Origin of the sequence: Paenibacillus yonginensis (assembly GCF_001685395.1) — a bacterium.
GTDB classification, from domain to species: domain Bacteria; phylum Bacillota; class Bacilli; order Paenibacillales; family Paenibacillaceae; genus Fontibacillus; species Fontibacillus yonginensis.
In genome coordinates, this window is record NZ_CP014167.1 from 4,907,400 (window position 1) to 4,965,070 (window position 57,671).

The window sequence follows — 57,671 nt, forward strand, 5'->3', positions numbered from 1 at the left end:
AGCCGTTCCGCCGCTCGATTGGACTTGGGACGATATGTACAATGCGGCCAAAGGGGTAGCGGAGCCTAAGAAAGGCATCGCCGGCATTGCCCCGATGGGTAAAGGCAACGAAGCGGGCTGGAACTGGACGAACTTCCTGTACGAAGCCGGCGGAGACATCGAGAAGGTGGAAGGCGGCAAAGTGACGCAAACCTTCAACTCCGATGCAGCAGTCAAGGCTCTCGATTTCTACAAAAAGCTGAAATGGGAAGCTAATGCCATTCCGCAGGACTGGGCGCTTGGCTGGGGCGATGCCATTGCCGCCTTTAAGGAAGGCCGTGCAGCGATGGTGATCGCAGGTGCAGCCGATATTATCGAACCGGCGCTGAATCAAGGCGGCATGAAACCTGAAGACGTACTGACTTACCCAATGCCTGCAGCTGAAGCTGGCGGCAAACATACCGGCATCCTTGGCGGCAATTATTTGGTAATCAACCCGAACGCTACGAAAGACGAGCAGGAAATGGCGTTCCGCTACATTACCTTTGATTACTTCTCCGACAAGGGGCTTGAAGCTACCGAAGCGATTATTAAAGACCGTCAAAAGGACGGCAAATATTATGTGCCTCAGCTGATCGACTATTATAAAGAAGATTCCGAATTCGGCCAAAAAGCCAAAGCGATCTACGACAAATATGACAACGTGTACAAATATGATCCGAACATCCTGGCTTTGCTGGACGGCAAACCGGAAGCCCAATACGGCACACAGGATTATTACGGAGCGATGTCCAATGTGATTCAGGAAGCCTTCTCGAAGAAAGGCACGGACAGCAAGAAACAGATCGAAGAAGCAGCGAACACGGTGCAAACGAAGTTCTTTGATGCAGTGAAGGCTGAATAGGGCTTAACTTGAGGAAGGTAAAAAGAAAGAGCACTCCACCTGATGGGGTGCTCTTCGTCTGTTAAACTAGGGCCAAAGCCAATCATGTATTTTCTGCTCCCCCGCTTTCCGGGGATGAGTAGGAATTACCAAGCATAAACGCCATTTGCGTCCAGGAATTCGCCGTTATGACGTTTACCGTCCGTGGCATAACCTACGATAATGGCAGCCCCGGCTTCTTTGGATTTGCCGCCTGGAGCATTGCCATTCAGATCGGTAGATGTGAATCCTGGCGTTACAGCAAATACTTGAGCTTTGCTGCCTCTAACCTCATAGGCCATCGCCAGCGTCATGGCATTGTTGGCTGTCTTCGAGGAGTTATAGTCGAACGCGTTTAATGTGGATTCCGCATTCTGCATGTGATCCAGAGAAGCCATATCGGTCGACACGTTTAAGACGGTTCCTTCGTTCTGTTTGATCAAAGGGAACAAACGCTGGTTCAGCCGGAAAGTGCCGAAGAAGTTCACTTCAAAGGCGTTCCGCAAATCTTCTTCCCGGGTGTCGGTAAAAGAGCTGGAGAACGCGCCCGGCATGCCGGCGTTGTTAATCAGCAGCTTTAAGTCGGAATACTTTTCTTTAATCGTACGGGCAGCCTGCTCAATGCTTGTCAAGTCATTCATATCAATTTGCACAAATTCTACATCCATCCCTTTGGAGGTCAACTTGGCTGCTGCAGCATTTCCGCGTTCGGCGTCACGCGCGCCAAGCAGAACCTTCCATCCGGCTTCACCCAGCTGTTGTGCGATCTCAAAGCCAATTCCTTTATTTGCGCCAGTTACAAAAGCAGTTTGTTTCATGACAAATCCCTCTTTCTGTTATTTGTTATTTTCTTAACGATTTATAAGTTACTATGCTACACTTAGTGTAGGTCAACTATTAATTTTTTATAAGCGAGGGATAATATGCTGACGATCGGAGAAGTAGCGAAAGAGGTCGGTTTAAATATAGGCGCGATCCGTTTCTATGAAAGAAAAGGCCTGCTGGAACCGGCTGCCCGCAGCGAGCAGAACAACCGTTTATATACGGAGCATGAGCTGAACTGGCTGGTGTTTATCAAATGCCTGCGCGAAACCGGAATGAGCGTGGAGGATATTAAAAAATATTACGACAAGGTCCAGGAAGGAACCGCAACCCTGCCGGAACGAATTAAATTGATTCAGGATCAGAAGCAGAAGCTGCTGAACGATATAGAAATGAAGAAAGCTCAGCTGGTTCATTTGGAACGGAAGCTGGAACGTTACTACCGCGGCGAGAACTACTAGAAACTTAAGTTTATATCCAAACAAAACGGTATCTTCTTTCCCTTTATAGGGAGAAGATACCGTTTGTTATAATCCCGAAGTGTTTATGTTTACGCAAGCTCGCTGAGTGTTATTTATTTATTTATTTATTTATTTATTTATTTACCGGAGCCCATCCGTTTGAAGGCTTCATGCGCCGCAGTCAGCGTAAGATCAATGTCCTCATCCGTATGTGCCGTGGTCAGGAACCAGGCTTCATATTTGGAAGGGGCGAGATTAATGCCCTGGTCCAGCATGTGGCGGAAGAAAGCGGCAAATGCTTCGCCGTCCGTATCCTGGGCTTCATCGTAGTTGGTCACCGGATGGTTGCAGAAGTGGGCCGAGAAGGAGCCGCGGATCTGATTGATCGTCAGCGGAACACCATATTGTGCCGCCGAAGAAGCAAGTCCCTCTGTCAGGCGGGTGGCAAGGCGGTTCATTTCGTCGTACACGCCTTCGCCCTGCAGCACTTCCAGGCAGGCGATGCCGGCAGAGATGGAAGCCGGGTTGCCGGCCATCGTTCCGGCCTGGTAAGCAGGGCCAAGCGGCGCAACTTGTTCCATGACTTCTTTGCTGCCGCCATAAGCTCCGATTGGCAGGCCGCCGCCGATGATTTTGCCAAGTGCGGTCAAATCCGGTTTGATCGCTTCGTGGTTGCTGAGCCCGGCGAATGTTTGGGCGGAACCATAGTGGAAGCGGAACGCCGTAATAACTTCGTCGTAAATAACCAGCGCGCCGTATTCGCGGGCCAACCGGCACAAGTCTTCCAGGAAACCTGGCTTCGGCATCACCATGCCGAAGTTGCCGACAATCGGTTCGACCATAACGGCGGCAACTTCGCTGCCCCATTTATCCAGAGCGGCTTTAAGCGAGTCAGCATCATTAAAGGGTACGGTGATGACCTCATGCGCGATGCTGGTTGGAATGCCTGCGCTGTCCGGAATGCCCAGCGTGGAAGGGCCGGAACCCGCGGCAACAAGCACCAGGTCGGAATGGCCGTGGTAACAGCCGGCGAATTTAATGATTTTATTGCGTTTCGTATAGGCGCGGGCCACACGGATTGTCGTCATAACGGCTTCCGTGCCGGAGTTGACGAAACGAACCTTGTCCATGGAAGGGATGGCTTCTTTCAGCATTTTAGCCAGCTGGATCTCCAGGGTGGTTGGTGTGCCGTAAAGCGTGCCGTTGGCAGCCGCTTTCGCAATGGCTTCGGTAATATGCGGATGGGCATGTCCGGTGATGATCGGACCGTAAGCGGCCAAATAATCAATATAGCGGTTGTCATCTACATCCCAGAAATGGGCTCCGCTGGCTTTCTTCATAAATACGGGCGCTCCCCCGCCAACGGCTTTGAAAGAACGGGAGGGGCTGTTGACGCCGCCTACGATATGTTGGAGCGCTTCCTGGTAGAGGCGCTCGGAATGGGGACGATGAGCATGAGTGTTCACGGTAAAACTTCCTCTCTTGGTTTCTATGTAACTCAATAACGCGATAACAGCGGGGGACTCTAGCTCCCGCCGCTGTTATATAGTATACCGCAATATTGAGTTTGTCTGTGCCGTTTTACGGGGACGGTGTAGGACTGGCTTCCGCATTCTCCGATCCGGAGGTTCCGGCAGCATTGACAGAACCGCCGTCCGTCGACTCGTCCGCATCCGGGCTGGATGAAGGTTCTTCAGCCGTTTTGTTAAGGGAATCCTGAACGTATTGCTTGAGGGCTTCCTCGTCTTTGATGCCGATTACCGAAGCGCCTCCCACGTTCTCTTCCTTGAGCAGCTCCATAGGCGGAATCTGTTCGCTGGCGTTCATCTCCGTTTTATAACCAACGGTTGCAAGCTTCCACATATCGGTTACGGAAAGATTGGTATCGACATAAGGATTAACCTTGTTCAAGATGGTTGGCAGGTTCATAATGGACGTTGTGCTCTTCAGCTTATCGGCGACGGCGGCCAGGAAGTTGCGCTGCCGCTCTGTACGGGCGAAGTCGGACAAGGCATCATGACGGAACCGGACGTATTCCAGCGCCGTTTTGCCATCCAGATGCTGCATGCCTTTTTTCAAATCAATGTCGTATTGGTGGTCGTCTGCAGCACTGGTGTAGTGCATGTCTTTCTCGACATCGAAATCAATGCCTCCCACAGCGTCTACCAGCGCGATAAACCCTTGGAAGTCGGTATAGACATAATATTGGATCGGAATTCCGAGCAGATCGGATACGGTCTTCATGGCAACATCGGGTCCATGGGTAATGGCGGTATTGATCCGCTCCCGTCCATGATCGGGAATATCGACATAAGTATCACGCATAATCGAAAATAGAGAGCCTTGTTTGCTAACCGGATCAATGGAAGCGACTAGCATGGAATCAGACCTTGGCACTTCGCCTTTCTGCAGGCCGCGGGCATCAACGCCCATGAGCAGAATATTAACCCGTTCGGTGCCTTCCCATTTCGGAGGCTCCTCGGCTTTGGTATGGCTAGGCTGCACCTGGTAAAAAGGGGAGTCCTCGCCTTCTTTGCTAAAATCGTCGATCTGCCTGTAAATGGCGAAAAAATAATAGGCGGCAAAGGCCAATACCACAACCAGTACGCCTATGACGGACCAAAGGGTGATCCGTTTCGTTCTTTTTGTCATGTTGTTCGTCCTTTCTGCAAAAAGATCGGAATTTCCGCTCCAATCATGGCGTTTCTTCATATCTTTACATTATAATTTCTTTTATACCGACAATCAATTTTCGGTTTTTTCAAAAAAGGGAAAGCATTGGAGGGACAAGCATGGCTGAACTTGGACAAGATGAACTTAAGCCAGGACAACCCGTTCCGGATTTTACGCTTCCGTCCAGCACGGGTGGGGATATATCGCTAAGCGATTATAAAGGCCGGCCGGTTGTTCTTTATTTCTATCCGAAGGATCAGACGCCCGCTTGTACGCAGGAAGCCTGTGATTTTCGGGATCGGGCAGCCTATTATGAACGTCATGGAGCCGTTCTGTTAGGCATCAGCGGCGATGATCTGAAGAGCCACGGCCGCTTTGCGGCCAAACATGAGCTGCCGTTCCCGCTGCTGTCGGATGTGGATCATGAGGTATGCCGGCTGTTCGGCGTCTGGCAGCTCAAGAAAATGTATGGCAGAGAATACGAAGGTATTGTGCGCTCCACCTTCCTGATCGACGCTGAGGGCAAGCTGGCCCGGGCATGGCGGAAGGTTAAGGTGAAAAACCACGCCGAAGAGGTGCTGGAAGCCGTCAAGCAGCTTTCGGACGCTGGAGCAGGGAAGTAAAGCGCGCTGCAGGCGAACTGCAGGAAACAACCGGGAACGGCTCGAAGGAGCGGGGCCTGGTCGTTTTTTTGTTGGATGAGACTCGCCCGGCAACCTTCATCCCTTATCATACAAAAAAGAACCACATAGTGGCCTTTTCGGGATATGTGCACGAAAAACATACATTTTCGGCTTCATTTTCTCCTAAATATATTCAGGGCTTATCTCCAGCATGCCAGTGTTCAGGAATTGGTGCTCCGCGCCGCTTTGGCATCCTGGCCGGCTGGTTTAGCGGCTATGCCGGAATCCGGGACGGAAGCGGATGAATCCGAAGCATTAGACCGGGCAGGAGCATTCGGAGCATCTGAGGCAGTAGAAGCACTGGAAGAATCGCCGTTGGAAGCACCGGAAGTTTCGGAGTAATCTGACTTACCTGACTTACCTGACTTACCTGATGTACCTGTATCTGATGTACCGCTGTTCCCTTCAGCCTCAGCTGCGGCTGCTGCTTTCTCATCTTGTTCACTGCTAATCTTGGCTTCAGGCTGAACTGTAATTTGCGAGCTGCGTACTGCCTGGATTCGGCGCTGGGCCCGGCGATAACGGTACAGTACGATCAACGCAATAATAAGTACGATGACGATCGAAGCGACAAGTGAATAATGGGCGGCCAGTTCAAATATGTATTTCCATTGGGGGCCGAAGATTTTTCCAATACCAATGAATAGGGCTGACCACACCAGCGCGCCCGAGTACGCATACAGCGCAAACTTCCGGAAGGGAAGAGCGATCGAACCGGCAAAATAACCGGTGAAATGCCGGACTCCGGGCACAAAATACCCAATGAAAATCAGGCCTGACCCGTATTTGGCGAACCAGGTTTTGGTCTTCTCAAGTTTGTGGGGAGGCAGGAAAAACCATTTGCCAAATTTTCGGATGAACGGCAGCCCCGCCTTGCGGCCGATCCAGTAAGTAATGGTGATGCCCATGGAGGTGCCTAGAAAAGCAAATAAAATCAGCAGCCGCCAGTCGAGCAGACCTTTATAGGCCAGAAACCCGGCGTAAGCCATCGTTGTTTCCCCTGGGAAAGGGAGAGCGATAAATTCCAGCAGCAGTCCGATCCAAAGAACGAAATACCCGTGATCCCTAAATAAAACCTCTAATTCATGTACTATGCTCATGCTCTTATTTCACTCTCCAGCTGATCCTCCGAAGGCTAGTCTATTTTATCCCGTGCCTCCATATAATCTAGCAAAGTCCAAAACCTGCGCGGATAGATGGAGGTAGAATGATATGTATAGAAAGTCCTGGAAAATTATAATAGCGGCTGCCTTATGGCTGGCTGCGGGGGTTCTTGTTAACACCCTGTCACCGTCAGTCTCAGCGCAAACAGCCAAGCAAGCGCCAAACGCTGCCGAGCCGCCAACGGCCCAAGCGTTCATTCCCGAGTCCAAGTCCACATCCACGTTCAAATCCGCAGTCCCGGCCAAAACGGTCTATCTTACCTTTGATGACGGTCCAAGCCGTCTTACGGCCAACGTGCTGGATATTTTAGACAAGTATCAGGTTAAAGCGACTTTTTTTGTGCTGGGCCAGCAGGCGCAGCGTTCACCGGAACTGATCCGGCAGATCGCGGAAGGCGGGCATGCGCTGGGCAACCATACTTATGATCATGATTATGATAAGCTCTACCACAATTTTAGCGATTTTTGGGGACAAATCAAACAAACGGAAGAGATCCTCCGCGGCATTACCGGTAACCGGCCTCAATGGATCAGGGCTCCGGGCGGAACGTACGGGCATTTTGATCAAACTTATTTCGATTTGCTGGCTCAAGCCGGCTATAAAGTGTTTGACTGGGATGTGGACAGCGGGGATTCCGAGCGGAAGGGTGTGCCGGTCTCCGAGATTATAAAGAAGGCGACGGATACCGGCGGCCTGAACCAGATCGTGCTGCTTATGCACGACGGCTCGGGACATGACAACACGGTAAAAGCACTGCCGCAAATTATCGAATATTACAAAAATAAAGGTTTTGCTTTTGCGGCGATTGGACCGGATACGAAACCGGTGCAGTCTCCTGTTTCGAAACATCTGCCCCAGGGCCGCCCGGCTCCAAGCAAGGCGTGGATCGCTGAGCATATTGCCCCCAATGCAGCTTTGTTCAATCGCAAGCTGCTGCCGCTCGAGGTTTCAGCGGGAGGTGTGCAGACGGTGCTCGCCGCGGGCGAATATGAATGGCAGGGCGGACATTTCCTTGTACCGGTTCGCGCTTTGATTGAAAGGCTGGGAGGGACGGCCATGTGGGATCCAAATAAACGGCGGGCAAAAATAGAGTGGGGCGAAGGGGAACTGCTGCTGGTTCCCGAATCCGGTGCTGTGCTGCGCGGGGGAGAGGGTTTCCAAGGCTGGCAAGGCCGGCCGGCTGATGAAGGGACCCTGATGCGGATGACGAGCGGCACGATCTGGATTTCCTTGCGAGGTCTGCTGGACGGACTGGGGCATTCCGTGCAGGAGGTTAACAAAACGGAGGCCCAGTGGGAGGTCAAAGCCTCCTAAACGATACGAGAGTCTGCGGGAATCTATGAATCGAGGTCTATTTTTTGCGGGAATGGAGAGAATGGCTGATAGATTGTTTCTTCTGATATAGGAAAGGAGATATCGGCCATGTCCTCTTCAATGCTTCATGAACATGCTTATACGCTGCTGCAGCGTTTCGCGGACCGACTGGATCAGATTATCGTCGGAAAAAGAAAAGAAATCGAGCTTACCCTCCTCGCCATGCTGAGCGGCGGCCATGTACTGCTCGAAGATGTGCCGGGTGTCGGGAAAACGCTGCTTGTCCGCGCGATTGCCAAAGGCATCGGCGGCTCTTTCGGGCGAATTCAGTTTACCTCCGATTTGATGCCGGCGGATATAACGGGAGTGTCCATCTACAGGCCCAACAGCGGCGAATTTGAATTTCGGCCGGGCCCCATTTTGTCTAATGTCATTCTGGCTGACGAGATCAACCGCGCTGCTCCGCGGACTCAATCCGCCTTGCTCGAAGCGATGGAGGAACGGAAGGTAACGGTGGACGGCGTCAGCCGCAGACTGCCGGAGCCGTTCCTGCTGCTGGCGACACAAAATCCTTTGCATTTCGAAGGGACTTACCGGCTGCCGGAAGCGCAGCTCGACCGCTTCCTTATGCGGATTTCGCTAGGGTATCCAAGCGTGGAGCAGGAAGTCCGCCTGCTGGGGCTGCAGGAGCAGCATCCCCTGGAGCGGATGCACCCGGTCCTGCTGGCAGAGGAAGTGGCAGCCATGCAGCGTCAGGTACGGACTGTGACGGTGGATGACAGCGTTAAACGGTACATGGTGGCGATAGCCGATGCTTCCAGACGGCATTCCGGCCTGGCGCTGGGCATCAGCCCGCGGGGAACGCTGGCCTGGATGACGGCCGCTCAGGCGTCAGCGTACTTCAAAGGGCGGATGTACGTCCTGCCGGATGACGTCAAAGCAGTTGCGGGCGCCGTTCTGCCGCACCGTCTGCTGCCGTCTGCGGAAGCCAGGATGTCGGGCAGAACGGCGGAAGAGCTCGTCCGCGAACTGGTGCTGGGCACGGCAGTGCCGGTAAGCAGCCGGGCTGCGGCCGGAGGCGCATCATGAAAGCGGCCGGGGTTTGGGCGGCCGCTGGTTTGGTTTGGGCGCTGCTGTTGGGGATTCTGGTTTGGCATGGAGGCCGCACGGCGCTTTTTATGCTGGCTGTGCTGACGTTTATTTTGCTCCAGGGGGCGTGTGCCCGTTGGCTTGGACCCAAGCAGGTGTTCATCCGCCGTGAATATTCGGCGGTTATGCCGGTGGCAGGAGAGCGGATCGGCATGAGGCTGGTCGTAAAGATGAAGGGCGGTCTGCCGCCGGTCTGGCTGAAGCTTCGCGATGAGTTCGGCGGAGAAGCGGCTGAATACGCTGAATTTGCCGGGTTCCGCCGGCATCTGGTGATCGAAGCTCCGCCCCGCAGTTTGCCACGCGGCATCTACGGGCAGGAGAAGTTAACTGTCAGCCACAGCGACCTGTTCGGCTGGTTCAGCTATAAACGCCCGAGTACGGTCAGCGGACTGCTGCCCGTATTGCCGGTTCCGGCTCCGGTTGCCGGCGGCGAGCTCCGGGGAGAAGGGCAGGAGCAGGAAAGGCGCGAAAGTGCCGAAGAACGGTTGGTTCCGACCGGTCAGCCGGGAGGGTCGATCCGCGGTTATCTGCCGGGAGATCCTATGAAGGCTATCGACTGGAAAATCTCTGCCCGGCGCGGCGAATGGGCGGTTCGCGCCCCGGAGAAGGAGGAAGCGCTCGTGTCCATCGTGCTGCTGGTCACGGAGCGCGATGCTTACGAGGGGGGGCCGAGGAAGCAGGAATGGCAGCCCGGCAGGGGCGGACGTTTGGACGCCGCCGCCGGGCCGCCAGCGGCCGCGCAAGCCTTTGAAGCCGCCGTATCGGCGGCGGCCTATCTGCTCGCGGAAGCGGCCGCCCAGGGCCATGCCGTCATGTTCCGGCATGGCGGCATGGACCGGCTGTGCAGGTGGAACCCGCACAGCCTTGGGGAAGAGGGCCCGGCTGGACTCGCCGGGCTCTCCCTTGGCGCCGGTTCATGGTCCGGCGCGGAGATGCTGGCAGCTGCGGTGCGCGGCTGCCCGGGGGTGCCGGTGACGGTGATCACCGGCACAGCCGATTCACGCCTGCTGGACGTGAATCGGCAGCTGGCCGAATGGGGGGCCTCCATTCGGCTCTTGTCCTGCGGCCTGTTGGAGACCGGCACCGGGAATGCCGGTGCCCCGGTCCGCCAGGCCGTGCCGGCCGGAGAGGAGGCGAAGCAGGATGCGGACGTTTCGGCATAAAGCTCATCAGGATAAGGCGCACCAGTTCGAGGCGCACCAGCTTGAGATGCTCCAACACCGGGCGAGCCAGGAGGGCGATGCAAATCGCCTCTCTTTGTTGGCGCGTATTCAGGTTCGCCTCTCTTCGCAATGGCTTGCCGGCTTCTGGGCTTCGCTGCTGCTTTACGGCCTGTTTCTGCAGTGGCTTGAGCCTTTGCGGATTCTTGGCGGGCCGGATAGCCGGGCTTATTATACGCTTCTTGCCTTGTTAACCGCAGTTATTCTGCTGATCGGCTGTTTAGGACTGCCGCTCTGGATGACCTCGGTGTTGGCTTTGGCCGCGCTTGTCCAAGCGCTGGTATATCTGAATGGAGAAGGCGAGGGGTGGAGCTGGCTTGCCGGATACGCGCCGGTTTTGCTGCATGATGCTGCTGTCTGGGCGGGCACCGGAAGCATGGCGGACATCAGCCAGGCCTCGCGGGTGCTGGTGCTGCTGACCGGATGGATTTTATTGGTTTTGTCGGTCCAGCTGCTTGCGATCCATCGGCACACGGTATTGCTGTTTCTTTCGATTACCGTCATTTATTTGTTTGCTTTTGATCTGACGGCAGGACTTCAATTGTTCTGGCCGGTAGTATGGGGGTTTGGACTGGGTTTGGTTTTGCAGTTCAGCGTGGTTTATTTCAAACATGCGGCTGACCGGGAGCGTCAGGCCATTGAGGGATCGGGATCGGGCTTAGCGCGATATGCAGATCCCGATGATGCTGATCTTGATAAGCCCGGGCAGCTGTTTTCGCAGCAGCGCAGACCCGCTTCCTACCGGGTTCTTATGGGATTGGGAGGATTTATTGTTGCCTTTGGAATCGGGTTGTCCCTGGCGGCGGCTTTTGTTGTTCCTGTCAAACCGGCTCAGGCCGTGGACTGGGGGCAAGCTTTCGACAGCATGGAGACATGGGCCGAACCCAAGGACGGCAGGGGAAGCGGTTACTCCGTAACGGGGTATGGAGGCAATGACGAAGAATTAGGGAGCCCGCTGAAGCTGCGGGAGGATGTATTTTTTACAGCTGAATCCCCGCAGCGGACCTATTGGCGGGGGGAATCCTTAAGTTATTATGACGGGCGCGGCTGGACAGAGCCGGATCCTTCTATTTCGCCTTCTCTTTCAGCTAATGCTTCAGGCGTCGCCGCTTGGCCTGCCGAAGAAGCCGCAGATGGCGACATGCAGGATGGGGCGGCAAGCCGTCCTGACCGGACTGCCATTCAAACCATCACCTTTGCCGAACCCCAATACGGGATGGTTCCTCTGTTCGCAGGGGGAGATTTTCTGGCTGTCCGCCAGGTAAATACGGAGCTTACAGCAGCATCCCCGGTACATCCCGCGGCAGGTCCGGCTTATACGCTGCTTAAAGATCCGGTATCCGGCTCGGCCTATTTGAAGATGTCTACGGCAAGCGATGCCATTAGGAGTTATAAAATTTCAGCGGTTCTGAAACCGGAGACGTCATCCGGGGCGCCGGCGGCCGATTCGAATGCGACAGGCAAGGCCGGGGCGGATCCTTCTGAAATCCGGTATGAATATCTGCAGCTGCCGGCAACCCTTCCGGATAGGGTGCGGGATTTGGGGCAGTCGATCGTGTCCGGAGCGACCAGCCGTTATGAAGCGGCCAAAGCGGTCGAGACTTATTTGAGAAACAACTACAAATATACGTTAAACACGTCTATCCCGGCGGCGGGCCATGATTTTGTAGAGGATTTCCTATTCCGGGAGCGTGCGGGATACTGCGACCATTTTTCCACGGCTATGGTGATTCTGCTGCGGAGTCAAGGCATCCCGGCCCGCTGGGTAAAAGGTTTTGCGCCTGGTGAACCTGACGGCTCCGGTCAATATACCGTCCGCTACGCAGATGCTCATTCCTGGGTAGAGGTTTATTTTCCGGATCAGGGCTGGCTTCCCTTTGAGCCTACACCGGGTTTTACAGGAGCTTTTGGCGGAGCAGCTGAGGGTTCCATCCATGCTGAGCAGGGACAGCAGCCCGTAGGGTCTCCAGCTTTGAGTAGGGTGCTGGGCGCTTGGCTGCCAAACGTTACAGCTGTTTTTGCCGCAGCTTTAATCAAAGTTTGGCCTTTGGCAGAACGGACGGGCGATATGTTTAACCATTATCAAACGGTAATCGTGGCCGCAGCTGCTCTTCTGCTGCTGGCGTTCGTCTTCCTGGGGATGGGCAGGAGCCTGGCCGGAAACGGAGGTCTTGTCCGCAGAAAGCCGCGCAGCAGGCCGCATTCACAGGTCTTTTTCAAACGGGGAACTTTGACAGACGAACGACATTTCCCGGGAAAAGTCGAGCTGCTCCGCTCCGCAGATGCGGCCTGGGCAGCAATGCACAGACGGTATGGCAAGCTCGCAAATGGAGCGACTGCAAGGGAATACGCGGAAGCTTTGCAGCGAAAGCTGGATGAGTCCGGCAGAGCCGAAATGGAGCAGTTTATGAGCGTTTGGGAGCCGCTTTATTATGGAGGGGATTTGCCGGATCGGCAGACAACCAGAAGATTTTTGGATACCTGCCGGAAATTGGATTCATGATAAGGAGAGGACCCCTTGAACTTTCTTGACGTTGTCTTTTGTCGTTGCGTATAATGGGTCTCAAGAATTGAGGGAGGCTCGGAAATGAATAAGCCAAATGAAATCATTGTCGTCCTGGATTTCGGGGGACAATATAATCAGTTAATTGCAAGACGTATCCGCGATCTTGGGGTATATAGCGAACTGCTGCCGTATAATACGCCAGTAGAACGTATTAAAGAAATCGCACCAAGAGGCATCGTGTTCTCCGGCGGACCATCCAGCGTGTACGGCGTGGATGCCCCGCATGTAGACCCGGCGATTTATGACATTGGAGTTCCAATTTTCGGCATTTGCTACGGGATGCAGCTTATGGCCCAGCAATTGAACGGTAAAGTAGAACGTGCGGCTAAACGGGAATACGGCAAAGCTGATGTCGATTTCGTCCCTGACTCGGCTTTGACCAAAAACCTGGATTCCAGACAAACGGTTTGGATGAGCCATGGGGACCATGTTGTGGCGCTGCCTGAAGGTTTCAAGGTTGCCGCTTCGACAGACCATGCTCCGATTGCTGCTTTCAGCAATGACGAGCGTAAAATGTATGGTGTGCAGTTCCATCCGGAGGTCCGCCACTCTGTGTACGGCAATGAAATGATCCGCAATTTCCTTTATGAAGTCTGCGGCTGCGAAGGCAACTGGAGTATGGAAACCTGGATTGAAGATACCATTCAGGACATTCGCAATCAGGTCGGCGACAAGAAGGTCCTGTGCGCATTGAGCGGCGGCGTGGATTCGTCCGTTGTAGCCATGCTGATTCATAAAGCGATTGGCGATCAACTGACTTGTATGTTCATCGACCATGGTTTGCTGCGCAAAGGCGAAGCCGAAAGCGTAATGGAGACTTTTGTCGGCAAGTTTGATATGAAGGTTGTGAAGATTGACGCTAGAGAACGTTTCTTGTCCAAGCTGAAAGGTGTGGACGATCCAGAGCAGAAACGTAAAATCATCGGCAACGAGTTCATCTACGTCTTCGATGAGGAGTCCGCGAAATTTGACGATTTTGCTTTCCTGGCTCAAGGCACCCTTTACACGGATATCGTGGAAAGCGGCACAGCTACGGCGCAGACCATCAAATCCCACCACAATGTGGGCGGCCTGCCTGAAGACATGAAATTTGAACTCGTAGAGCCTTTGAAAACACTCTTCAAAGATGAAGTTCGTAAGGTGGGCGAGGAATGCGGCCTGCCGAAGGAGATCGTCTGGAGACAGCCGTTCCCGGGTCCGGGCCTTGCGATCCGTGTGCTTGGCGAAGTAACGGAGGACAAGCTGCACATCGTGCGCGAGTCCGATTACATCCTGCGCGATGAAATTGCCAAAGCCGGTCTCGACCGTGAAATCTGGCAGTATTTCACCGCTTTGCCAAACATGAAAAGCGTTGGCGTTATGGGTGACGCCCGTACGTATTCCTACACCGTCGGCATTCGTGCTGTAACGTCCATCGACGGCATGACCGCCGACTGGGCGCGTATCCCTTGGGACGTGCTGGAGAAAATCTCCGTGCGTATCGTGAACGAGGTGGAGAATGTCAACCGCGTGGTATACGACATTACGTCGAAGCCGCCGGCGACGATCGAGTGGGAGTGAATTGGATTGAAATGATGTAGTCAAATGCCGAAAAGCCTTGATACATAAGGGTTTCCGGCGTTAGCTACATGATGATTTCCAGTTGACGTGCAACTATAGAGTGTTAAAAATTACTCTCTTTTATCTGCGTTGTTCAGCAAATAGAAGGGAGTATTTTCTATGACCAAAATCAAGGAATTGATTCAGGATTTCAAGCTCAACCAAGAAATTTTGGGCCGTGTGAAAAGGTACGTTGATTTGTGTATGTTCCGCTTATACCGTTGGGAAAGGTTTATGGAGAAAGAATTAGGGATTGTAGAAGTGGAGGATGTAAGTCAGCTTCACATCAAAAAGTATATTCAAGAGCGGCAACGTTTAGGGCGTGAAGTGAACCGGACATTAAATAACAACCTCGCTACCCTGAAGGTATTTTTCCAATACCTTGTTGACGAAGAGTTTATCGACGAGCAGAGCAATCCGATGCGCCGTATCAAGAATCTCAAGGAAGAGAAGACCGTTATTGTTACATTTAACGACGAAGAAGTGTCGCGGATTATCAATGACCTGAAAGAAGAGACATACTCCAACGTCAGGGATAAGCTGATTCTCATTATGCTTTTCGATACAGGGGTTCGGGTTTCTGAATTGTGTAACATTAAGAATGATGATGTGGCGAGAAGGCATATTCTTATTCACGGTAAAGGTTCCAAGCAAAGACTGGTTTATATCAGCAATATCATGCGAAAGTACATGAGAAAATACGAAGCATTGAGACAGGAGCGTTTCAAGAAAAGAGAACGGGACGAGGTTGAGGACTATTATTTTCTCGATCAGTCGGCAATCAAGCTTTCACGTTCACGCATTAATAAGATTCTCAAAGAACATTGCAGAAATGCCGGGGTTAGAAAAGAGGTTAGATGCTCTCCGCATGATTGCCGTCATTACTTTGCGCAGAAGCAATTAAGAAATGGAATTGATGTCTACAGCCTAAGTCGCCTGATGGGGCATTTCGATACACAGATCACTTCAAAATATTTAAGGGGGCTTGAGCAGGAGGACATCCTGAATATTGGACGGCTAAATAGTCCGCTGAACGGGTTGAAGATCAAGCAAGGTTCAATGGAGGGGAGAAAATGAGAAGACTCCTCAATCTTGAACTGGACGATGCAACTACCCAAAGGCTGCTGGAAATCGCCAGAGGGCATTGTAAGCTTGTTCTTGAGTACGGTGATAAAAGTACCCCAACCCACCGCCGCGAGGCCATCAAGGGGGAAATTGAGGCTCTCAGAGCGGAAAGGGAATCGATTCTGGATTTGGAGGGGATGAAATGAGGCCCATCCAAGGCATGATTGATCTTGAAACTATTGAAATTTTTCTTGAAGCTGCTGAGGAGCGACTGAAGATCAAGTCGTTGACGATTTATGAAAGGTTTTTTCTGTACGGCATGATTACAGCATATCGCGATTTTCTCGAAAATCACAAAAGGGCATGGCGTACTATGAAATAGAGCGGAATAAAAAGCGAACGGAGAAGGATTGCCGTTCGCTTTTTAACATTTGCAAAAGTTGACAATGAGGCAAGGAGCTTGATACGATGTGTACGTGACTGTATGTTGAAAAATACAAAATCGTATTTTTAACTCAGTTCTTCACATCGCGTTACCTTGTAAAATAGCGATATGCCCACTACTACCACAAAACCACAATAAATCATAATCCAATTGTCCCTCGAAGATTACCGTGTTTCCGCTGAATCATCATGCATCCTCAAATTCCATTATTTTACCACTACACCCTCGGCAATGCACATCAAGCGAGAGGATGGTAAAAATGGAGTCCATTCAGTCAAACTCCCTTACTGAAGAAGAAAATCTATTCCAGTTGATCGATTATTTTCAAAGAGTATACGGCAATTATAGCAAGAAGGATGCTTGTCTGGTCATCTCCGGGAAGAAAGGCGATTCCAAAAGCCTAAGTCTTTCAGAAGCGTTTTTGTATCCTTCGGAATTATCGCGAATGGCTGAGTTCGTTTACACAAAGCGGAATTTCTATAGCCTTTATGTCGGGATTGCTTTGCAAGACAAAGCAAAGATTGCTGGCGGCAGGGGAACTGCCGATACGGCTGTAGCTGTTCCAGGTTTCGGAGGAGATTTTGACTATTTCCAGCCGGGACATCATAAAGCGGCAAGTATCTTTCCTTCCAAGGAAGCGGCGTTACAGCTGATTGAGAAGTTTCCGTTCTCGCCAAGTCTCTTGATTCATTCTGGCGGCGGATTCCAGCCACAATGGCTATTTACCGATTTGTACCTGTTCGATCATCCAGATAAACGAGTGACTTATCAAAAGGTCAGTTCCCGACTTCAAAAGTGGTTCCGACAGCAAGCTCCTGACGTAACCATTGATAATGTGGGAAACTGCGCTCAACTGTTTCGCATACCCTTCACCAAGAATTTTAAAGTGCCTGATCAGCCTAAAACGGTGGAATTGGTTTATTTTAATGAAAACCGGTATTCGTTTGAAGAGATAGCGGCATGGTTAGATGAGCAAGAAACGGCTGGTTCCAAAGCTGCTCTGAAATCTCAAAGTAATCATGCGAAAAATAACCTCGCAGACGCAAATAAGATTATCCCTAAGTGCGGCTTTATGAAAGAGGTCACGGAAAACCAGGCTCATCAAACGGAGCCGCAATGGCTAAGCATGGGTTCGATTCTTGTCCATTGTGAGAATGGCAAGGAGTTGATTCATAAGTTTTCGAAGCAGTATCCCGGCTACAGTCGGGAAGAAACGGAACAGAAGTTTGCACGGTATTGGGATGAACGTGACGATGCCGATTCGCGTACATCCGTTTTCCGTCCGCATACCTGTGAGCATATCGAGTCGGTTTCCGGCGCATGTCAGACTTGTCCTTACTTGGGAAAGATCAAATCTCCGATTGCTTTGGGCTATGCGAAGCCCGAACCAGAAGAGAGCATTGCGATGATCAAGGTTGCCATTGAACAGTTCCGTGAAGCCGCAGAAAGCGGACAGAGGCCGGATGATGATGTTTTGGTAAATTTGGATGTATTCGAACGAATTATAGAGCTTGAGAAAAACGTTGAAACGATGGTAAAGGCGGCTTCGCTGGAAAAGGAAATCGCTCAGCTTGTTAGTTTGGGGAAACGAGGTTTGCAGCAGTACAAGAAAAGCCTGAAGATCGAACGACTTAAATCAAGCGAACATGCAGATAGTCAATCCCCAAGCCGCTTTTTCCTTCCCAACATCAACGGGTTTTTAGAGTTTAAAGCAGCTTTGGTGGCGAAAGAAATGATGCAGGAGCAGTATTTTGCTTATGAAAATCAAACCTATCTGTACCAGAACGGTGTTTACACGACTGAAGCTGTGGACAAGGCTATTGATTCGATGATTATGAAAAAACTCGGTGACGATTTTACGGCTAGACGGCAAAGGGATGTGAAGTTAAACCTTGATGCCCGCATCTATGATGAATGCCGAGTCGAACGTGAAAGTTCGTCGGCCGAATATAAAATGCGGTTCGTGAATGTCAGAAACGGCTTATTAGACTGGAGAACGGGAGAACTGTTTCCCCATGACCCCAAGTTTTTTATGAAAAATCAACTGCCGGTAAGGTGGAATCCCAAAGCAGATCGATGGCTTGCGGCCAATTTTATTCATTCCGTGGTTCCCGCTGATACAGTGCCGTTGATAGAGGAGTGGTTAGGATACTTGCTCATACCTACAGTAAAGTATCAGAAGATGCTATTGATCAAAGGCAGTGGGAAAAACGGGAAGTCCAAGTTCCTGAATTATTGCAGAGAGCTACTAGGAGATGCCAACGTATCCTACGTAGAGTTAAAAGAGTTTGAAGAGAATCGCTTCAAAGCGGCGCAGCTTAAGGATAAGCTCGCCAATATCTATGCAGACATTAGTTTTAAGCGGCTGGCATCAACCCACATGATTAAGAATTTGGTAGCCGGTGACGAAATATCGGCTGAAGAGAAAGGGGAACGGGCTTTCCCACTGCGCTCTTATGCGAAGCTTATGTTCTCCGCTAACGATTTACCTGCGAGTTCAGATACAACCGATGGCTTTTTTCGTCGTTTTTTCATCGTACCGTTCAATAAAAAATTTACCAAGGATAATGAAGATGTTGAACTTGACACGAAGCTTGGTTCGACTCCATATTTAGAGTCCTTGTTAGTATTGGCGGTTGATGGCCTGCGGCGGCTTGAAGCAAATAAACGATTCAGTGAAAGTGAATCGGTCAGAAAAGAGATGGAAATCTTCGAATATGAGAACAAGCCTGTGGTTCAATTCCTCGAAGATGAATGCATTTTGCATGATAATCGGGAAGATCGTACAAACAGTGTATCCAAGGAAAAACTGTTTACGGCTTACCGTAATTGGTGCGAACGAACAGGAAGAAGCATTATGAATACCACCAATTTCTTCAAACAGCTTTATAGAGAGACAGAAATCACTCGAGAGAAACATGAATTCCAGCCTCGAATTAACGGAAAGCAGATTCGTTATATTTCTGGAATCACACTTCAGGAGGAAGAAGAGGACGAAAATCCGTTTGATCTGTAAGTGAATCAATTGGAAAGCAGCGGCGAGGCCATTACTGGCTTCGCTGTTTCTTTTTCGGAAACTGCAATGTTATGGGCTTCTGACTGTTCCACCGTCAAAAGAAACAACTGACACAACCAAAAGATTAAATATATTGTTATAAAGAATTTTATTCTGTATAGGTGTTCCCTTTGATAATAAAATAACGAGAATAGGATTTGCGGTGAAACTAGTTGTTTAGTTGCATCTTCCTTGAACATGCTCGAACTGGAATCTTTATACAAGTCCGTGATATAATCATAACAAAATGTCTGGGGTGCTTAAGAATGAGCAAAGAACTCATTGAAAGAGGACGTCATAAAGTGGGAAAAAGCCTTATGGCTCATCATATAAAAGAAGGTATTCCGGAAAAAATACTTGAAATAGTAGGAGCGACAGAAGCGGAGTATTTTGGAACAACGGAACTTTCTTATTTCGAGAGGGATAGGGAGATAAATCAGTTCAAGTTCTACCGATATGAAAATTTTGAATTAATTAACTGTAGTTACGGTGCTGCAGTAAATACGATGGAGTACCTATCTGAGAAAATTTTTATTTTTAGTGAAGAACCTGAGGAAGTTATAAAGTATTACGTCGCTGAGATTATAAACTAACTCCTACATGTATGATAGGAGCCCACTTATATATTTGAAAGTTCTGGAATTTTCTTTAGGGGGAAAAGTCATGGTTGATTTTAAAAAGTTAAGATCAGAAAAAGCAAAGCCTAAATCAATTGACCCTGTAGATATATTTAGACGTTCCCCGAAGCCTGAGGGGGTTAAAGATCTTTTTAGTAGCCAAACAGAAATACTCAATGCTTGGTTCGAACGTCGTAATGAACGTGATACTGTTCTTAAGTTGCATACTGGCGGTGGGAAAACTTTTGTCGGGTTGCTGATCGCTCAATCAACTATGAATGAAACAAGTGAACCTGTACTTTATTTGACCCCAACTACACAACTCGTTCAACAGACACTTGAAAAAGCGAAAGAAATGGGTATTTCTGCTGTTCCATATGTTTCAGGACAACCACTAAATGAAAGATTTGAGAACGGCACAGCAATTATGGTAGGGACATATAAAGCTCTATTTAACGGAAAAAGTAAATTCGGGGTTCGTGGTGATGTTAAACCACAGAAAGTCGCTGCGATTATTTTAGACGATGCCCATGCAGCATTTTCGGTAATTCGTGATTCTTTCACTTTAGAAATAAGAACGAATGGCAAGGGAGCAAATTATCCTAGGTATCTGGAACTTACGAATTTATTTAGAAAGTCATTTAAAGAAATTGATAAGCTTGGGACACTGGAAGATGTGATTGAAGGAACTGAATATGCAGTTTTAGAGGTTCCGTATTGGGCATGGCATGAACAATTAGATGCGGTGCGAGAACAACTTAGAACTGATTCAGAACAGTACGCTTTGATTTGGCCATTAATTAGGGATCGGCTTCATATGTGTCATGCTTTTATCAGTCGGACTTCCTTTACTATTACTCCAGTACTTCCATTTGTTCATTTATTTCCAACTTTTTACGAGGCCCCGCGCAGGATTTATATGTCCGCAACTATTGCTGACGATAGTGAAATAATTAGAACGTTTGATGCTGATCCAAACTCTTTGAAACAAGTTTTACAGTCTCGGTCTTTAGCTGGTATTAGTGAGAGGATGACATTAATTCCAGATTTAATGCCTTTTAAGTTTAAGCATGAACATATAGAAAAACTTATTACATGGGTAGCTGATGATAAGAAGCTAGGGACTGTAGTACTCGTTTCTTCAGATGAGGCTGCAAAACGGTGGTCTAAGGTTGCCACGGTAGCAAAAGGTTCGGAAGAAGTTGAAGAATTAGTGAATAAGCTAAGGAATGAGGAAACAAGAGGACCGGTCGTCTTTTCGAACCGCTATGATGGAATAGATTTACCGGGAGACTCTTGTCGAGCCTTAGTTATGAGCGGACTACCTTCAGGCACTTCGAATTATGAGCTTTTTCGGGCAAGTGCTTTATACGGAGGAACAACACTAACACGAATGTTAGCTCAAAGAATTGAACAAGGAATGGGCAGAGGAGCACGAGGGGCAGGCGACCATTGTGTAGTTTTGCTAGTTGGAAGTGATATATCGGCTTGGGTTGCGAAAGAGGCGAATTTTAGGTTTTTGACCAGCGCGACAAGAGCCCAGCTAGACATGGGAATCGATATAAGTAAAAAGGTTGAATCACTTAAAGATTTAGTAAAAACAATTCAACAGAGTCTTGATCGCGACCAGGACTGGACAGAATACCATGCCGAGACATTAGCCGAACTAGTTGATGAAGAAACTTCGAATGATGCTTATTTTAAACTGGCTGCCGGTGAGAGAAAGGCGATTAATTTATGGGAAGATGGTTATTATGATCAAGCAATTTCGAAACTGCAACAATTGATTGATCACAAAGATCAGGGCTTGGATACGCAAATGCGAGGGTGGCTCGAACAGTTAGCAGCGCGCATAGCAGACAAATGGGGGAACGCAGAAAGAGCACAAGATTTGCAACGCCAAGCATTTTCAAATAATAGAAATTTATTAAGACCAAGAATACTTCCACCTTATCGTCCTTTATCTACGCTTGGGCCTCAAGCTAAGGCTTTGGCGGAGAATATTGGTGGGTATCGGCTTAGACGAGGATATTTACAAACTTTTGAGGATGTAGTAGTAAAATTAAATCAGCAGTCCACTGCCAATCAATTTGAACAGGCTTTATGTGAATTTGCTAAAATGATAGGTTTGAACGCCGAAAGACATGATAACCAAGGTGAAGGACCGGATGTACTTTGGCTATTACCAGAAAAGATAGGATTCGTTATAGAAGCTAAGAGCCGTAAGAAGGGGGAAAACCCTCTTACTAAGGAACAGCATGGGCAGCTACTAGTTGCCGCAGAATGGTTTTCAGTAAATTACCCAGGATACGAGTGCGTGAAGATTAGTGTGCATCCTAAGAATCAAGCTACACGTGCTGCTGTTGCAGGTGCATCTCATGCATTGACTTTCGAAAAACTTGCAGTAATGATATCAGATGCACGGTCATTATTAACGTCTCTCTGTGAGTCTCAACTTAGTCCAAGTCATTTAGAAATCGAGTGTACTCGCTTATTGGAACACTCGAATCTGCGATCTGATCGGATTTCGTCCTTTTACTTAATGCCATTTGAAGTTCAGAGTTAAGCTTATCAGGAAAATTAGTTTGTAAAAATATAAAAACTCGTACTTTGACGTACGAGTTTTTATTATTGATTGCATATAAAGTGCAGAATCTACTCGGTCTGATTGGTCAAATTGGAGCTATAGGGTGTGAAATTGGTAGAAAATCTTTATGGAGAAACCTCTTCACTTGGCTTGAAAAGTTGCCCACCTAAATTAATGCTTCACCACTTCTCCAGTTTCTTCGTGTGAATTGTTCAAAACTTTTTCGTTCTTTCTCAGTTTGCATAGAGGTAAAGCCTACATGATCTACAACAATCAACTGTGGTTTGACTCCTGTATCTAAAAATATTTGTTCAATTTCATCAAACATTACTTTGTACATTTTTGTAACTGCGAGTTTATCATTTTCAATTTCTTCTTGCGTTCTCTTGGTATCAGGTTCCTCAACGTCCTGTGGGAAATATACTTGACTAGGTTGATCAAAAAACATGAAAAGAGGCATGGGGGATCGTTCCTTTTGAGACGTGAAATAACGAAGCAAACTTAAGAAAAGTGCAATATGGCAAGAGACCCAATTTGCTCCGCTACCCATTTCACTAAGTGTAACTCTCTCCCCGAATTTTCCTTCTAAAGCCAATTCGAATTCTTCCAAATTAAATACTAAATCATATTTTTTAAATTCGTCTTCGAAATCCAAGTTCTTTTTTAGTTTATTCATATTTTGATTGATTTTCTTCAAGGCAACTTTTTTTTCGGCTTCTAGATTGAATTGATTAAGTTTTGTGTTGCATTCTTCGATTTTGCTTTGAATATCCTCAAGCTCCTTGTCTAGATTATTAAATAAACCTTTGTCAATCGTTTCAAGATAAATTTGTATTTCTAGCCTACAATAGTCTAGTTTCTTTTCTAAGTCATATTTATTGCTTTGAGATAGATAGTTTCTTTCTATATTTCTCATCTGTCCCCATAGGCGTCTAATTTCTTTAACTACTTGATCCATTTGCTCAGTTATTTTTCTTCTTTCCTCAGAGAAATGATCAGTACTATTAGTAATTAATCTTATCTCATCGGTTAGCCACAAGGAGGCCTTTTCAATATCCTTAGATATTTGGTGTAAGTCAGTACATTCTGAACCGCATAATGGACAGGCATAATCCGTTTCATTTTTTGCGGACAACTCGGATTTTTCTTTCAATTTTTCTAGTGAGTTAATGTAATCGTTACTATTATCTGCCGCTGAATCCAGTTTTATTAATCTGCTTTTTAAAAGTTGTTCTTGTTCTCTTAGCTCCTCAATTGCTGATTTGATTGCTTCATATCGAACAATGATCTGGTCAGATGTATATGAATTATCGCTTAATTTAGGAAGATTTCTGGCAGTTTCAATAAGCTTCTCTAAAGGCTGTTTTTCCTTGAAATCAATCCCTATTAATGCATAATAATTCTTGACTTTCGGAAGTAAATCATTGATGATTCCTGTTTTAACTTTTTGATCACTTATTAAATTGTTCTGAATTCTCTTGAGTTCTTTTTTATAAGAATTTAATTGCATTAAGACGGAGTAGTATTCTTGGCCTACTATTCCTGCGAAAATTGGAAACTGTTGAATGACATCTTTTTTCTTTTGATAATCGTCGAATCTATAAAAAAGTGCAAATTTACTCGCCATTAGATTTTGATGTTGAAACAGATACGAGGTCATATGTCTTAATGAGGCTGCTTCCTTGGTATCTTCAGCATTTTCTTTTACATTAGTAACTCGAAGATTCAGCACTTGTTCCAACTGCTTTTGCACTAATTTATAGTCAATAAATTTTTCATCTTCAAAAAATGATCTTGTTATCGTTCGGCAATTAATCTCGTCACTAATGGGGGCAAAAAGCATTTTCTTTTTTTCTAAATAAGTATTTTTTCTTGCGATTATGTATCTTTGTTCATTAATAATTAATATTAACGAAAAAATAGTTGCGAAATCTGTTATTTTGCCCTTCGGAATCGTTGAGCGAGAACTGCAAAGACAATAATCAATGATTTCTACTATAGCACTTTTCCCGGTTTTTGATTCCCCTGTGATTATATTAGTTCCTTCGTGAAAATCAACAAAACGTTTTTCTTCATCATCATTAAGAATAATTATGGCCTCTATTCTACTTTGCATGAGTATCACCTATGCTTTCGTTCTAATTTCCAGAAAACTTTCAAATTCACTTACTTCAATCTTGCTGAATATTTGCCCTAAATAATACGCAGATTTAAAATACTCTCGTATTGAAGGAGCGATTTTATTGTATTCAAAGTCTTCAAGAAGAACGATTGATGACTGAAATCTTATATTTTTCTGATTTGCAAGTATAATAATGGATTGTTTGGTAGGTTCGATATAGTCTTGAAATAATTCAGCTACATGATTCAAAGTGAATTTAGAATTTAGTTTTGTATTATATTCCTTCATTATTATCTCTTTAGAGAAAAGAGAGTAAAGTGTACTGTCTGTTCTTGCATTGTTTAATCTATCTCTCGAGTCCTTATACATTATGATTGGCAAGACATAAAAAATGGTCTTCAAATCAACCTCTTTTTTGTAACCTGTCAGGAAAGAATGTATAATTTTACTTAAAAAGAATGGATTATACATTAAAATCTCTATATGTAGTATGCTCATTTCACATCTCCTACATGCCAAGTTAAATCTCCATCATCTACTATGCTATGAATAACACCTCTTTGGAAAAAATCACGATTATTACTTACGCCGTTGATAGGACGAGCCTCTAGGGCCATCGATTGAAGATACAGTCTCTGTGATTCAGGTAAGACAATAGTGATATTTCCATTACAATTTATTTTCGAGATTTTTTTGTTTGTCGATAAAGTTTTTAACAATTGTTTTCTATAATCTTTGAGGTCTTTAGATTTGACGACATTTGTTTCGAAATAGGAAATAATCGTTTTACTGGTTCTACAGTAATCGTTTATTGCCTCCGTAATTTCGTCATGCAAGTCAATTCTTTGTATTTCAGAAACGAAAGGTTTGTTCTTCAATCGTTTAATCTCGACAAGAGTAGGCTCGTAATCCTCGAAAGTAAGTTGCAACGGAGCTGAAGAACTATCAATAAATCTTTCGGCATAGCTTTTAAAAATATCGCTAAAATCGCTATAAGAGATTTCCCAGTGATTCTCTCTAACGGGTATTGTAAGTAGCAATCCAATAAGTGAAGAAACAAACTCTTCCATTCTTTTTTCTGTACTAAGAAATCTAAAGGTAGTTTTATTATATTTTGTTATTATTGATTTAATGGTTTTTTGCTCTGAATGAATTTGTAATCTTTCTAGTACACTCTTCAGCTTCTCTGCATTATGATCAGTCGAAAAAATTTTATCATAGATTGGTCTGAATTCTTTTTCATTTATTTTCTTAACGGATCCAATATCTTTAATAATTTGATATCTTGTATCTACATTCATCTCTTCCCATTTACGGAATATGGACTTTTGAGATAGCCTAGCTGTTGTAAATAAGATTAGCTCGTCTATTTCAGTATACTCATCGAAATTCCTATACCAGTTCCAAATGGTATTCCATATCTCTTTATCGCGATCCGAAAGTACTGTATCCTCAAAATGATGTTTAACCTCAATTTGTTGCGAAGATTGAGAGGTGGAGATTAATGTAACATCTCCAAGTTGCTCCATTATAACTTTTTCATTTTCATTCATATCTAAGCATTTAATTAGTCCAATGTAAGTCTGATATATAAATCCGAGTGTTTTTAGAGTATTATCGTTAGTAGCCATATAGTCCCCCTTTTAGCTACACCAATCGACTTGTTCAAACACTCTTCACTGAGAACAGGTCGAAAAATGGAATTTTCTCACTGTATTATACTACATTTTATAGTTGATGGTTACCTTTAGAAACGAATAGAGCATTAGGCAAATGCTCTGCTAATCGCCTTTTCCAGCTCCACGTGGCTAGGCTTACTATATCGCCTCGTAACCTCCAAAGAAGCATGGCCAGCAAGCTCAGCGACGGAAGCGATATCGATTCCAGCGCTTACGAGTTCTCGGCAGTACGTATGTCTTAGTTTATGAGGATGTATGCCATAGTTTTGCAACATATGCTGAACAGAACGGATACTGATGCGCTGTTTGTATTGACTAAGGAATAGCGCATAATCATTATCCGTTCGGGTTTTAAGATATTTAGAAATATAGTATCGAGCATCTACGGGGAGGGGGACTGTTCGAGAAATGTTTCCTTTGCCCTTACGAATTGTAAGGGAGCCAGAGCGTTCACTGAGCTTCAGATCGCTAAGGCTCAGTTGACACAACTCGCTTACGCGGATACCGGTAAAGAGTAGGGTGTAAATTATGGCAATATTGCGAAGATTCCCGTCACACTCCACATCTCGAAGCAGTTTATTCCGTTCTGTCCGAGATAGCGATTTGGGAGCCGTGTGCAAGGCTTTACTTTGCACAGGGAATTGAATGCCTTCCATAACATGAGAGCAGCCTTTAAACGCTGCGAAGGCGGCGATTGCAGCGAACACTTTACCGATAGTGGCTGCGCTTAGATTCGTCGTTTCCAAATGCTTGATATACTGTTGTACATCTACTCGGGTTAGCTTATCGATATTCCCTCCGCTATTGTGAAGCCATGAAGCGAACGCTTGGAGGGAGTAGCAATAGGTTTTAATGGTATTTGAAGATTTTCCTGACTCCGATTGCGAGGATGTGAAGTCGCCCAGTAATTCTACGCAACTTTTTTGCACCGTTATTGCCTCCTTAAAATGTTTCTGCGCCCCTTTCAAGGTGCGAAAGTTGCGCAGAAGGATAATTCTACGACAGAAGTTACTTCTCCCAAGTCTTCTTCACAGCCTCGACGTTGTACTTAATCTTGTTAGCCTTTGCCTGATAAATTGACCAGAAGTCGCCTACAACTTTCATTTGGTATAGATCATCATTCAACCAGAATTGAAGGCTCATATCATGAATCTCACTAAATGGGTGATTAATATCGCCTAGAGCTGAAATCTCGTAATGAACACACTTGAATCCGAAATCTTCAGGGGCATCGGAGCGTTCGACTGTCAAACACGCAGCTTTGTTGTTCCGTATGGATTGCAACACATCGCCTTCAAAGATCGGATTCCCTTCAGAATCTTTAAAGCCAGTGTTCTGAAGAAGTCTACAATCGTTAAATTCGAATGTCTGTCCACCTTTGACCGTGACAGCGATATCGGAATGGCTGACGTAACCGTAAACCTTCTCGTTGAATAGAACTTTATACTGTGGATTCATCTCAGTTTCTCCTTAAAAAATATCGTTGTAGTTCCTTCCAACTTCTTGTTGATCAGATTTGTTCAAATGGATTCCGCTTCCGAACGCATAGCCTTCATGTGGATTCCGATATCCTAAAAACAACCTTCGAAAATCGATATCATTGACGTATGGGACTTTCAGCAATGAATCCATTGGCGCATCCGTTCCTCTGACGATGAATAGCCCGGAGTAATCAGTTGAAGGGAGGCGCTCGAACGCGGCGCTATTCCCAAGAGCAATCTGACTTGACGCTTGAGAATCCATTCGGCCAATGCAGCGGAAAGAGATGTTAGATCGAAAATCGGTTGAGCCTAAGCTTTCTTGTGAGGGCCTTTGTGTAGCAATGAGCAAGTGTACCCCGTTGCTTCGTCCCTTCGCGGCAATTGTCTTAATACAAGCCATGCCTTCATCAAGTCCTTGCCATTTGTCGGTAAACTGCGCGAATTCATCGAACACAATGAATATTTCAGGCAGATTCGAGCCGGTCATCTCGTTGTAAACGGTAATATCCGGCGATACTCCCCATTCTTTTAATAGTTTTTCACGCCGTTCAACTTCCTGTACCGCGCCTTTTACAAGCTGTAGCGCAGCTTCTTTGGTTGTGGCAACTGGATAACCGACATCTTCCACAAATCCGAAACTAACACCGCCTTTCAGATCGATGAAAACAGGCAAATGAGCCTGTCGTTGAAGCTGCAAGATAATCGAGTATAGGGCGGTTGACTTCCCAGCCCCTGTTGTTCCTGCTACAAGTCCATGCGGAATTTTACGGTAATTCCAAGCAACCGTGCCTTTGCAATTCACGCCGACAATTACACTTTCCGATGCTTGAGTGGCGGCATGAAGGTCGATCATATGCTGAAAGATAATTTCCTTCGGTAGCGGCTGTTTGGCGATTTCGACTCCAACCGTCCCTATACCGTCAAAGTCCCTGTAGATAGAGAATACAACTTTTTTCAAATAGGCTTCGATTCGGGTTAAGTTCTCTTCCCAGCGGCTAAAGGCAATTGAAGGAATATCCCATACATAAATTTCTGTTGTGCCAAGATCACGATGGAGCGGTACATCATAAGTGCCTTCTTTCAAACGGAATACTTCATTGAAGAACCGCTCCCATGCCTTTTTCATCGGGTAATACGTGCTTGCGTTGTTTCCTGCTGCAGCCGACTTCGGTTCGTTAACTACCAGTTCATTGGATTTATCGAAGTAGATACTTTCCGCTTGTCGTTGTTGGAAGCCAACGGAATGAATGGCCGTTTGAATTTGACTCAGGTTTTTTATTCGCTTGCTGAATAGCAAGGCTTTGGCTTGTTTATGCAAGTCAGCGAGGCTTGCGTAGAAAAGATGCTCAGAAGCTTCATGCTCGGCGGTGAAAGCGCGGATAATCGGGAATAGCTTATACCCTTTGAATGTACAAACGATGAAAAAGAATGCAACTGTCAACAGACTTATCGGGAGCCAGTCAAAGGGAAACCAACTTATCCAGTGCAAGATGATAATGGTAAAGGAAGCCCCTACAGCAGAACCCAATAGCCACAAGAACCGCTTTCTAATCGCCGGGCCGGAGCGTAAAGGCCTAGTCGAAGTGCCAGTCGAAAATTTAGCGGCCTGTAAGGGGATTTTATGGTTTCGTAACGTAATATCAGCCGTACAGCCTGATCAATTTTCTGCTGCGGAATGTTCACTTCAAAGGAAGGTGTTTGACTGATATTCACTAGCACCGCCACAGCATTCTGAAGATCATCGATTGCAGCTTGACTCCAAATTGCGATAACTCGTTTGCGTAGCCGCTCATGGCCTACGTAATTGAACCATGAATGGACTTTTTTTAACCATAGAGGAACGAAGTTAAGATGACGTAGACGCTTGAACACCATGTTTCGCTCCCTCCGCTGCTTGTCGTGTGGCAACGTATGACAACATTAAGCTTTTAATAACCTTAGATGGACGAGTCCCGGCGGCATAAGCCCGAATACAGAAGTCCATGTAGAATTCCTTGTCTAGCGTCACGGTAATGCGTTCTTTTTCGCTCATGAATAGCGCCTCCTGCCAGATCGGGAAGAGCTTAAGCTTAGTGGAAGGTCAAGCCTTCACCGTTCTTTGAAAGTTGGTATGGTTTAGGTGTTAAAAGAATACAGAGGGAATGTGGATGAGAGAGGAGTAGAGGAAGAAGCAATAGGGAACACGCACTTTTCGATATGAAGCCGACCCTGCCTTTTTGGAAGTATCCCGTACATCGTTCATTGCTTTATATCATAATTATATCACACGTTCTATTTAATATCAAAATATAAAATTTAAATATATCACGAAAATTACTGATGGTCAATAATTAATAGTATTATTTTATGACTTTAAAGCGGAGGGGTGAATGTAATTGAAGCATGATCGAATCAAGTAAAACGGAGCATCCTTGCATCCGGGTTAAGTGCGCCACTTCTGGCCCTTCGTTGTTTTATCATCAAGAGAAACAACTGACACACCTAAAATTCTAAAATAAGGTATATTGGTTTATTTGTTGATCCTTTTGATGAAGGACGGCATTGGCGGCTGAAGCGAAGTGAAAAATTATAATAGAGGTTATGAGGTGAATCCGGGTGCGTCAGCGAGTCAACATACGAAAAACCGCGCCAAATATGGGGTTGAAATAAATGGGGAGGGTGGGGTTCAGAGATTGGTCGGCTGTTTACATGTGTCAGTAAGCTTTCAAATCAAACTACTGAATCAACCTTACCTTTATCCTTCACAAAAGTTACAGTACCTACCTCAGTATATCCAGAGGGAACTGCTGCATGTGAAGTACTATTAAACAATAAAAAAGAGGAAAAGGCGACTACCGTAGTAGCCGCCAAAGCGATTATTTTTTTCATTCGGGATATCCCCCAGGGGTGATATTTTTATTGTACCACTGTGTTATAAATACCGTTGGCGTTTGCATTAGTGATAGGTAGGAAGGACAAAATGATGTTCTGTCCTTTTGGAATTTTAGCCAGATAGTCCTTGTCGATAAGTGTCCCTTTAATCCATGTTACAGTCCCTGAAGCTAGCTGACCAGATACATATTTTTTAACATCAGGGTAGTTAACCAAAGACTGGTAGTCTTTAGGGTCAACATTGGCTTTGAACTCAGAGATACCATATACACCATCAGGGTTGGCAGGGTTAGTAGATACCCCTTGACCGCTAACAGATTCTAAATATTTATTTCCGATACTGATGCTACATGGTACATAAGTCAAGCCAGCGTTCGGGGTAAATTTTCCACTAATCTTTGTATCGTAGATACCGATAACAGCATATGCATTTTTGTCGAATTTAACTCGAACGTAACACCATCGGCATTATACCAACCAAGTTTGTACTGGCTGAGTAAATTTCTGTTAGGGTCATTCGCATCATCGAGGTCGACTACAACGTATTGTCGTGCTGTACATACAGCCACACCATCGTTGGACTTAGACACAAGTTTACTACTATCAAAGTATTCCTCGCTACTCCAAGGAGTTCCAAAGTACTTAGGCAATGTAGTCAAGATGTTTGTCTTGTGCCACAATACCTCAGCGGCGCCGGTAGCATACTTGTCAGTAGCCAATGTCTTACCTGCTTTGATATCCAAGATACGCTCGATAACCACTACTGCCGAAGCACGAGTTGTAACTCCGTCAGGTGCGATTTCACCCTTACCTACACCTTGGATGATACCGTTCTTAGCGGCTTCATACAGGTTACGGTTGGTGTCATAGTCTTTCTTGTAACCTGTAAGTCCTGCACGTACTGCCAACGTTGCCATTTCCTTACGTGGGATTGATTTATCCCAAGTAGTAGAAGCAAAGTCTTTAGCGTAGTATCCGGCTTTCGTAGCGGCATCAACATAGGGTTGATACCAGGAACCGTTAGCCGCTACAGTGTCAAGTTTCATAGCCGCTACCAACATTTTCAGGAACTCAGCTCGAGTTACCTCAGCGTTTGGCTTGAACGTCCCGTCCGTGTAACCTGATACATAACCTTTAGCAACAGCCGTTTTGATTGCCGCTTCAGCCCAGTGTCCTTTAGTATCCTTGAACCCTGCCGTGCTTGCTGACTGAGTAGAAGCTGCTCCATCAGAACCACCGAAAGTTGCTGCATTCGATACTGCGGAACCTACAAAAATATTTACTGCGAGTGCTGCACTCAACAGACCTAATCCAATTTTCTTCATTTTGTTCCCTCCGGATTTTGTTAAAACTGTATCTTTCCTAATACAAGTTGAGAATCGTTAAGTTTTTGAGTCCTCCCTTTCTCATCAATAAAAGAATAGTTCAGCATTAATTGTTTTAATCCATCGTAAAATATGCTCTCAAGGTGTGTATTTAACGACCTCTGCCAGTCGGGATTGTCAATCAAGAAGCTATAGTCGAAAACGCTTATAGTCTGATTAGTAAAATATACCGGCGTTGGAGGAATTGCGGATGTCGAGAAAATAAACCCACTCTCCTCAGCCCTTCCGACCGGTGTAGAGTGAAATTCTATAATCCATACTTCGATTTGGGTTGTCATAGGATTTAGGCGAGTTGTAGCTTTAACATTGGCTGAATGCTGTTCATGTACCTTATACCATATTATTTGGAATGGAATCGTGAAGTTAATTTCGTTATACAATCCTTCTAAATTTTTCTTTAAATTCAGTGCGTCCATATTTTTATCCTCCTCGATTTGCTATCTATTTATCCTATAGTTTCTTCAAGTGTGTTGAGTCTCGCTGTATGCAGCTATTCGATTTGATTGGCGTGAAAAGCAATCTTCCTTATTACTTAATTCCAAGAGCTTTGAATATGGCGCTTAGCGATACATTATTGGCAAATTGATCCTTTACTACGAGATCGGTTGAGGGAACGCCATTGGCCCATTTATGATAATTTGCATAATCAAAGGACATTACTGTGTAGTCATCAATAACAGAAGTAAATGTGTTGTCAGTAAAAATGTTGATATCAATCTTGAACTCAGAAGGAAGATTTTTGAAAGTGTAGTCCTTACCGAGTACAATTTTCTCTTTAGTAGTTCCATATTGAATGCCGATTAGTGGATTTACTTCTGGCATCTCAGGAATATTGAACTTTAGTGTTCTGGTTGAGTAATCCCATGTAAAATCTTGAAAGATGAGTTGAGCATATTTTTTCTGGTCGATTCCTTTATATTTCAGAGGTTCCCAAACGGTACTATCTTCTTCTACCTTAATATCACTGTTCGGATTCTCGTACTTTGATTCGGTTGTCGGTGCTGAATCAAGAACAGCAAGTTTCTTTCTAACATTCAAAATGAAAGCAATAGCCTCTGCTCTGCTTAAAAGATCATTCCCCTTGTATCCGATAATGCTTCTATCTGTTTTGCCGTTAGATAACCCTTCGTCCAGTAGGTAGTGAATCGAATCATTCACATTGAAGTTTTTGCCGGATGCATTGACCAGCAGTTTAGCGATTTGTCCACGATTAACGGGCTTGTTCGTCTCGCTAACAAGTGTCCAGTTGTTCAGACGGGCATAGGATAAATACGGAGCATCCCAAGACTCGCCTTGGGTGGGAGCGGCTAGATCAGCTTTATACGCCTTGAGCAGCATAGCAAGAAATTCAGATTGAGTGACGTTCTGATCAGGCTTATACGAACCGTTAGGATAGCCAGTAATAATACCGTTATCAACCCCCCATTGAATGGCGGAATAGCTCCAGTGAGTGGCTGGAACGTCATTAAAGCGCGTTTCGTTAGCCGCCACTGTCAACGGCGCGGCGAGCAGTAGCATAGACATACTTAATGCAACAATCTCTTTTTTCATAGTTGTCTCCCTTCAGAATTATGTAAAAACCACCTTTTATACGTCATATATTACACGACATATATATCGTTATAAAGCATAAATTTATTCGATAACATAGGGGTAAAGCGGTTAGGAGCAATCCCCTTGAAATTAAGTGAAGCAAGGAATAGAAAGAATATCGTTCAAGAGGATTTTTCGCATATGATAGATGTTTCGTTGAGATACTACCAAAGACTTGAAAGCGGAAAATCAGTACCAACTATCAAGATAGCGTTACGGATATGTAGAATACTGGAAGTCAGCCCATTCGATATTGATGAATGGCAGGATAATCCGACGTCAAAAGAGTAACCGCACATACTAAATATGGCGGTTATTTTTATTATCATTAATATCGTAAAGTGGGCTGAATATAAATTCCACGGACTTTAAGTCACAGTTACCATTTTACGACAAAAATCTACAACTAATGACCTATATGACCGATATCTATCCTAAAGGGTTTGGAAAAGCTTGGGGGTTGTGGACGTGGATATTCGAACGGAATTTGGGAAAAGGGTAAGGGAGTTGCGTGCTCGCAGTGGAATATCGCAAGAACTGTTAGCCGACCGTGCAGGATTAGACAGGACATACATAAGCGGTGTAGAGCGTGGCGAGCGTAATATAAGTATTCTTAACATTGAGAAAATCGCGAGTGCGTTGAATGTTTCGATAGAATATTTGTTCTCCAATGAACGTTTTTCAAACAACTTGGCCTATTTGAAAAAAGATTTCGAAGTTCCTTTCTTGGAACGCTTCAAATATCATCTGGATAGCAGCAAGAAGATACTCAGCTTTCAGGTTCATGGGTTACTGACTGGTGAGAATGTAGATTATATGTCCAGTACGTTGTTTGGCATTGCCTCTAACTTTTCGAAGGGGGAACTAAACATCTTCGTTGACCACCGGGACATGAAAACATCGGACGGAGAACCGGTGGTTTATTCTCCCGAAGTAGCTGAGAAAGCGATTTTGTTCCAACAGAGCGTAATAACATCCAGCAAGCAAGCCGTGGTTTTATGTAATAGTGAATTCATGGTTCACCAAATGAACTATGTGACAGCGATTAGCGGGATACGAGATAAAGCAACACATCTATATGGCAATGATAGGGATATGATTGGGAAGGCATATGAAATGCTGGATATCAACGGGAATGAACTTATCAAAGCGTTATGATAATTGGGCATGAAAAGAGAGAGAGGCGAATGAGCTAGCCTCTCCCTCTGATAGTCTCATTAATGTTCCTCTGGAAGATGGATGGTAATAACTAAGCCTTCGGTAGAAGTCGGGCCATAATCCTCAACGCTCACCCAAATCTCCTCAAAAATGCCCGGATACGCGTCCGCCGATTCGGTTAAAATCGCGTTTCCGTCTTCATCCACGATGTCTACCCAATCTTTAACGGCTGCGTTTGCAATAAGCAGTTGGTCGCCGTACTCCAAGAACCGACGGAGAGCGGTTTGGTAAAGCATTTCGACTGTAATCGATGGCAGTTCAAAAGCGGCTACTCTGCGGGATTGAAGCAATGTCAGGTTTCGATTTCTTGGAACGTTCATCGTGTTCCCCTCTTTGCGTCGTGATTTATATTCAGTGGATTGCTGATTCGTATGACAGGCAGGGAGCTTGCGTTGTTTTCAAAAATACGTAAAGTGGTATAGGCTTGCAAATAGCCGATGCCGCTGTAGCAATTAAACAGGGCATCTTGATCGATCAGACTTAGAACTTCAAAGAAGGGATGCAGCCATACGTCATAGGCATTGATGAGCTGTGGCGAGTCAAAGTTGCTAGAATCCCTCCTATGAAGCGAGAAGGAGGGGTAAGCCCACTCAATAAGAACCTCGAAGTGGCAGTTTCGGTATTTGCTCGGTTCGCAGAACAAGTTCAGTTGCATCTTCTGGAAAATTTGGTCTGCTAATTGTAATGCGCTAAAAAGGCGATTGGAAGCTGCACTTTGCAACTCTGTTCCCGTGTTCATTTCTCTTGCCAGCACTTTAAATTTCGGCAAGCTGAGATATTGTTTTTCGTGTATCATAAGGCGAATCTCTCCTCGGAATATAAAAGTTGTAGGCTTGCGAAGCTTCAAGACATAAGAACACCTCACTTTTTTCAAACTTACCTATAGATGAATGCGACTCACGGTAGTTCTAATTTCTTAAAGGTCAGAGATCAAAAAGTAAGCCTCGATTTCGTAGACCTATTGATATTCCGTAGACAAGCAGAGACAAAAAAGAAGCATCGCTCTCTCAAGCGACACTTCTGACAGGGGAATCACGCTAAAATAAATCGTTCAAATCACCGAATTTGGTCAACCCTTCCAACAGCTTTTTTCCTGCTTTGCCGCGTGTTCGCAAGTCGGTCATGTTCTTGAAGGGTTGGTTTCGCTCTTGCAGCATTACAGCTACTTTGGCCTCACCAACTCCATCCAAAACGGCAAAGGGAGGAACCAGTTTTCCGCTCTGAATCGTGAAATCGGTTGATGCGGAATTGTAAAGCCGTACCCGATCAAACTCAATGCCGGATTGCCGCGCTTCATGAATCATCCGATTTACTCTGTACTGTTTACGTTCTTTGACGCTGGCTCGATAGCTCTTCACTCTTTTCCATTGACGATTCAGCTTCTCTCCAAGCTCATTCAGAGGCATAAAGGCATTTGTCAATAAGAAGTCATCACGATCAAGCGTCAGACATACAGCGTAGAAGGCAAGAGGAGTATTGAGTTTATACCACATCGTTTTAACGGCGTTTATGGCATAAGCAGCGGCATGAGCTTTCGGAAACAGATAGTTGATTTTTCGACAAGCCGCTATATACCATGAAGGTAACCCAGTCTGTCGCATTTCGCTAATCAACTCAGGCTGCAATTTTTTTCCTTTCCGCACAGTCTCCATCACTTCAAACGCAACAGAACGTTCCATTCCCCGGTTTTCCAGCGTCAACATAATATCGTCCCGGCAACTGATCAGTTGTTCCAACGGGAACCCATGTTCAAACAATTCCTTGGCATTTCCTTCCCAAACGCCTGTACCATGCGCCAATCCTGATATCTGTACCAATTCTCCGAACGTTCGCGGTTGGATTTTCATCAGCATTTGGCGCGAAAGCTCCGTATTGAATTCTCCGATACCCAACGTACGGCCTTGTGCAAATGCTTGCAAAACTTGAGCATCAGAGAGGGGAATGCTATCGGGATGAACCCCGGTCAGCTCATATAGCTTTTTCAATTTGAAGGGTTCGGTCTGGCCGAGCAAATCCAGCTTGAACAAACCGTGAGCAAGATTCTCTTTGGAGAAGTGCGTTACAACTGGCGCTGTCTTTTTATTGGAAGGATGGTGAACCGGACTGAATGCTTCCATTTGACAATGAGCCGGGATGATAACCAACCCGCCGGGATGTTGTCCTGTCGTTGTCTTGATGCCAGTTAAGCCTTGAAGTAAGTGCGCTGTTTCGGCAGGATTAAGGCTGATGTTTGCTTTACTCATTGCGTTATAGATGGATTGTTCTTTGGTTGTCGATATTGTGCCAATACGAATGACGCTATCATTTCCGCCAAAGATGGCACGCAAATGGTTATGGGCTTGCTCCTGATACTCCTGACTGAAATTCAAGTCAATATCCGGCATTTTCTCTCCTGACAATCCAAGAAAGGTTTCAAACGGGATTTGCTGGCCGTCTCGATGCATTTCCGCTCCGCATCGGCAACGTATTTCAGGAAGATCGGAGCCGCTGGAGCATAGCTCTGAGCGTTCTACATCATGGCAGTTCAGACAAACATAATGCGGTGGCAGCGGATTAACTTCTGTAATGCCAAGCAGATAAGCTACCAGCGACGAACCAACTGAGCCACGGGAACCAACGAAATGTCCCTTCGCTTTTGCCTCGGCTACAATTTGTCGGGCTGCTTCATAGATGACCGCATAGCCACAGCTAATGATGGCCTGTATCTCGGTTTCAAGTCTTTTACTAATGAAGTCAGGGAGCGAAGCACCGTATCTCTGTTGGGCGCTTTCGTAAGCTATAGCTCGTACAGTTTCAGCGGCTCCCGGCAGATCGGGCAACGGCATCTCATCTGGCAGTAGTTCGAACTCTTCCACTTGCGTGGCTACCTTCAAAGCATTATCGATAACGATACGATGAGCATTAGGCAAGTAATGGAATGAATCCAGCAACTCATCGGTTGACAGGAAGGGAGCGGCTTTCGGCATAAAAACGGGCCTGTTTTTGGAGAGGTACGGGCGTAATTGAATAAATCTGCTGTATAGACCATGATCGTGTTTATTCAGGTGACGGACACCACCGACAGCAACAAGTAATTTATTCGTTTGGTTGCAAAGTTCGTTCAGTCGGCTGGAGAAAGTTTTCGCTTCGTCTTCATTATGGAGGAGGCCGCTATCGATAAAAGGTTGGGCATACGGCAAAGGCTCAACGGTAATGAAGTCATAGTTGGCAATTGCTTGTAGTGCGGCTTCTTCGCCATGCTCCATAAGAGCTGTCATTACTTCTCCCGAGAAGCCTGGAGACGATACTAATAGCCCCTCGTGATACTCGATGATTACCGCTTTGGGAAGCTGTGGGGCAGCCTTGGTTAGAAAATCGGTATGGGCCAGCGAGAGTAGCCGGTAAAGATGCCGGATTCCCTTCGGATTGATGGCGTACAATGTAACCGGAAATGGATAACCATAAACCTGATTTTTGGTTTGACGATGAAGTTCCGATAGTTCCATGTTTAGCGGCAGCGCTTGAAGCATCTTTCTGAATATCCCGGCAGTTGCTAGCGCGTCAGATTGGGCTTGGTGATGATTTTCAAGCGGAACGTCAAGCTGATCGGCCAGCGCTTTTAAGTTGTAAGCGGAGAATTCAGGATATAGAAACTTGGCGAGTCCCAGCGTATCAATGACAGGATTGGCAAGAGGAGACATAGCCAAGCTTTGCCGTATGGCATGAAGAAAACGCAAATCAAAGTTGGCGTTATGCGCGACCAGAATCGCATCCCCAATAAAAGCTTCAAAAGCAAGCAAAGCATCGAATAACAACGGTGCATCCCTCAAATCATTTTCCGTGATGGCGGTCAAAGCTTGAATAGTTTCAGGGATAGCGTGTTTGGCACGAACATACGTAGAAAAGGAATCGACCATTTCGCCGCGAATCACTTTGACGGCTCCAATCTGGATAATGTCATGGCGTTCGCTTGAAAGACCGGTTGTTTCAAGATCAAAGATGACATAGCAATCCTCATGCAGCTTGCAACTGCGCGGCTGCGGAGCGTAGACCACTGGAAGCGGATTTAAGACGGACAGAGTTGCACCAGCAATCGGTTTGATGCCTGCCCGTCGCGCCTCCTTGAAGAACTCCGGCAAGGCTTGTACAGAGTGAAGATCGGTTAGAGCAACAGCTTCGTGACCGAATTGTTTCGCTTGTTTGACCAGCAATTTGATGTCCACGATGGAAGCGAGAGGAGAAAGCTTGGAGAAGACTTGGAGTTCTACCCGTTTAACCACCGTACTGTCCACATATTCCAACCCGACGACTTGCTGAATGCCGGAGAGTTGAAGCTGCAACTGTCCTTGGTAAAGATCGACGTTGCCATATATCCGTACAGAGTCTTGAAGGTGAAATTCGTTCATCAAGGCTTGTGCTTCGTCAGCATCTTTTGTTAAATAAACTGTCGCAAGAGAAGCGATATAATTGGTCAAATATAATGTGCAAATATGCCAGCTCCCATCTTTGGAAAGATGCATTTGTTTGTTCACGATGACTCCGGCTGTGACAACATATTTTTCTCCTTGTCGGAGTTCGTGCAGTTTCCGTACTCCGCTTGCGGGAACTGTCATTCCGAATTTGCCCGGCAGTTTTTGATTGTTAAACCGAATCCCCATCGGCTGTGCCCTCCATATTCCGAAAAAAAGGCGGATTTATAGCACTAAATAGTATCCGCCAATTATCGGCGTGTTCACGATTTTAGTTATGTTGTATTGTCAAGAAATTATGGGTTAGTTACGGGAGTGTTACGCATTAAGTATCAAATAACCAACATTAACCAATTGTTTGTATCAACTTGTTATAGGGCTGTTCTCAAAAAGGAAGGTTGAGGAAAATAGAAGAGCAGAGGATTCGCGGGATATTGGAGAGTAAGTAGGGTGATGCTCAAGAGATGTTCTATACGTCTACCTCGATCAGATGGACTTGGAAACGGAAGCCTTTCTGGGTTATAAAACGTTGCAGTTCCGCTGCCCGATGTTCGCCTAATGCAATAATGTCCAGTGGGGCATCGGGAGAAGCTGCGCTAGTGAAATCTTCAATTCGCTGGAACGTCTTGGATACATGGCTCAAATCGTGATCAACGATTAAAGCTTTCGGATGTGGGCCTTTGACCACGCAATCAAGCATTTTGATACTTGGCTGAGCTTCAAGGCCGAGCGTTTCGAAAAATCCATCTTGATCGAACGCCCAAACGGTTCGAGCGATGTCCATCTGCAAAAAGCTGCGTCCGCGTGTCTCTAGCCCCTGAATACCCAGCTCCTGAACGGCGCGGGAGGTTAATGCAAAAATCTTGTTTTTTCGCTTGTCTACTACACAATCGAGCCAGCCCCACGCCGTTAATTCTCTTGTTGCCTTGTATAAAGCGTTCAGAGGACGTTTGTCCGGCATTAGTTTATGGAGAGATGGGACGCTCAAATGTCCCCACTTTGCGATTGCATTCATGACATTGTAATGCAGGGTAAGCAGTTGGCGTTTAATTTTTACCGTTGTTTCGTTCGTCATTTCAGGTTCTCCTCCCCTGATGATATGCCTTCAGTAAATCGGCTGCTCGCAGCATAAATGCTTGGTACTCTTGCTCCTGTTTGATTTGTTGTTCGGATTTGTTTTTGGTTTTCATCGCTTAAATCCACTCCTCGAAGGCAAGTACGGTTTGAATGAATGGCGTAATGTCATCATAGGTCTTCGGATTCGATGAAGTGAGCCGTTGCATATCGGCGGTGAAAGTTGACAGTTGCTCCTCATTGAACAATTCGACTCGCCCGCTCAACTTGAACTCATGTTGGTAGACGGCAGTCATACAGCCGATCAAGTCCTTTTGGCCGGAACGAATTGCGGCTGCTTTGGTATTGAACACGATGCAGGGTTTCAAAGAATCAGCATCAATTTCAATGCGGTCAAAGCAATCCCGATTCACATTCAGACGTTTGATGTATTTGCCAAGCTCGAATTTCGTCTTCACAAAATCCCGCTGCTTCACCGTTTCGCCGTGTACCGCGTTAATTTCCCGTCCCGTAAACTCCTTAAAGGTAAACTTGCCGACATAGGGGATGGCAATCTCGTTCGTCTGGTTGACCACTTCTTTGAAAATGAGGGAGTCATTGGCGCGGAGAATTTGTTCAATAGTAGAGGGATTGATTGCATAATTAAGCAGTTCATAAAGTGCTTTAGCGCGTTCAGCAATACTGTATCGTTCCATATCTTCCTCCACAATTAAAAAGGATGTTATTTTACATACTTTTATTATATAAATATCGACGTTGAATAGTCAAATTGGGTTGAGTTAGCTTCAGATCGTAATACTTTGGCCCTTTTAAGTCATCTTCACTTGCTTGATAATGGAAATAGATGATATGACGTGGGAGGGAGTAGAGTGAGCTTTGATTTTATTAATTGAGCGTTTTGCAGTAATCTGAGGCCTTGAGCCGTAAGGATTTTCGGACATAAAAAAGGGACTTCACCCCAACTTGGAGAAGTTTTCAAGTGACCAAACCCAAAAACCTCAAGGATGGAGGAAGTCACTTTGTATATTCTCCAAGAATGTCTGTTTTCCTTCGAAGAACTTTTAAAAATTCAACCCAAGGAGAGATTGCCGATCTTCTTCAGCTCTCTCGATCTGAGACCGTATGCCAAGGAACTGAGAAGCCGTTCACCCCGAGGCGCTGAGGGATACTGCAGACAAGGTATTCTACGAGCACTCTTGGCTGCGCCGCTTGAAGGAATAAGTACCTTTTCAGGGTTGCATAAGCGTTTGGATACGGATCTCCGGTTTCGTTATCAGTGTGGTCTTCCGCTGGATCGAGAAGCTCCTTCCATATCCACATTAAGCCGAGTTTTCTCAGAACTGACGAGAAAGGACTTGGCAAAACGGCTTTTTGAGGATTTGGTCACACGCTGTCAGCAGGAAGGTATCATAGAAGGCAGTAACGTCGCCATAGACAGCGCCGCTCTCCGCGCTTACGAGAAAAAGCAGCCCAAACGCAAAAGCGAGCAAACGGGTAATGCGAACTGGGGCGCAAAAATTGATTCCTTCGGCAATAAAATCACATGGTTTGGTTACAAAATTCATCTGGCGGTCGATACGAAAAGTGAATTGCCGATCGCCTTGGAAGTAACGCCGGCGCATGTCAATGATGGAGAAATGGCGCCGGGCCTGATCGAGAAAACAGCGTCCAGGACGAGCACACGATTTTTCATACTCGATGCGGGCTACGACCAAATGAAAGTTTATGAGGCCGCCCGCAACGTCAAGGCACAAGCCATCATTCCCCTTAATCTTCGGGGGGAGAAGGAACCGCCTGCTGGCATGACCTCGAACGGAACACCGTGCTGTTCCATGGGTTATGCGATGACATACTGGGGAGTTGACGGCGATATGCATAAATTTCGCTGCCCGCATGCCACGGGTAAAGTCGACTGTCCGCTTGGCATGGCTGCCTGCTCGTCTTCAAACTATGGAATGGTCGTCAAAGTAAATGCGAAGGATGATCTCCGGCGATACAGCATCCCTCATCGGGATACAAAGCGTTGGAAGGAACTTTACAATGAACGAACCAGCGTAGAACGCTGCAACTCCCGATTGAAAACCTATTTGACGGCAGACGCCGCACATGTCCGGGGCATTCAGAAAGTCACAACTCACCAGTATTTGAATGCCATTGTTCTGCTTGCATCTGCGCTCGCCGTTTCTCATCATTCAAAACGGGCTGCCGCTTAAAAAACGAGCTGTTCTAAAATTCTGCAAGTCTGCCCTTTTCTTCATCCATATAATACCATTTTCGAAAATTACCCCTTAACGACAGTGAATATGCTATCGCTTCTTCTCTGAAACGGAATTATGCAAAACACTCAATTATAAAGAAACCCAATATTTAAGGCCTTTACAATTACCCAACAAAGAAGCCTACTATACTGACCTTAATAATATTGAAGATAGTTGGACAGGTAGGATGGATGCCCAACTTGCAAATACCTTCCTTCTTGAGTCGATTCGATTGGTTATCAATGCAATTGTATTGTTTGAAAAAGGGTATGTTGATTGTGCGTATTATTCTTTAAGACAATCATTGGAAGTCTCTACAACAATGGTTTATTTAATTGAACTTGACGCCGAGCATAAGAAGAAAGAACTCAATAAATGGAAGAGTCAAAGTAGATTTCCAATGTATGGTCAGATGCTGAAATTTTTAAAAGAAAGCGGAAAAGAGTTTGCTGATATTAAGGAGAAAATGGAGGGGTATTTCAAAAACCTCCAAGAAGTAAAAGAATTTATGAATAAATATGTTCATAAACAGGGGTTTAACACGTTTTATATTGCACAAAATCACATTTCCGGAACAAAAGATGATAGAGATGCTTTAATAACTGACTTCGAGAAATGTCTTATTTCTTGTATTGGAGCTATAGCAGTTTTTCGACTTGCAATCGATCCGTTCCCAGTTTTACTAATGGATTATGAGATTTACTCTCGGACAATGGAATTAATGACGGAGCCATATTCAGAAGAGTTTGTAGAAAAATATATTGGAGCAGAGTCGATAGAAGCTTATAAACGTACTGACATCTATCAAGGTTATTATGAGTATCTAATGAATGAAGAACAGAGGAGTCCCGCAGTGGTAGATGTGACAAAACATCAGTACATTGACAAGGGCAAGGTGGAAGAGATTTTAGAACAGGCTCATTTATTGAGTAAGACAGATTTTATTGCCGTGGCCTTAGCCAGTCTTTCAGAAAAAGTTGCTAAAATTTATAGTTTAGATGGCCTGTTTCCCTATATTACTAGTACACGCTCAGTTCGGACTGACCTTAGCTATCATAGTGTGGTATTTAAAGGGATCAAGGATTCGGAAAATCACTTAAACATCCCGTATGATGAAGCATTCTTAACTTACTTGGCATTCGAAACAGATGATTATTTTGTAGAGCACAATGAGATTTTTACGCCTGATGAATATATTGCTTATGAGGCTCAAATTCGAGCACTTTTACTTTTAGCGAAAAGCAGATCAGAAACATAATGGTAGGAGGAAACGGATTGCAATTAAATGAATGGCTCTATACTACTAATTATAAGTCATTTAATGAGTGGCAAAACCTTGTGATTAATGGGGGAGATGTTTACCCATCTGTGAGGATTCCCTATGATGAGTGGCTAGATGAATACTTGGATAATATTGAAGATGTACCTTTAATAGATGTGAAAAATTTGTTGAGACATCTGTTAGAACCTATAACACGTAATCAAGACTTAAGTGATTATTCTATAAATAAGATTATGCTTCAATCCAAGGATGCGAAGCTGAGCAAGCGTGCTAAAACAAGGGCAAGCAGCGAACGATTAATACGATTGAGTAAGGGACGGGACGCTTGGGAAGGGATAACATGGGTATTAGACCTTCTTCCTAATAAGCCTTATAATGCGGCTCAAGCACTTGAAAGTTACATTTATTCTCAGCCTAACCTTCCTGATGATCGAATAATTGGTATAGGACAATGTATTGGAATTATTTATGCGAAGTTTATTTATTGTGAAAATTCACTCGGAAAGTTAATGAATCTTAAGCCAATAGAATTCGAATGGTTCATTGAGAATCTATACGAGAGCATGGGTTACGAGACCTTATGGACATCAGCGAGTCGTGACGGAGGAAAAGATATAATTGCAACAGCTATAAGGCCGGACGGTGTTGAGCAAGTATATATAGAATGTAAATTGTATAAAACGACCCCACTTACTATTGAGACCGTTCGAGCATTTAGTAGAGTAATAGAAAAGAACGAAGTAAATAGAGGAGTTATTTTCTGTACTGGTCATGCTAGTGAGAGTCTTAAAAATGAAGACAGGAGGATTCATATATGGACGTATGATGATATGCAAACTCTTTTTAATGCTCATTTAGGAAGTGATTGGTCTGAAAGAGTTGAGAGAATTGTGGAAAACAAGAGAAGAAAATATAGTCCCAAGCATGTCTAGTTGAAGTAAGATTACATTCCAAATTCTTTATAATTGTAACTGTCGCAAACGAATATTTAAGTGTTGAAATTGGTCATTTCACCCGCTACAATTGATATACCGAACAACGTGGTAAATGAACAGTAATTAACTCTATAATACGCACGTACGACTACACGGTAGGCATCCGCGCGGTTACGTCCATCGACGGCATGACCGCCGACTGGGCGCGTATCCCTTGGGACGTGCTGGAGAAAATCTCCGTGCGTATCGTGAACGAGGTGGAGAATGTCAACCGCGTGGTATACGACATTACGTCGAAGCCGCCGGCGACGATCGAGTGGGAATAGTCGGGAATAATTTAATTCCCTTAAGGGGCAAAAATTTACTCTCTTTTATTTGCGTGGTTTTGCAAATCGAAGAGAGTATTTTTTATGACTGAAACAGCTCGCAACCCTATTTACAGGAACATCAGCAGTCGACAGATTATGGTACAATAAGGATATTATTGTGAAATAAAGTGAGAACATGGGTTTGATCTGAAATAAAGAAACAAAAGTACAGATAAAATCGGGTGGTTAAAGTGAAGAAAACAGTGTATTTAGCAGTGCTGGCAGCGGCAGCTATATTGACAGCAGCAATAGCTGTAGGTGCATCATCCCATAGCGCTCCTGAACTCGAAACGGTTACAGCTCCGATTCAAGTAACAACGAGCTCAGACAAGGGAGTTATGCCCCCTTTAGCAGTTGATAAAACTTGGTCCGATGTTGCCAATAATGGAACTGGAACCGTTGTTCATTCTTTCAGCATTAATCCTAACTACGGTCACCTTAAGTTAACTATAGAAAACTTGAGCGGCCATCCAGTTACTGTTAACTTGGAGCATACTTTGACAGATAGGCAGTATTTCAGCATTACAATTGCTGCTCACAGCTCGTACACCTGGAAAAACTTCGAACAGGGATATCCGCAAGGAATGCGAACAGGTGACTATAAGCTCACTTGGAACGGTGGCGGTTATGCAGTCAACGGAACAGTGGGCGGTAAATTGGCTTCCCAAACAACCGAGCTTCCTTAAATTAGACATTTGAACGAGGCTGTTAAGCAAATCTCGACAACTCTTTTTTCGATTGGTTAAGCATTACTTATCTTAAATAAAAAAGAAAACCTAGGAGGAACCATGCTTAAAAAAGCTCTGGCATGTATAGTCATGGTTGCAGCAGGGATTTTTATGTTTTTTATTCCTGGTATAGTTGGAGATGAAATGAATAACTCTCACTACCAAGGGTCATTTTATGATGTCTATTTCATTTTCAGATGTTTATTTCTTCTATTCGGCACTTTAACGATTTTCCTCAGTTTAGTATATTTCCTGAACAAGAAACCAGAATAAGCAGGGCAGCAGTCACCAATACTGCTTTGTGAAGTTCCATGAATTGAATATGCTAGTGAGCTTTGTCCTAACCGGAGTAAGACATGTTCCGGCTCGGAAATAAGGAGATCCAGAATAGTTTTCCGCAATAGGTGTAACATAAAAAGACTATATCCTGGAAATGGCGAACGTTCGAAAATGTTATAATCTCGAATATTCGTATTTATCATTGACAAGGTTTCTTTCCGTGCCTAAAATATGTTTTGTAACTGCTATGTAAGGTATCTGTCATGGCAGATGAGAACTGCTTCTGACAATTCAATAGTATTCGTATAATTCCGGGAATTGGCCCGGAAGTTTCTACGAGGTCACCGTAAATGATCTGGCTACGAAGTGAGAAGACGCGCGCCCTGCAAGGCTGTTTATGCCTGCTGAAGGCTGCTGCAGAAATGGGGTTTGCGAATCGAATTTGCGAATCGTCTTCTTGGCTACTGCGAGGACCCGGGGAATGAATATGTGCCCGGGTTGTTTGTCGTTCCTGCAGTTCTTGCGGGTTTATGAGGTTTTATGATTATTTAAGGGGGATTTAGGGAAATGGATCGTTTTTTCAAGCTGAAGGAGAACGGCACATCGGTAAGAACCGAAATTATTGCTGGTATTACCACGTTCATGACGATGGCGTACATCCTGTTCGTGAACAACCTGTTCCTGGGTCCGGACGGTGCCGGCATTCCGGCTGACGGCGTATTTTTCGCAACGTGCGTAGGTGCAGGCCTGATTACCATCATCATGGGCTTGTTCGTGAACATTCCGATCGCGCTGGCGCCGGGCATGGGTCTGAACGCTTATTTCATGACCGTCGTGCTCAGCTCGGACGGAAGAATTACCTGGCAGGCGGCTTTGGGCGCCGTGTTTATTTCGGGGATTATTTTCCTCATTCTGACGGTAACGAAGATTCGCCAGCTGCTGATTGTGGCTCTGCCGCAAAGCTTGAAGGCTGCAATTACGGTGGGTATTGGTTTGTTTGTTGCCAGCATCGGCCTTAAACTGAGCAATCTGATCGGCGTTAACCTGTCCGGTGTAACGGATCCAACCCAGACGATCGGCGGAAGCAGCATCAACTTTACGTTTGGCGATATGGTTCACAGCCATGAAGTGCAGCTGACTTTGATTGGTCTGATCCTCATTGCTGTTCTGATGGCGCTTCGCGTGAAAGGTGCGCTGCTGATCGGCATCGTAGCGACTACGCTGATCGGTATCCCGATGGGCGTTACCAATACAGGCGGTTTGTCCGGGGCAACCTGGTTCCCGAACCTGAATGATCTCGCTGTCGGCAAATTTGATCTTGGCGCCGCCTTTAAACTTGGTTTGTTCGAGATCGTATTCGTCTTCACTTTTGTTGAATTGTTCGACACGTTCGGTACCCTGGTTGGTACGGCGACCCGCGCCGGATTGATGAAGGACAAAGAGAAAGGCGAGAAAATGATCGGGAAAGCGATGCTGGTCGACGCTGTAGGCGTCAGTGCCGGTGCTGTTCTCGGTACAAGTACGGTTACGTCCTATGTGGAAAGTACGGCGGGTGTTGCCGAGGGCGGACGTACAGGTCTTACAGCAATTACGACCGGCGTATTGTTCCTGCTGTCCCTGTTTATCGCTCCGCTTGCCGGCGTTGTGCCTAGTGCAGCTACGGCTCCGGCGCTGATTATTGTCGGCGTGCTGATGATGGGCCAAGTGAAGAGCATCGAATGGGATGATTTCCTGTATGCATTCCCTGCTTTTGTAACGATTATTTTGATGCCATTTACAGGCAGCATCGCGAACGGAATTTCGGCAGGCATTTTGTCTTACGTCATTTTGGCCCTTTGCAGCAACCTGGTATCCAAGAACAAAGTGAAGATCCACTGGCTGATGTGGGTGCTGGCGGTCATCGTACTTGCCCGTTATATCTTTATCGGCTCGGAATAAGATCCGGCGGTTTGCAGGTTTTTCACCCTTGTATATCGAAGATAGAGAAGCAGTTCGGCTTTTGTGCCGGGCTGCTTTTTGCTTCTGCCTATCCATTACGGCTCGTGAGGTGTGACAATCATTGAAGAATATTCGAACCAGAATGACAGAAATTCGACGGAACAATAAGCATGTCTTCTTCCTTGCTCTCATCCTTCTGTTGACCTTGATGCCGAAGGTCGTGGGGGCGGCGGATGCCAACCAGCTGCTTAACAACAGCTTTGAGCAGGTAGCCGGAGACATGCCTGAGGTGTGGAGCCAGGATATGTGGCTGACCGATCAAGGGGCCAGCAGGCTGTGGGTTGACCATCAGGAGGCGCATACCGGGACTTCATCCGCAGCGGTGCAAAATATTCAGCCCAACCATGCCAGATGGATTCAAAAGCTGACGGTTAAACCGGATACCTACTATAAAATATCCGGCTGGATCAAAACCTCCGATATACCGCTCTCCTCGGGCGGAAGCGGTGCGAATCTGTTCATTTCCGGAGTGAGCGCGAGTTATCCGCAGGTTTATGATACTCAGGGGAACTGGCAGAGAGTTGAATTTACTGGCGTAACAGGACCTAAACAGACCGAAGTGACCATTGCTGCGGGACTCGGGCAATACGGCGCACTCACGACCGGAACGGCCTATTTTGACGATATATCTGTAGAAGAAACGGTTAAACCGGCTGCGACAGATGCCGTAGTCAATATGGATACCGCCAAACCGGAGACCAAACGGGAACTGCCGGTTTCGGTTACTTCTACCGTGTTCATGCTTGTTTTGTTCAGTTTCTTCTTTGCTTACGTATACCGCATTTATATGCGGAAGGATGAAAATCTTCAGCCGCGTCTTGCTTATAAGATGCTGCTGCTGATCCTGCTGGTTGCCGCCTTCGTTATCCGGATCTGGTCCGGACTGCGGATGGAAGGTTATACGGGGGATTTGACCACTTTTATGTACTGGGCTGACCGGCTTCAGCAGACGGGGCTGGGACAATTTTATGAAAAAGGGGTCTTCGCTGATTACCCGCCGGGATATCTGTATGTTCTATACGTGCTTGGCGCCATTAAATCGGCGCTGGCGCTGGCCGATACCTCGGCCGCAGCCAGACTGCTGTTTAAGCTTCCAGCGATCCTGGCTGATCTTGCGGCAGGGTTCCTGCTGTACCGGCTGGGCCGCGGCAAACTCGGCGAACGCCTTGCGGTGGCGCTGGCCTTTATTTATCTGCTTAACCCGGCTGTATGGATCGATTCGGCCAATTGGGGGCAGATTGACGGATTTTTTGCCGTCTTTCTTGTATTGTGCTTGAATGCGCTCGCGGGACGTAAACCGACTCATTCAGGAGTTTGGTTCGCTCTTGCGGTGCTTATTAAACCTCAGGCGCTGATTTTTACGCCGGTGCTGCTGCTTGCTTTCCTCCTGCAGAAGAAGGGCTGGAAAACATTCCTGTTAACCGTTCTCTACGGTTTGCTTACAACGGTTATTCTGGCAGCGCCTTTCTATTGGAATAATGGCGGGATCAACGGTTTTTATCAATTATATAGATCAACCTTATCTTCTTATCCTTATGCGGTGCTTAACACGTTTAATTTGTTTTCACTGGCCGGGGGGAATTGGAAGCCGCTTACGGAGAAGTGGGGTTTCCTGACTTTCGGAACATGGGGCAACCTGTTTTTGTTCCTTTCTGTAGTGTTGACCGCCTGGTTTGCATGGGCTGGCAGAACGGACAGGGGGAGGGAAGATCGTCCCGGCGGTTCAAGAGAGGACTCCAAAAGCAGAATATTCAGCGTTTATCTGCTGGCTCTGATTCTCATTTCCTGCGTTTATCTATTTGGACCGAAAATGCACGAACGTTATTTGTTCCCGGCACTTCTTATTTCCTTGTTTGCTTTTATCCAGCTTAAAGACCGCCGGCTGCTGCTCGTCTTCTTCGGGTTTAGCGTTACCCAATACGTGAATATCGATTACGTGCTTAAAAATTACCATGATGGCAATTCGGCAACGCCGATTGACGGTATAGCCATCGTGACCGCCATCGTCAATCTGGCTTTCCTTGCCTATCTGCTGCTGACCGCTTGGGGAATTGCGGTTAAAGGGCAAATCCGGCAACTGCCGGGGACTTCGCGTGATGAGCGCCATATGACCGATAAGCTGATTCTCGAAGAGCTGGAGCAGTCAGCCATCTCTGTCCGCAATCCCCGTATGCAGCGCAAGGACTGGATGTGGGTCGGAGCCATTACGCTGCTTTATGCGGTTATCGCTTTATATCAGCTTGGGGACTTCAAGTCTCCCTCGACCTATTGGCAAACGACGGCTGATGGAGAGAATTTCTATGTGGACCTTGGGTCCACCAAGTCGCTGGAACGGATCAACCTGTTTGCCGGCCCGGGCCAAGGTGTAGTCAAAATGGAATTCAGCAATACGCCGGATCATTGGGACCATGCCGTGGAGCTTGACCTTTACGGCAAGGTGTTTAAGTGGAGTACGGCGGACACCCTTATTGATGCCCGGTATATTAAATTCACAGCCGTATCGGCCAAGACGATCGTACATGAAGCAGCTATTTACGGCCGCGGGTCAAATCAGGCGATTCCCGTTGCTTCTATTCAAAAAGAGGCTGTTTCCCCGGAGGATACCGGTTCCCCAGATCTGCTGTTCGATGAGCCGGATACGGACGTATATAGACCCAGCTACATGAACAGCACTTATTTTGATGAGATCTATCATCCCAGAACAGCTTATGAATACCTGAAGGGAATGCCTGTTTATGAAAATACCCATCCGCCGCTCGGCAAAATCCTGATTGCGCTCGGCATCAAAATTTTCGGCCTCAGCCCGTTTGGCTGGCGGATTGTAGGAACGGTATTCGGGATCGGCATGCTGCCGCTTATGTACCGGATGGCGCTTACCTTGTTTGGCAGAAGCCGTTATGCCATCACGGCAACGCTGCTGTTCGCCTTGGACTTTATGCATTTCGCACAGACAAGGATGGCGACTATCGATGTGTATGCGGTCTTTTTCCTAATGGTTATGTATTACTTCATGCATCGTTACATGTCGCATAATTTCTATACGATTCCGCTCGGCAAAACATTGATCCCATTAGGCTTGGCCGGCTTGTTCTTCGGTATCGGATCGGCTTCCAAATGGAATGTCGCTTATGGAGGCGCCGGATTAGCCGTGATGCTGGGGATGTACTTGTATGCTCGCTTTCGGGAAATGCAGGCGGCGCGGCGCTGGATGGCTCAAAACGGAGAGACTTCTTTAGAAGAGACTGAAGGAAGTGGGGGTGCGTCCCGGAGCAACTTGTACCGGATAACGGCGAACCGGTTTACCCGCAATACGGTCATCACGCTGGCGAGCTGCGTAATCTTTTTTATCGTCATTCCTGCGATCATTTACAGTTTGTCTTTCATTCCGGTATTAAACGAAGCGGCCGGGGGCTACACGTTCAAGAACCTGATCAACGCGCAGATTCATATGTATGACTATCACAGCCAGCTTACGGCGACACATCCTTATTCCTCGCAGTGGTGGCAGTGGCCGTTTATGAAACGTCCGCTTTGGCTGTACAATGGCCCTGATCTGGCGCCGGGCATGAAAGCCACCATGGTAACGATGGGGAATCCGCTGATTTGGTGGACGGGAATATTTGCGATCCTGCTCACGATCTGGGTATCCATCAAGCGGCGGGACCGGGTAATGTACAGCGTCTGGATAGCTTATCTGTCCGTCTACATTCCTTGGGTGCTCGTCCCTCGTTATACTTTTATTTATCATTATTTTACGATGGTGCCGTTTATGATCCTCGGCATTGTTTATATGATGAAGCTGGGGGAAGAGCGGTATACCTGGTTTAAAAAGATCCGGATCAGCTACATTCTTCTGGCTGCACTGCTGTTCCTGCTGTTCTATCCGGCCTTGTCTGGTCTTACAGTCAGCAAGGCGTACATTGATAATCTGCTTAGATGGTTCCCAAGTTGGGACTTCTAAGGTAAGGAGAATAAATATATGAAAGCCGAGAAACTCAGCCCGGTGCTGGTCTTCTCGGCTTTTTAACGATTTTGCATGCATGTATTTCAACCAACGGCTAAATGAGTTTGTTAAAAATGCTTGCTAATTATCATTGATATGTGTTATATTCTTATTCCGGCCAATTGAACGAGGATTTTTGAAGGGTCGGCTAACAAGGCAGAACGAATTTGAAGGAAAAAACTTCTGAAAAAAAGTTCTTGCAAAGTTGGTTGTAAAATGATAAGATATAAGAGTTGCTGCTGATAACGAAAGCGGCGACGAAATAACAAGTTTGATCTTTGAAAACTGAACAACGAGTGAGAAATAAATGAGATATTTTGGGGAGAATTTGAAATCCATGTGGATTTCAAATTCGCTCCAATCTCGTCAGATTCAAAATGAGCTAAACAAACACTTTGAATGGAAAACCTACCGCCTTCGGGTGGCAGGGACCTTCCATCTTTATTGGAGAGTTTGATCCTGGCTCAGGACGAACGCTGGCGGCGTGCCTAATACATGCAAGTCGAGCGGAGTGGATCGGGAGCTTGCTCCTGATCCACTTAGCGGCGGACGGGTGAGTAACACGTAGGCAACCTGCCTGCAAGACTGGGATAACTACCGGAAACGGTAGCTAATACCGGATACGCAAGAGAGTCGCATGACTTTCTTGGGAAAGACGGAGCAATCTGTCGCTTGTGGATGGGCCTGCGGCGCATTAGCTAGTTGGTGAGGTAACGGCTCACCAAGGCGACGATGCGTAGCCGACCTGAGAGGGTGAACGGCCACACTGGGACTGAGACACGGCCCAGACTCCTACGGGAGGCAGCAGTAGGGAATCTTCCGCAATGGACGAAAGTCTGACGGAGCAACGCCGCGTGAGTGATGAAGGTTTTCGGATCGTAAAGCTCTGTTGCCAGGGAAGAACGTCGGGTAGAGTAACTGCTATCCGAGTGACGGTACCTGAGAAGAAAGCCCCGGCTAACTACGTGCCAGCAGCCGCGGTAATACGTAGGGGGCAAGCGTTGTCCGGAATTATTGGGCGTAAAGCGCGCGCAGGCGGTCATTTAAGTCTGGTGTTTAATCCCGGGGCTCAACTCCGGGTCGCACTGGAAACTGGGTGACTTGAGTGCAGAAGAGGAAAGTGGAATTCCACGTGTAGCGGTGAAATGCGTAGAGATGTGGAGGAACACCAGTGGCGAAGGCGACTTTCTGGGCTGTAACTGACGCTGAGGCGCGAAAGCGTGGGGAGCAAACAGGATTAGATACCCTGGTAGTCCACGCCGTAAACGATGAATGCTAGGTGTTAGGGGTTTCGATACCCTTGGTGCCGAAGTTAACACATTAAGCATTCCGCCTGGGGAGTACGGTCGCAAGACTGAAACTCAAAGGAATTGACGGGGACCCGCACAAGCAGTGGAGTATGTGGTTTAATTCGAAGCAACGCGAAGAACCTTACCAGGTCTTGACATCCCCCTGACCGGTCTAGAGATAGGCCTTTCCTTCGGGACAGGGGAGACAGGTGGTGCATGGTTGTCGTCAGCTCGTGTCGTGAGATGTTGGGTTAAGTCCCGCAACGAGCGCAACCCTTGACTTTAGTTGCCAGCAGGTAAAGCTGGGCACTCTAGAGTGACTGCCGGTGACAAACCGGAGGAAGGTGGGGATGACGTCAAATCATCATGCCCCTTATGACCTGGGCTACACACGTACTACAATGGCCGGTACAACGGGAAGCGAAGGAGCGATCTGGAGCGAATCTTTAGAAGCCGGTCTCAGTTCGGATTGCAGGCTGCAACTCGCCTGCATGAAGTCGGAATTGCTAGTAATCGCGGATCAGCATGCCGCGGTGAATACGTTCCCGGGTCTTGTACACACCGCCCGTCACACCACGAGAGTTTACAACACCCGAAGTCGGTGGGGTAACCCGCAAGGGAGCCAGCCGCCGAAGGTGGGGTAGACGATTGGGGTGAAGTCGTAACAAGGTAGCCGTATCGGAAGGTGCGGCTGGATCACCTCCTTTCTATGGAGTACCTCGCTTCCGCAGCGAAGCGGTACAAATACCGCGAAGAAGGATGCTCTCGAAGTATCTTTGCTTCGCAAAGATTTCAATTCTCACTCGTTGGTCAGTTTTGAGAGCTCAAACTCTCAAAAACCGCAGTTTTCCGAAACTGCCTTGATCCTTGAAAACTGGATAACGAAACAACAAATGCGAATTAGAACATTCTTTTTTAGCTGAACTTGTGATCGTAGAGAACAAGTGAAGTACTAACTGTAGAGCGAGGTGTTTTGGAGGCAATCGATCCTTTGTGAGTCGGTTTCACCCTTGATTCATTTCAAATGAGAAACCGAGGAACAACAGAGCGTGTTGACCCAAAATCCGAGCGATTTGGTTAAGCTACTAAGAGCACACGGAGGATGCCTAGGCGCTAGGAGCCGAAGAAGGACGTGGCGAACAACGATAAGGCCTCGGGGAGCTGTAAGCAAGCTTTGATCCGGGGATGTCCGAATGGGGAAACCCGGCTGGTGTAATAGCCAGTCACTCGTAACTGAATACATAGGTTGCGAAGAGGCAGACCAGGGGAACTGAAACATCTAAGTACCTTGAGGAAGAGAAAACAAGTAGTGATTCCGTCAGTAGCGGCGAGCGAACGCGGAAGAGCCTAAACCAAGAGGCTTGCCTCTTGGGGTTGTGGGACGTCTCACATGGAGTTACAAAGGAATAGGGTAGGCGAAGAGGTCTGGAAAGGCCCGCTAGAAGAGGTAAAAGCCCTGTAACCGAAAGTCTATTCCCTCCGAGACGGATCCCGAGTAGTGCGGGGCACGTGAAACCCCGTATGAATCTGCCAGGACCATCTGGTAAGGCTAAATACTCCCTAGTGACCGATAGTGAAGCAGTACCGTGAGGGAAAGGTGAAAAGCACCCCGGAAGGGGAGTGAAAGAGAACCTGAAACCGTGTGCTTACAAGAAGTCAGAGCCCTATGATATTTTCCTTCGGAAAAATCACGGGTGATGGCGTGCCTTTTGTAGAATGAACCGGCGAGTTACGTTCCCGTGCAAGGTTAAGGTGAGAAGCCGTAGCCGCAGCGAAAGCGAGTCTGAATAGGGCGAGTATAGTACGTGGGCGTAGACCCGAAACCGTGTGATCTACCCCTGTCCAGGGTGAAGGTGCGGTAACACGCACTGGAGGCCCGAACCCACGAACGTTGAAAAGTTCGGGGATGAGGTGGGGGTAGCGGAGAAATTCCAATCGAACTCGGAGATAGCTGGTTCTCCCCGAAATAGCTTTAGGGCTAGCCTCGGTGGTACAGTCGTGGAGGTAGAGCACTGATTGGGTGCGGGGCCCGCAAGGGTTACCAAGCTCAGTCAAACTCCGAATGCCATAGACTGATTAACCGGGAGTCAGACAGTGAGTGCTAAGATCCATTGTCAAAAGGGAAACAGCCCAGACCATCAGCTAAGGTCCCCAAGTGTGTGTTAAGTGGGAAAGGATGTGGAGTTGCCCAGACAACCAGGATGTTGGCTTAGAAGCAGCCACCATTTAAAGAGTGCGTAATAGCTCACTGGTCGAGTGACTCTGCGCCGAAAATGTAACGGGGCTAAACACACCACCGAAGCTATGGCTTGAATCGACTTCACTGCTTCTTTGAGGCGGTGAGGCACCGAGACACTTTTGCCGAAAGCAGCATCTGAAATAATTCAGAGGTTTCGGCCAAATGCTCCAGGGGCTAGACACATCACTTCGAAGCTGGAGTGAAGTCGATTCAGGGGTAGGGGAGCGTTGTGTATGCGTTGAAGGTGTACCGTAAGGAGCGCTGGAGAGTACACAAGTGAGAATGCCGGTATGAGTAACGAAAAGATCAGTGAGAATCTGATCCGCCGAAAGCCTAAGGGTTCCTGAGGAAGGTTCGTCCGCTCAGGGTAAGTCGGGACCTAAGGCGAGGCCGACAGGCGTAGTCGAAGGACAACAGGTGGAAATTCCTGTACCACCGTAAACCGTTATGAGCGATGGGGTGACGCAGCAGGGTAGTGACGCGGACTGATGGATGTCCGTCCAAGCAGTGAGAGGGTAGCATAGGCAAATCCGTGCTACATAACCTTGGGCTGTGATGGGGAGCGAAAATTGCAGTAGCGAAGGTCATGATCTCACACTGCCAAGAAAAGCCTCTAGCCAGGTGAAGGTGCCCGTACCGCAAACCGACACAGGTAGGCGAGAAGAGAATTCTAAGGCGCGCGGAAGAACTCTCGTTAAGGAACTCGGCAAAATGACCCCGTAACTTCGGGAGAAGGGGTGCCTCGGTAGGGTGAATAGCCCGAGGGGGCCGCAGTGAAAAGGCCCAAGCGACTGTTTAGCAAAAACACAGGTCTGTGCGAAGCCGCAAGGCGAAGTATACGGGCTGACGCCTGCCCGGTGCTGGAAGGTTAAGGGGAGTGGTTAGGAGGTAACTCCGAAGCTATGAACTGAAGCCCCAGTAAACGGCGGCCGTAACTATAACGGTCCTAAGGTAGCGAAATTCCTTGTCAGGTAAATTCTGACCCGCACGAATGGCGTAACGACTTGGGCGCTGTCTCAACGAGAGATCCGGTGAAATTTTAATACCTGTGAAGATGCAGGTTACCCGCGACAAGACGGAAAGACCCCATGGAGCTTTACTGCAGCTTGATATTGGACTTTGATACGATTTGTACAGGATAGGTGGGAGCCTAGGAAGAGGGAGCGCAAGCTTCCTTGGAGGCGCCGTTGGGATACCACCCTGATCGTATCGGAGTTCTAACCTGGTACCCTAAGCGGGTATGGGGACAGTGTCAGGTGGGCAGTTTGACTGGGGCGGTCGCCTCCTAAAGAGTAACGGAGGCGCCCCAAGGTTCCCTCAGAATGGTTGGAAATCATTCGAAGAGTGCAAAGGCAAAAGGGAGCTTGACTGCGAGACTGACAAGTCGAGCAGGGACGAAAGTCGGGCTTAGTGATCCGGTGGTACCGCATGGAAGGGCCATCGCTCAACGGATAAAAGCTACCCTGGGGATAACAGGCTTATCTCCCCCAAGAGTCCACATCGACGGGGAGGTTTGGCACCTCGATGTCGGCTCATCGCATCCTGGGGCTGAAGTAGGTCCCAAGGGTTGGGCTGTTCGCCCATTAAAGCGGTACGCGAGCTGGGTTCAGAACGTCGTGAGACAGTTCGGTCCCTATCTGTCGTGGGCGTAGGAAATTTGAGAGGAGCTGTCCTTAGTACGAGAGGACCGGGATGGACGCACCGCTGGTGCACCAGTTGTTCCGCCAGGAGCACAGCTGGGTAGCTAAGTGCGGAAGGGATAAGCGCTGAAAGCATCTAAGCGTGAAGCCCCCCTCAAGATGAGATTTCCCAATTAGTAAGACCCCTTGAAGACGACGAGGTAGATAGGCTGGGGGTGGAAGTGCAGCAATGCATGGAGCTGACCAGTACTAATCGGTCGAGGGCTTATCCAAAATGGACCCACCAAAGTGAAGAGACGCTGACGAAGCGAACTCCGAATGCTTTGGCGGGGCCCCGAGAACAACTAATTCGCAATTGATTGTTTCGTATCTAGTTTTCAGGTGATCAAACATCTGAACCGATTTTAAGCTGCATGTCCTTTCTAAGGTCTGATCTTATGCTGAAGCGAAAGACGCGGAA

General features: G+C 46.7%; 42 protein-coding genes, 2 rRNA genes, 2 pseudogenes and 1 riboswitch (1 of these 47 only partly in view). Of the genes and pseudogenes, 25 read left to right on the forward strand and 21 right to left on the reverse strand.

Translation table 11 applies throughout. The features are described from left to right. Positions 1 to 883 carry the 3' portion of an ABC transporter substrate-binding protein gene (locus AWM70_RS22140; protein ID WP_068700093.1) on the forward strand. Its footprint begins 578 nt before the window's first position, so 883 of the gene's 1,461 nt are visible here — the last part of the coding sequence; its start codon lies off the left edge, out of view; its stop codon occupies positions 881 to 883. A 125-nt stretch (positions 884 to 1,008) separates the two neighbouring features. Here the strand turns inward: AWM70_RS22140 and AWM70_RS22145 are convergent, their stop codons facing one another. Further along, positions 1,009 to 1,719, reverse strand: coding sequence for an SDR family NAD(P)-dependent oxidoreductase (locus AWM70_RS22145; RefSeq protein WP_068700095.1), 711 nt, complete (start codon positions 1,717 to 1,719; stop codon positions 1,009 to 1,011). A gap of 105 nt (positions 1,720 to 1,824) precedes the next feature. Here AWM70_RS22145 and AWM70_RS22150 point away from each other — a divergent pair, with 105 nt between their 5' ends. Then, positions 1,825 to 2,184 carry a MerR family transcriptional regulator gene (locus tag AWM70_RS22150; protein WP_068700097.1) on the forward strand — a complete coding sequence of 120 codons (360 nt, stop codon included), beginning with the start codon at positions 1,825 to 1,827 and terminating at the stop codon, positions 2,182 to 2,184. A 137-nt stretch (positions 2,185 to 2,321) separates the two neighbouring features. On the opposite strand, the gene AWM70_RS22155 is transcribed toward AWM70_RS22150, so the two are convergent. Both AWM70_RS22155 and AWM70_RS22160 read right to left on the reverse strand, forming a co-directional pair. After that, positions 2,322 to 3,650 carry a glutamate-1-semialdehyde 2,1-aminomutase gene (locus AWM70_RS22155; RefSeq protein ID WP_068700099.1) on the reverse strand — a complete coding sequence of 443 codons (1,329 nt, stop codon included), beginning with the start codon at positions 3,648 to 3,650 and terminating at the stop codon, positions 2,322 to 2,324. 115 nt (positions 3,651 to 3,765) lie between these two features. Beyond that, positions 3,766 to 4,836 carry an LCP family protein gene (locus AWM70_RS22160; RefSeq protein ID WP_068700981.1) on the reverse strand — a complete coding sequence of 357 codons (1,071 nt, stop codon included), beginning with the start codon at positions 4,834 to 4,836 and terminating at the stop codon, positions 3,766 to 3,768. 140 nt (positions 4,837 to 4,976) lie between these two features. Between AWM70_RS22160 and bcp the strand changes: the two genes are divergently transcribed. Beyond that, positions 4,977 to 5,480: a thioredoxin-dependent thiol peroxidase gene (gene bcp, locus AWM70_RS22165; protein ID WP_068700101.1), complete on the forward strand. Its 504-nt coding sequence runs from the start codon at positions 4,977 to 4,979 to the stop codon at positions 5,478 to 5,480. Between the two features lie 575 nt (positions 5,481 to 6,055). Here bcp and AWM70_RS24005 read toward each other — a convergent pair. Next, positions 6,056 to 6,640, reverse strand: a pseudogene (locus AWM70_RS24005) (DedA family protein); the annotation flags it as partial. Positions 6,641 to 6,752: 112 nt separating this feature from the next. On the opposite strand from AWM70_RS24005, the gene AWM70_RS22175 reads away from it, so the two are divergent. From AWM70_RS22175 to AWM70_RS22225, 11 genes are all read left to right on the forward strand, one after another. Beyond that, positions 6,753 to 8,018, forward strand: coding sequence for a polysaccharide deacetylase family protein (locus AWM70_RS22175; RefSeq protein WP_083180494.1), 1,266 nt, complete (start codon positions 6,753 to 6,755; stop codon positions 8,016 to 8,018). A 108-nt stretch (positions 8,019 to 8,126) separates the two neighbouring features. Further along, a complete protein-coding gene (locus tag AWM70_RS22180; protein ID WP_237167785.1) occupies positions 8,127 to 9,107 on the forward strand; it encodes an AAA family ATPase in 981 nt (326 codons plus the stop codon). Next, positions 9,104 to 10,330, forward strand: coding sequence for a DUF58 domain-containing protein (locus AWM70_RS22185; RefSeq protein WP_068700104.1), 1,227 nt, complete (start codon positions 9,104 to 9,106; stop codon positions 10,328 to 10,330). Before AWM70_RS22180 ends, AWM70_RS22185 begins: the two co-directional genes overlap by 4 nt. After that, on the forward strand, positions 10,311 to 12,890 hold the full coding sequence (locus AWM70_RS22190; RefSeq protein WP_068700106.1) for a DUF4129 domain-containing transglutaminase family protein: 2,580 nt from the start codon (positions 10,311 to 10,313) through the stop codon (positions 12,888 to 12,890). The genes AWM70_RS22185 and AWM70_RS22190 overlap by 20 nt, the downstream gene beginning before the upstream one ends. 84 nt (positions 12,891 to 12,974) lie before the next feature. Next, positions 12,975 to 14,513 (forward strand): glutamine-hydrolyzing GMP synthase, encoded by a 1,539-nt coding sequence (gene guaA / locus AWM70_RS22195; RefSeq protein ID WP_068700108.1) that lies wholly within the window; start codon positions 12,975 to 12,977, stop codon positions 14,511 to 14,513. 159 nt (positions 14,514 to 14,672) lie between these two features. Further along, entirely contained in the window at positions 14,673 to 15,629 is a 957-nt protein-coding gene (locus AWM70_RS22200; protein ID WP_068700110.1) for a tyrosine-type recombinase/integrase, read from the forward strand. After that, positions 15,626 to 15,823: a hypothetical protein gene (locus AWM70_RS22205; protein ID WP_068700112.1), complete on the forward strand. Its 198-nt coding sequence runs from the start codon at positions 15,626 to 15,628 to the stop codon at positions 15,821 to 15,823. Before AWM70_RS22200 ends, AWM70_RS22205 begins: the two co-directional genes overlap by 4 nt. Continuing rightward, positions 15,820 to 15,999, forward strand: coding sequence for a hypothetical protein (locus AWM70_RS22210; protein WP_068700114.1), 180 nt, complete (start codon positions 15,820 to 15,822; stop codon positions 15,997 to 15,999). Before AWM70_RS22205 ends, AWM70_RS22210 begins: the two co-directional genes overlap by 4 nt. Positions 16,000 to 16,321: 322 nt before the next feature. Beyond that, a complete protein-coding gene (locus tag AWM70_RS22215; RefSeq protein WP_068700116.1) occupies positions 16,322 to 19,078 on the forward strand; it encodes a DNA primase family protein in 2,757 nt (918 codons plus the stop codon). Positions 19,079 to 19,383: 305 nt separating this feature from the next. Further along, positions 19,384 to 19,710 carry a hypothetical protein gene (locus AWM70_RS22220; RefSeq protein WP_068700118.1) on the forward strand — a complete coding sequence of 109 codons (327 nt, stop codon included), beginning with the start codon at positions 19,384 to 19,386 and terminating at the stop codon, positions 19,708 to 19,710. A gap of 34 nt (positions 19,711 to 19,744) precedes the next feature. After that, on the forward strand, positions 19,745 to 22,300 hold the full coding sequence (locus AWM70_RS22225) for a DEAD/DEAH box helicase (RefSeq protein WP_237167786.1): 2,556 nt from the start codon (positions 19,745 to 19,747) through the stop codon (positions 22,298 to 22,300). Between the two features lie 187 nt (positions 22,301 to 22,487). Here AWM70_RS22225 and AWM70_RS22230 read toward each other — a convergent pair whose 3' ends face one another. The 12 genes from AWM70_RS22230 to AWM70_RS22280 form a co-directional block, all read right to left on the reverse strand. Then, positions 22,488 to 24,437, reverse strand: coding sequence for a DUF3732 domain-containing protein (locus tag AWM70_RS22230; protein WP_068700122.1), 1,950 nt, complete (start codon positions 24,435 to 24,437; stop codon positions 22,488 to 22,490). A gap of 9 nt (positions 24,438 to 24,446) precedes the next feature. Continuing rightward, positions 24,447 to 24,941 (reverse strand): three component ABC system middle component, encoded by a 495-nt coding sequence (locus tag AWM70_RS22235; protein ID WP_068700124.1) that lies wholly within the window; start codon positions 24,939 to 24,941, stop codon positions 24,447 to 24,449. Beyond that, positions 24,938 to 26,074, reverse strand: a complete 1,137-nt coding sequence (locus AWM70_RS22240; RefSeq protein ID WP_068700126.1) for a hypothetical protein — start codon at positions 26,072 to 26,074, stop codon at positions 24,938 to 24,940. Before AWM70_RS22240 ends, AWM70_RS22235 begins: the two co-directional genes overlap by 4 nt. Before the next feature lie 134 nt (positions 26,075 to 26,208). After that, positions 26,209 to 27,051 (reverse strand): tyrosine-type recombinase/integrase, encoded by an 843-nt coding sequence (locus tag AWM70_RS22245; RefSeq protein WP_068700128.1) that lies wholly within the window; start codon positions 27,049 to 27,051, stop codon positions 26,209 to 26,211. Positions 27,052 to 27,130: 79 nt separating this feature from the next. After that, positions 27,131 to 27,580: a YopX family protein gene (locus AWM70_RS22250; RefSeq protein ID WP_068700130.1), complete on the reverse strand. Its 450-nt coding sequence runs from the start codon at positions 27,578 to 27,580 to the stop codon at positions 27,131 to 27,133. Positions 27,581 to 27,592: 12 nt separating this feature from the next. Beyond that, complete coding sequence (locus AWM70_RS22255; RefSeq protein WP_068700132.1) at positions 27,593 to 29,140, reverse strand: FtsK/SpoIIIE domain-containing protein; 1,548 nt, start codon at positions 29,138 to 29,140, stop codon at positions 27,593 to 27,595. Between the two features lie 309 nt (positions 29,141 to 29,449). After that, a complete protein-coding gene (locus AWM70_RS22260; RefSeq protein ID WP_068700134.1) occupies positions 29,450 to 29,635 on the reverse strand; it encodes a hypothetical protein in 186 nt (61 codons plus the stop codon). A gap of 677 nt (positions 29,636 to 30,312) precedes the next feature. Continuing rightward, positions 30,313 to 30,471, reverse strand: coding sequence for a hypothetical protein (locus AWM70_RS23615; RefSeq protein WP_169823490.1), 159 nt, complete (start codon positions 30,469 to 30,471; stop codon positions 30,313 to 30,315). Between the two features lie 27 nt (positions 30,472 to 30,498). After that, positions 30,499 to 30,840, reverse strand: a complete 342-nt coding sequence (locus AWM70_RS22265) for a hypothetical protein (RefSeq protein ID WP_068700136.1) — start codon at positions 30,838 to 30,840, stop codon at positions 30,499 to 30,501. After that, positions 30,837 to 31,799, reverse strand: coding sequence for an S-layer homology domain-containing protein (locus AWM70_RS22270; protein WP_068700137.1), 963 nt, complete (start codon positions 31,797 to 31,799; stop codon positions 30,837 to 30,839). The genes AWM70_RS22265 and AWM70_RS22270 overlap by 4 nt, the downstream gene beginning before the upstream one ends. Positions 31,800 to 31,819: 20 nt before the next feature. Then, positions 31,820 to 32,275 carry a hypothetical protein gene (locus AWM70_RS22275; RefSeq protein WP_068700139.1) on the reverse strand — a complete coding sequence of 152 codons (456 nt, stop codon included), beginning with the start codon at positions 32,273 to 32,275 and terminating at the stop codon, positions 31,820 to 31,822. Between the two features lie 112 nt (positions 32,276 to 32,387). Continuing rightward, positions 32,388 to 33,410 carry an S-layer homology domain-containing protein gene (locus tag AWM70_RS22280; protein WP_068700141.1) on the reverse strand — a complete coding sequence of 341 codons (1,023 nt, stop codon included), beginning with the start codon at positions 33,408 to 33,410 and terminating at the stop codon, positions 32,388 to 32,390. A 126-nt stretch (positions 33,411 to 33,536) separates the two neighbouring features. Here AWM70_RS22280 and AWM70_RS22285 point away from each other — a divergent pair, with 126 nt between their 5' ends. After that, the gene (locus tag AWM70_RS22285) at positions 33,537 to 33,743 is read left to right on the forward strand and encodes a helix-turn-helix transcriptional regulator (RefSeq protein WP_068700143.1); all 207 of its coding nucleotides are present in this window, start codon (positions 33,537 to 33,539) and stop codon (positions 33,741 to 33,743) included. A 177-nt stretch (positions 33,744 to 33,920) separates the two neighbouring features. Further along, entirely contained in the window at positions 33,921 to 34,610 is a 690-nt protein-coding gene (locus AWM70_RS22290; RefSeq protein WP_068700145.1) for a helix-turn-helix domain-containing protein, read from the forward strand. Between the two features lie 59 nt (positions 34,611 to 34,669). Here the strand turns inward: AWM70_RS22290 and AWM70_RS22295 are convergent, their stop codons facing one another. The 5 genes from AWM70_RS22295 to AWM70_RS22315 all read right to left on the reverse strand — a co-directional run bounded on the left by AWM70_RS22295 (position 34,670) and on the right by AWM70_RS22315 (position 40,887). After that, positions 34,670 to 34,990 carry a hypothetical protein gene (locus tag AWM70_RS22295; protein ID WP_068700147.1) on the reverse strand — a complete coding sequence of 107 codons (321 nt, stop codon included), beginning with the start codon at positions 34,988 to 34,990 and terminating at the stop codon, positions 34,670 to 34,672. Continuing rightward, positions 34,987 to 35,466 carry a hypothetical protein gene (locus AWM70_RS22300; RefSeq protein ID WP_068700149.1) on the reverse strand — a complete coding sequence of 160 codons (480 nt, stop codon included), beginning with the start codon at positions 35,464 to 35,466 and terminating at the stop codon, positions 34,987 to 34,989. Before AWM70_RS22300 ends, AWM70_RS22295 begins: the two co-directional genes overlap by 4 nt. A gap of 241 nt (positions 35,467 to 35,707) precedes the next feature. After that, on the reverse strand, positions 35,708 to 39,307 hold the full coding sequence (locus tag AWM70_RS22305; RefSeq protein ID WP_068700151.1) for a PolC-type DNA polymerase III: 3,600 nt from the start codon (positions 39,305 to 39,307) through the stop codon (positions 35,708 to 35,710). A gap of 280 nt (positions 39,308 to 39,587) precedes the next feature. After that, a complete protein-coding gene (locus tag AWM70_RS22310; RefSeq protein ID WP_068700153.1) occupies positions 39,588 to 40,193 on the reverse strand; it encodes a hypothetical protein in 606 nt (201 codons plus the stop codon). 118 nt (positions 40,194 to 40,311) lie between these two features. Beyond that, positions 40,312 to 40,887, reverse strand: coding sequence for a hypothetical protein (locus tag AWM70_RS22315; RefSeq protein WP_068700154.1), 576 nt, complete (start codon positions 40,885 to 40,887; stop codon positions 40,312 to 40,314). 324 nt (positions 40,888 to 41,211) lie between these two features. Here AWM70_RS22315 and AWM70_RS22320 point away from each other — a divergent pair, with 324 nt between their 5' ends. The 9 genes and pseudogenes from AWM70_RS22320 to AWM70_RS22360 all read left to right on the forward strand — a co-directional run bounded on the left by AWM70_RS22320 (position 41,212) and on the right by AWM70_RS22360 (position 57,484). After that, positions 41,212 to 42,405: a transposase gene (locus tag AWM70_RS22320; protein ID WP_016311143.1), complete on the forward strand. Its 1,194-nt coding sequence runs from the start codon at positions 41,212 to 41,214 to the stop codon at positions 42,403 to 42,405. A gap of 232 nt (positions 42,406 to 42,637) precedes the next feature. Continuing rightward, positions 42,638 to 43,708, forward strand: a complete 1,071-nt coding sequence (locus AWM70_RS22325; protein WP_151208788.1) for a teicoplanin resistance protein VanZ — start codon at positions 42,638 to 42,640, stop codon at positions 43,706 to 43,708. 17 nt (positions 43,709 to 43,725) lie between these two features. Next, a complete protein-coding gene (locus AWM70_RS22330; RefSeq protein WP_068700158.1) occupies positions 43,726 to 44,664 on the forward strand; it encodes a restriction endonuclease in 939 nt (312 codons plus the stop codon). A gap of 140 nt (positions 44,665 to 44,804) precedes the next feature. After that, a pseudogene (locus AWM70_RS23035) lies at positions 44,805 to 44,993 on the forward strand (GMP synthase (glutamine-hydrolyzing)); the annotation flags it as partial. Positions 44,994 to 45,226: 233 nt separating this feature from the next. Next, positions 45,227 to 45,721: a hypothetical protein gene (locus tag AWM70_RS22335; RefSeq protein ID WP_068700160.1), complete on the forward strand. Its 495-nt coding sequence runs from the start codon at positions 45,227 to 45,229 to the stop codon at positions 45,719 to 45,721. 602 nt (positions 45,722 to 46,323) lie between these two features. Continuing rightward, positions 46,324 to 46,424, forward strand: a riboswitch (purine riboswitch). Positions 46,425 to 46,609: 185 nt separating this feature from the next. Then, positions 46,610 to 47,980 carry an NCS2 family permease gene (locus AWM70_RS22345; RefSeq protein ID WP_068700163.1) on the forward strand — a complete coding sequence of 457 codons (1,371 nt, stop codon included), beginning with the start codon at positions 46,610 to 46,612 and terminating at the stop codon, positions 47,978 to 47,980. Between the two features lie 142 nt (positions 47,981 to 48,122). Continuing rightward, positions 48,123 to 52,001 (forward strand): glycosyltransferase family 39 protein, encoded by a 3,879-nt coding sequence (locus AWM70_RS22350; protein ID WP_151208789.1) that lies wholly within the window; start codon positions 48,123 to 48,125, stop codon positions 51,999 to 52,001. A 483-nt stretch (positions 52,002 to 52,484) separates the two neighbouring features. After that, positions 52,485 to 54,039 (forward strand): 16S ribosomal RNA (locus tag AWM70_RS22355). Positions 54,040 to 54,407: 368 nt separating this feature from the next. Next, positions 54,408 to 57,484, forward strand: a 23S ribosomal RNA gene (locus AWM70_RS22360). Together the 16S and 23S rRNA genes form the textbook arrangement of a ribosomal RNA operon. Positions 57,485 to 57,671: the final 187 nt, after the last annotated feature.

What these genes read in the sequence shown, in the direction of transcription:
- AWM70_RS22145 (WP_068700095.1), bottom strand. Translation starts at nt 1,719, where the DNA reads ATGAAACAAACTGCTTTTGTAACTGGCGCAAATAAAGGAATTGGCTTT.
- AWM70_RS22150 (WP_068700097.1), top strand. Translation starts at nt 1,825, where the DNA reads ATGCTGACGATCGGAGAAGTAGCGAAAGAGGTCGGTTTAAATATAGGC.
- AWM70_RS22160 (WP_068700981.1), bottom strand. Translation starts at nt 4,836, where the DNA reads ATGACAAAAAGAACGAAACGGATCACCCTTTGGTCCGTCATAGGCGTA.
- bcp (WP_068700101.1), top strand. Translation starts at nt 4,977, where the DNA reads ATGGCTGAACTTGGACAAGATGAACTTAAGCCAGGACAACCCGTTCCG.
- AWM70_RS22175 (WP_083180494.1), top strand. Translation starts at nt 6,753, where the DNA reads ATGTATAGAAAGTCCTGGAAAATTATAATAGCGGCTGCCTTATGGCTG.
- AWM70_RS22180 (WP_237167785.1), top strand. Translation starts at nt 8,127, where the DNA reads ATGTCCTCTTCAATGCTTCATGAACATGCTTATACGCTGCTGCAGCGT.
- AWM70_RS22185 (WP_068700104.1), top strand. Translation starts at nt 9,104, where the DNA reads ATGAAAGCGGCCGGGGTTTGGGCGGCCGCTGGTTTGGTTTGGGCGCTG.
- AWM70_RS22190 (WP_068700106.1), top strand. Translation starts at nt 10,311, where the DNA reads ATGCGGACGTTTCGGCATAAAGCTCATCAGGATAAGGCGCACCAGTTC.
- guaA (WP_068700108.1), top strand. Translation starts at nt 12,975, where the DNA reads ATGAATAAGCCAAATGAAATCATTGTCGTCCTGGATTTCGGGGGACAA.
- AWM70_RS22200 (WP_068700110.1), top strand. Translation starts at nt 14,673, where the DNA reads ATGACCAAAATCAAGGAATTGATTCAGGATTTCAAGCTCAACCAAGAA.
- AWM70_RS22205 (WP_068700112.1), top strand. Translation starts at nt 15,626, where the DNA reads ATGAGAAGACTCCTCAATCTTGAACTGGACGATGCAACTACCCAAAGG.
- AWM70_RS22210 (WP_068700114.1), top strand. Translation starts at nt 15,820, where the DNA reads ATGAGGCCCATCCAAGGCATGATTGATCTTGAAACTATTGAAATTTTT.
- AWM70_RS22215 (WP_068700116.1), top strand. Translation starts at nt 16,322, where the DNA reads ATGGAGTCCATTCAGTCAAACTCCCTTACTGAAGAAGAAAATCTATTC.
- AWM70_RS22220 (WP_068700118.1), top strand. Translation starts at nt 19,384, where the DNA reads ATGAGCAAAGAACTCATTGAAAGAGGACGTCATAAAGTGGGAAAAAGC.
- AWM70_RS22230 (WP_068700122.1), bottom strand. Translation starts at nt 24,437, where the DNA reads ATGCAAAGTAGAATAGAGGCCATAATTATTCTTAATGATGATGAAGAA.
- AWM70_RS22235 (WP_068700124.1), bottom strand. Translation starts at nt 24,941, where the DNA reads ATGAGCATACTACATATAGAGATTTTAATGTATAATCCATTCTTTTTA.
- AWM70_RS22240 (WP_068700126.1), bottom strand. Translation starts at nt 26,074, where the DNA reads ATGGCTACTAACGATAATACTCTAAAAACACTCGGATTTATATATCAG.
- AWM70_RS22250 (WP_068700130.1), bottom strand. Translation starts at nt 27,580, where the DNA reads ATGAATCCACAGTATAAAGTTCTATTCAACGAGAAGGTTTACGGTTAC.
- AWM70_RS22260 (WP_068700134.1), bottom strand. Translation starts at nt 29,635, where the DNA reads ATGAGCGAAAAAGAACGCATTACCGTGACGCTAGACAAGGAATTCTAC.
- AWM70_RS23615 (WP_169823490.1), bottom strand. Translation starts at nt 30,471, where the DNA reads ATGAAAAAAATAATCGCTTTGGCGGCTACTACGGTAGTCGCCTTTTCC.
- AWM70_RS22270 (WP_068700137.1), bottom strand. Translation starts at nt 31,799, where the DNA reads ATGAAGAAAATTGGATTAGGTCTGTTGAGTGCAGCACTCGCAGTAAAT.
- AWM70_RS22275 (WP_068700139.1), bottom strand. Translation starts at nt 32,275, where the DNA reads ATGGACGCACTGAATTTAAAGAAAAATTTAGAAGGATTGTATAACGAA.
- AWM70_RS22280 (WP_068700141.1), bottom strand. Translation starts at nt 33,410, where the DNA reads ATGAAAAAAGAGATTGTTGCATTAAGTATGTCTATGCTACTGCTCGCC.
- AWM70_RS22295 (WP_068700147.1), bottom strand. Translation starts at nt 34,990, where the DNA reads ATGAACGTTCCAAGAAATCGAAACCTGACATTGCTTCAATCCCGCAGA.
- AWM70_RS22300 (WP_068700149.1), bottom strand. Translation starts at nt 35,466, where the DNA reads ATGATACACGAAAAACAATATCTCAGCTTGCCGAAATTTAAAGTGCTG.
- AWM70_RS22305 (WP_068700151.1), bottom strand. Translation starts at nt 39,307, where the DNA reads ATGGGGATTCGGTTTAACAATCAAAAACTGCCGGGCAAATTCGGAATG.
- AWM70_RS22310 (WP_068700153.1), bottom strand. Translation starts at nt 40,193, where the DNA reads ATGACGAACGAAACAACGGTAAAAATTAAACGCCAACTGCTTACCCTG.
- AWM70_RS22315 (WP_068700154.1), bottom strand. Translation starts at nt 40,887, where the DNA reads ATGGAACGATACAGTATTGCTGAACGCGCTAAAGCACTTTATGAACTG.
- AWM70_RS22325 (WP_151208788.1), top strand. Translation starts at nt 42,638, where the DNA reads ATGGATGCCCAACTTGCAAATACCTTCCTTCTTGAGTCGATTCGATTG.
- AWM70_RS22345 (WP_068700163.1), top strand. Translation starts at nt 46,610, where the DNA reads ATGGATCGTTTTTTCAAGCTGAAGGAGAACGGCACATCGGTAAGAACC.
- AWM70_RS22350 (WP_151208789.1), top strand. Translation starts at nt 48,123, where the DNA reads ATGACAGAAATTCGACGGAACAATAAGCATGTCTTCTTCCTTGCTCTC.